We start from the raw sequence: 55688 nt of genomic DNA, 5'->3' as shown, positions 1-55688 counted from the left end.
CGCCGCCGCGTTCCCGAACGATTCGGCGCTGCAGGCGGCCTTGGAGCAGCGCATCATCGATGCGATCGACGAGAGCGAGGACGGCACCACCACGCTGGTCGCCGGCTATTCGGGTCAGAACTCGACCGGCATCGGCTTCAATTTCGGCGGCGCCTTCGAATACCTGATCGCGCCGAACCTCGCCGCCGGCGCCCGCTTCGGGCTCGACAACGCACGCGACTACGAAGAAGCCCAGGCCCTCGGCTACATCCGCTTCTACTTCTCCGGCCAGCGCTCGGCCTCCCGGCCGCCCAATTCGCTGCTGCCTTATTACGATTTCGGAGACCCGACGCTATGACGCGCCTGCTCATCGTCCTCGCCGCGCTCGGCACCGTGGCGGCCTGTGCCACCGACACGCTGAGTCCGCAGCCGACCTCGGCGACGCCGCCGCCGTTCCAGACCGGTCCTGGCGGCGCCTACGCCATCGGCGGCCCGGCCTACGCGCCGGACGGCTTCGACAGCAAGGGCCGCACGAACTTCGCCCAGGGCGACGTCGCCGCCGCCGAGGCGAGCTTCGGCCAGGCCGTAGACGTCAACCCGTTCGATCCGATCGCGCTGAACAACCTCGCGGTCACCAAGACCGAAGCCGGCCAGTTCCACGAGGCCTTGTCGCTGCTGCAACGCGCCGAGCGCCTGTCCCCGCAGAACACCGAGATCGCGGCCAACCTCGCGCGCCTGCGCAGCTGGAACCAGAACTACGCGATGCAGGACGGCAGCGTGCTCGGCCAGGCTGGCATCGACATGGGCACGTTCAAGAACCTGCCGCCCAAGCCGCCGGAACTCTGGGACACGCGCACCACGCGCTGAATAAGCTGCTGCGCTCGGCAGCTCGCACGAGGGCGGTGCTCGAAATCCTCACGTGCTGATGCACGCTCCGGTTTCTGTGCTCCGTCCTCGCACGACCTGCCATCGCTCACAACGCTTATTCGCAGAGCGCCTCTTTTCAGGGGCGTTGATCACGCTTCCAAGGCATCGAACAGCGCGAGATATTCCTTGGTCACGCGATGCGAGCCGTCGAGGAAGACCAGCGGCTTGTGCTTCTCGTGGCTTTCCTTGACCTTCACCGAGCTCGACAGCGTCTGCGCAAGCAGTGGCCGGCCTTCGGCCTTGAGCTCCTCGACGACGCGCGTCGGCAGGCTCGCGCGCGGCTGGAACTGGTTCACCACGATGCCCTCGATCGCCAGATCCTCGTTGTGATCGGCGCGAATCTCGTGGATGTTGTCGATCAGCGTATAGAGCGCCTGGCGCGAGAACTCGTCGCAGTCGAACGGGATCAGCACGCGGTCGGCGGCGATCAGCGCCGAGCGCGAATAGAAGTTCAGCGCGGGCGGGGTGTCGATGAACACCGCGTCGTAGCCCTTGATCTTCCTGAGCGCGTCGCGCAGCTTGTAGATCTTCTGCTTGGCCTCGAGCTTGACGATGAGCTCCTCGAGGCGCGGATCGGCGGCGACGACTTCGAGGTTGTCGAAGTTGGTTGCCGTCGCATAGCTCACGAACGGCGGCGACTGCAGCGAGAACGACAGCGTCGATTCGAAGAAATCGGCCACCGAGCGCTCGGCCTTCACGCCGCGACCGAGCAGGTATTGCGTCGAATTGCCCTGCGTGTCGAGGTCGACCACGAGCGTGCGCAGCCCGCGCGAGGCCGCGATGGCGGCCAGATTGCAAACGATGGTGGTCTTGCCCACACCGCCTTTCTGATTGAACACGACCCGCTTGATCATCGGCTTGTCTCTGAATATCCCTGTCGAACCATGGCGGAGCGCCAGCGGCCATGCCGCGTCACCTTAGTGGATCAGCGCGGCCGCAGGCACTGACTCCGCCGACACCTGCCGCGAAATTCAGAGCAGGGTCGATGCCACAATAGCGCATGCCCATTGCCTGAATGCGATCCACTTTAGATGAATACGCCGCAAGCCTTGCCCTGGGATGTCGCCGCTCCGTTCACGCAGAAAGTCCTCGTGGAGCCGCAGCATCTCGATCATTTCCAGCACACCAACAACGTGGTCTACCTGTCCTGGCTCGAGCAGGTGGCCTGGGGACATTCGCAGCAGCTCGGCCTGGGTTTCGCCGACTACGAGCGACTCGGCACCGGCTGCGTCGCACGCCGCCATGAGCTCGATTACCTGGCTGCGACCTTCGCGGGCGATACGCTGTGGCTCGCGACCTGGATCGCCGAGACCGACGCCAAGTTCACCATGTGGCGCGCCTACCAGGTGATTCGCGAGAGCGACCGCAAGACCGTACTGCGCGGGCGCACGCAATGGGTGTGCGTCGACATGAAGAGCGGCCGGCCCAAGCGCATGCCGCCCGAGTTCGTCAGCGCCTACCAGCCGGTGACCGCCTTGGCCGGCTGATCAGGCCGGCAGCCAGAGCAGGCGAGGGGCCTCGCCGAGCTTCGCGGTGACGATCGCGTTCTGGTAGAAGCGCGTGCCGAGTTCCATGATCCAGACGCGATCGGCGTCGGTGATCAGAAAGCCCGGCTCGTCGGGCCATTCCTGCGAAGGATCGACGTTGAGCGCCTGTATCCACTGGCCCGAGCGCGATTCGAGCTCGTAGCGCAGCTGGTTGAAGTAGAACAGGTTGAGTTCCGAGCGCGCGAGCTCGGAGCGCGGGTTGCACGGGGTGATGATGAACCACTCGTTCCTGAGCCCCGTTTCGGCCTGTATCAAGCGTTCGGCCTCGGCGTCGTATTCGCCGATGCGCAATGAAACGGTCCGCTGTTCCAGCATGACCTTGTATTCGGTCTTGCGGTAAACCGCTTCCCAGCGTTCACGCACCGATGTGTTCACGAATAGTCCGAAGTTTTTGAATCCTGAGTTCGCTACTGTACCGCAGCCTGCTCGAGCATCGCGGCGAACAGGCGACCCAGCTCGGGCAATTTGTCGTTGAGCCCATGATCGGAATCGAGCAGGTGCAGCGCCGCCTTGTTGCGCCGGGCGAAGCGCAGGCCGCGTTCGTACGGAACGATCTCGTCTCCCCAGCCATGCACCACCGTGCAGAGTCGCGGAATACCCGTGGGCTCCCGATCCCAGCCCGGAAAGTACAGCGCCGGGGCCAGCAGCATCAGTGCGGTGGGACGCAGTGTCTCGCAGGCCATCGCCGACACGTAGCCGCCCATGCTAGACCCTACGAGGACGAGACAGCGGGCCTTCGGCTCGAGATCGATCAACTGGGCCACGCGCACGTCGGGATCGGCGGACTGACTATAATCCGGGCTCATCACGTCGAAGCCCTGTTCGCGTGCGATCGCAGCAAGATGCGTGATCTTGATGCCCCACGGGCCGCTTTCCTTGCCGTGTGCGAAACAGACGAGCTTGTCGGGAGTCATCGTGTGACCGAGAACCGCGGAGAAGGAGCCACATGATAGCCAAGGCACGCGATCCCTCAGGTCGCCGCTCCGGACGCCGCTCGCGCGAGCCCGTCGACATCCGGCTGACCGTCGCCTTCCGCTTCGGCGATCAGCCCGGCGAGCGGGTCACGGTGATGGACGATCGCCACATTCCCTTCGTCGGCAGCTTGTTCGAGTCGCGCGACCAGATCCTGCGGGGCTTCACGCGCCTGCTCATCAAGGCCGGAGCGCAGCAGCCCAAGGTCGCGCGCGAGCTCCTGCCCTTGCTCAAGCTGCTGCGGCCGGCCCAGCGCCGCGAACGAAAAAAGAATCCGTCCAAACGATGAAGAAGTTCCTGATGATCTTCGACGCCGCGCTCGGTGCGCTATGCCTGACCCTGGGCATCGTGCAGGGCGTGGTCTGCATCCTGTATTCGTTCGTGCTCGATCTGTCGCCTTCGCTGCGCGGCCAGATGCCGATGCTGCTCGCCAGCACGCTGATCTTCACGATCGTGGGCCTGATGTTCCTGGCCGGCTTCGTGGGTTTCTGGCGCCGCTGGAACTGGGCCTGGGGATTGCAGGCCTGCCTGCTGGTCGCCGCGGTACCGGCCGCGCTGAGCCTGTACCGGATTCTGACCCAGGCCTAGCTTCCGATTTCGTTCTTCGAGGAGATTCACCATGTCCATGCAACTGGCGACACCGAGGCAGTGGGAGTGGTCCGCCATCGTGCCGCTGATCACGGGCCTTTACGCGATCGCGAGCCACGATCACCTGCTCTGGTGGCTGTTCGCCGGCGTGCCCGGCGTGCTCGTACTGGCCTCGGCGGTGGCGATGCTGATGATGCCGGGCGATCCGCGCGTGACCGCGTACATGGGCCTGGGCTCGGCGCTCGGTGCGCTGCTGAGCGTTCCGCTGGTCGTCGCCGAAGGCTTCGCGCCCGCGCTGGTCGCGGCGCTGCTGTTCGCGGGGTCTTTCCTCGTCGCCGGTCGTGTCGGCTTGCGCAACGAGCCGGTCTACGAAGGCGCAGCCGACCTGCACCTGGACTGGAAGATGAGCTTCAAGGCCGGCATGGACGAGGCCGTGCTCGGCTACTTCCTGGCCTCGGCATCGGTGCCGAGCGGCGACGAGGCGGCGCGCATGAGCGACGAGGCCGTCAAGCTCGAGAAGATGCTCGACGACGGCGGCTGGCAGGCACGGCCCGAAACCTTCCACAAGGAGCCGCCGCCGCCCGAGCGCGTGCAAAGCCACAACGCGCGCATCTACGGCTTCGAGTACGAGCGCGTGAGCTTCGACAGCGGCTTTTCGCTGCCGCCCGATCTGCCCGGCGCGCAGACCTGGCTCGGCCACGAGAGCAACAGCCGCTGCGTCGCCAACGTGCTACGCCATCCGGGCGCCCCGCGGCCGTGGATCATGTGCATCCACGGCTACCGCATGGGCGTGCCGATGATGGATTTCTCGCTGTTCTCGCCGGGTTATCTGCATCACCACCTCGGCCTCAACGTGATCATGCCGACGCTGCCGCTGCACGGCACGCGCAAGATCGGCCTGCGCACGGGCGATCACTATCTCGATGGCGACCTGCTCGATCTACTCTACGCCGAGTCGCAGGCGCTGTGGGACCTGCGCCGCTGGCTGGCCTGGCTGCGCAGCATGGAAGAAGGCATCAGCATCGGCGTCTACGGCATCAGCCTCGGCGGCTACAACGCGAGCCTGCTCGCGGGCTATGACGACAAGCTCGATTTCGTCATCGCCGGCGTTCCGCTGGTCGATCTGGCGACCGGCCTGTGGCGCTACGTGCCGCCGATGCACCAGCGCTATCTGTGCTGGCGCGGGCTCGATCAGCAGCGCTACCAGGACATCCTGCACATCGTCTCGCCGCTCGTGCAGAAGCCCAAGCTCGATGCGCGCAACCTGCACATCTTCGCGGCCACTGGTGATCGCATCGTCGCACCGCGCCATCCGGTCATGCTGTCGCGGCACTGGGGCGTTCCGGTCACCTGGTATCAGGGCTCGCACCTGTCGATCCGCCGCGAACAGACGCCGAAACTGGTGATCGAAGAAGCCATGAACCGCGCGGGCTGGCGTGCCGGCGCCTACGCAGCCGTCTGATCCGGACGACATCAATCCTTCACAGGTCTTTCCCATGAAATCCGTCTGCATCAGCGGCACCGGGCTGTTCACGCCGTCCGAATCCATCTCCAACGACGAACTCGTCGCTTCGTACAACGCCTACGTCGAGGCGCACAACACGCGCGAGGCCGAGGCGATCGCGGCTGGAACCATGCAGCCGCTCGCGGCTTCGAGCAGCGAATTCATCGAAAAGGCTTCGGGCATCAAATCGCGCTACGTGCTCAACAAATCGGGCGTGCTCGACATCGAGCGCATGCGTCCGAGCCTGCCGCTGCGCAGCAACGACGAGCCTTCGCTGATGGTCGAGATGGGCCTCGCGGCCGCGCGCCAGGCGCTGGCCGCCGCGGGCCGCAAGCCCGAGGACGTCGACTGCGTGCTGATGGCCTGCTCGAACATGCAGCGCGGCTATCCGGCGATGGCGGTCGAGCTGCAGACCGCGCTCGGTGCGCGCGGCTTCGGCTTCGATATGAACGTGGCCTGCGCCTCGGCCGCGTTCGGCGTGCAGACCGCCGTCGACGCGGTGCGCAACGGCAGCGCCAGGTGCGCGCTCGTGGTCAGCGCGGAAATCTGCTCGGGCCATCTGAACTGGCGCAATCGCGACTGCCATTTCATCTTCGGCGACGCCGCCACCGCGATTGTGATCGAGCCGGTCGAGTCGTCGGTATCGAAACAGCGCTTCGAGATTCTCGGCACGCGCCTGCAGACGCAGTTCTCGAACAACATCCGCAACAACTTCGGTTTCTTGAACTCCGCCGAAGAAACGCAGCGCAGCTGGGACGACGTGCTGTTCCGCCAGGAAGGGCGCAAGGTGTTCAAGGAAGTGGTGCCGATGGTGGCCGAGCTGATCGGCTCGCACCTGGCCGATTTGCAGATCGAGCCCGAAGCGGTCAAGCGCTACTGGCTGCACCAGGCCAACCTGTCGATGAACGAGTTCATCGTGCGCAAGCTGCTCGGCCGCGACGCCGACCGCACCGAGGCGCCGGTAATTCTCGACGAGTACGCGAACACGAGCTCGGCCGGCTCGGTGATCGCCTTCCACAAGTATCAGCAGGATTTCGCGCCGGGCGACATCGGTGTGCTGAGCGCCTTCGGCGCCGGTTATTCGGCCGGGTCGGTGGTCATGCGGCGCATTTGAGCGCGCACCGCGTCGGCGAGTTCGGGCGAGAGCATCACGAGGTTGACGGTCGAGGCGTAGATGCGCTGCCGCTGCCTCAAGGCATCGATGAGCTCGCGGTCGCGCTCGTGATGCAGCACGACGAAATCGCGCGCTTCCCGCCAACGCTCCTCGATGAGGCGAAACGCGCGAAACGCCGAGCCCTTGGGCCGTTGCAGCGACTCGTCGAGTTCACGCAGGGAGCGCCAGCGATCAGCTGAAAGAAGATCGTCCACGAGGAGGTGTTTGTGAGTAGCGGTCTGGATGAAGGCGAAGCCACTATGCCACGCGAGCCGGACGAATCGGATTCGCGCGCGAGCGCCGGGCTCGCCGGCTGGGAGCGCCGGTTGCGCGCCGCGCTGGCTGGAACCAGCGAGCAGGATCGCGCGTTCTCGCACCGGGAGCTGCCGCCGCAGGCCGCAGAGCTGCTGACGCCCGAATGGATCGCCGCGCTGCGCCCGGCCGCCGTGCTCGTGCCGATCATCGCGCACGAGCGCGAACCCAGCGTGCTGCTGACGCGTCGCTCCGAACTCATGCGCAATCACTCGGGGCAGATCGCGTTTCCGGGCGGGCGTCGCGATCCTCCCGATGTTTCCACCGCCGACAACGCGCTGCGCGAAGCCGAAGAGGAAATCGGCCTCGGCCGCGAGCATGTCGAAGTCATCGGCTATCTCGACGACATTCCGACCATCTCGCTGTTCAGGGTCACGCCGGTGGTCGGCATCATCCGCAAGCTGCCCGAGCTGCGTCTCGACGCGATCGAAGTCGCCTCCGTGTTCGAAGTGCCGTTGTCGTGGCTGCTCGATCCGGCGAACTACGTGTCGAAGACGCTCGATCGCGGCGGCGTCGAAGTGCCATTCCTCGAAGTCGCCTACGGCGAGTACGCGATCTGGGGCGCCACGGCCGCGATGCTGCGCAACCTCTGCCGCAAGGTCGTCGGCGCATGAGCGAGCTGCTGACGATCGCGGCGAAGCTGCAGGAAGACGCGGCGCGCGAAGGCTTCGACTGGAACGAGCTCGATCCGCTCTGGGACAAGATCGCGGAAGAGCTCGGCGAGTTGCGCGAAACCGTCGACCAGAGCCTCGAGCGCCGGCAGGACGAACTCGGCGACCTGCTGTTCGTCGTCGTCAATCTCGCGCGTCATCTGGGCGTCGATCCGGCCGCCGCGCTGGCCGGTGCCAATGCGAAATTCAATCGTCGCTACGGGTACGTGATGCAGCACGCGCAGACGCTGCCCGCCCTCGGCGATCCGCGGCGTCTCGATGCGATGGAAGCGCTCTGGCAGCAGGCCAAGAAGCTCGGGCTGTAAACGCCGTCATCGCGGCTGTCACCGGGCCGACACGGCGGGGCGCGAGGCAGTCGCGATAGACTGCGCGCCTCGTCGGAGACGTTCATGACCCAGACTCGCATCGCCATTCTCGGAGCCGCCGGCCGCATGGGCCGGGCGCTGCTCGAAGCTGTTCCGAATCATTCCAGCCTGCGCCTCGGCGCCGCCTTCGACCGGGCCGATGCACCCGGCATCGGCCAGCCGATCGCCGACGGCGTGAAGCTGTCCGCCGATCCGCGCGCAGCCGTCGCCGATTACGACGTGCTGATCGATTTCACGCGCCCCGAAGGCACGCTCGGTGCGCTCGAGACCTGCCTCGCGAGCGGCAAGGGCATGGTGATCGGCACCACCGGTTTTTCGGCCGATCAGCGCGCGCTGATCGAAGCCGCGTCCAAGCGCATTCCGATCTGCCTGTCGGGCAATTTCAGCATCGGCGTGAATCTGTGTCTGGCGCTCGTCGAACATGCGGCGCGCGTGCTCGGCGAGACGGTGGATATCGAGATCGTCGAGGCGCATCACCGGCACAAGGTCGATGCGCCGAGCGGCACCGCGCTGATGCTCGGCGAGGCGGCGGCGCGCGGCGTCGGCCGTTCGCTGCGCGAGCACGCGGTGTATGCGCGCGAAGGCCACACCGGCGCGCGCACGCGCACCGACATCGGCTTCGCGACGATCCGCGGCGGCGACGTCGTCGGTGATCACACGGTGATGTTCCTCGGCGACGGCGAACGCGTGGAGATCGCGCACAAGGCCAGCAACCGCGCCAATTTCTCGAATGGTGCGCTGCGCGCGGCGCACTGGCTGCAGGGCAAGGCGCCCGGGCTGTATTCGATGAAGGATGTCCTGGCGTAAAACCTGCGGAGCCGACGGCATGAACCTTCGAATCACCATTTTCTCCGCCGTCCTGCTCCTGCCTGGCTTTTCCGCGCAGGCCGCCGACGATCTGCGCGCCGAAGTCGATCGGCTCACGACTCAGCTGCAACCGACGCTGGTCGAGAACCGCCGCTGGTTCCACGAGCATCCGGAGCTGTCGAACCGCGAGACCAACACCGCGGCCTACGTCGCCAAGAAACTGCGCAAGCTCGGCCTCTCGGTGCAGACGGGCGTCGCCAACACCGGCGTCGTCGCCGTGCTGCAGGGCGGCAAGCCCGGCCCGGTGATCGCGCTGCGCGCCGACATGGACGGCCTGCCGGTGGTCGAGGACGTCGATCTGCCGTTCAAATCCAAGGTAAAGGGCAGCTTCGACGGCAAGGACGTCGGCGTCATGCACGCCTGCGGGCACGACAGCCACATGGCGGTGCTGCTCGGCGTCGCCGAGGTCGCGACCAAGCTCAAGGCCGACTGGCCCGGTACGCTCAAGCTGATCTTCCAGCCCGCCGAGGAAGGCGCGCCCGAGGGCGAGCATGGCGGTGCCGAGCTCATGGTCAAGCAGGGCGTGCTCAGCCAGGCGCCGAAGCCCGAAGTGATCTTCGGCCTGCACGTGTTCTCGCAGTGGGATGCCGACCAGCTCGCGATCCGATCGGGCGGGGCGATGGCGAGTTCGGACGACCTGACCATCACCGTGCGCGGCAAGCAGACCCACGGCGCGCGGCCCTGGGCCGGCATCGATCCGATCGCGGTCAGCGCGCAGATCATCGACGGCCTGCAGACGATCGCGAGCCGGCAGATGGACATCAGCCAGGCGCCCGTCATCGTGACGATCGGCAAGATCGAGGGCGGGGTGCGCGGCAACATCATCCCGGATCAGGTGGTCATGAAGGGCACGCTGCGCGCGCTCGACACCGGCATGCAGCAGGAGCTGCACGAGCGCGTAAAGCGCACGGCCGGCAAGATCGCCGAAAGCGCCGGTGCGAGCGCGACGGTCGAGATCGGGGCGGGCCATGCGTATCCGGTCACCTTCAACGACCCCAAGCTGACCGCGCGCATGCTGCCGACGCTGAGCCGCGTGGCTGGCGAAGGCAAGGTGCTCGACGTGCCGCCGATGCTCGGGGCCGAGGATTTCTCGTTCTTCCAGCAGCAGATTCCGGGCCTGTTCGTGTTCATCGGCGGGCGCACGCCCGGAACGCCCGCCGAGGACTGGCCGGCGAACCATTCGCCGCGCTTCCATCTCGACGAGGCCATGCTGCCGCTCGGCGTGCGCACGCTCGCCAACCTCGCGCTCGACTACGCCGCCGGGCCGGGCGGCTAGGGCGCGAGCGATGACTCCGGCTGAGCCCCGCAAAGGTCGCGGCGCCGGCTCGAACCCGGAAGGACGCTTCGAGTCGTTGCGCCGCGAGGTCTTCGACGATGGCTGGGATCTGCCCGTCGAGCCGCTGCCCGCGTTCAGGACCGAGGTGCGCGAGGAGCGCGCCAGGTCGATCATCAGCCGCAACGATTCGCCCGACATCGGTTTCGAGCAGTCGATCAACCCGTATCGCGGTTGCGAGCACGGCTGCATCTACTGCTTCGCCCGGCCCACGCATTCCTACCTGAACCTGTCTCCGGGCCTCGATTTCGAGACCAAGCTGTTCTACAAAGGCAATGCGCCGGAGCTGCTCGACGCCGAGCTGCGCCGGCCGCGCTACGAGCCCAAGATCATCGTGCTCGGGGTCAATACCGACTGCTACCAGCCGATCGAGCGCGAGCACCGCATCACCCGGCGGCTGCTCGAAACGCTGCTCGAGTTCCGGCACCCGGTCGGCATCATCACCAAGGGCGCGACGATCGAGCGCGATCTCGATCTGCTCGCCGAAATGGCGAAACTGCGGCTCGTCCACGTCGGCATCACGCTCGTGAGCCTGCGCGACGAGCTCAAGCGCGACCTCGAGCCGCGCGCGAGCTCGGCCGCCGCGAGGCTGCGCATCATGCGCAAGCTGGCCGGGATCGGCGTTCCGGTTCGGGTGATGTTCTCACCGGTGATTCCGTTCGTGAACGATCACGAGATGGACCGCGTGCTCGAGCTGTCGGCCGAAGCCGGCGCCCGCCACGCGAGCTACACCATGCTGCGCCTGCCCTGGGAGGTGAAGGACCTGTTCCGCGAGTGGCTGGCCCAGCGCTATCCGCTCAAGGCCGAGCACGTCATGAGCCTGGTTCGGCAGATGCGAGGTGGCAAGGATTACGTGGCCGAATTCGGGACGCGCATGCGCGGGCAGGGGCAGTACGCCGAACTGACCGCCCAGCGCTTCCGGCTGGCCTGCAAGCGCTACGGGCTCAACGCCGGTCGGGACGCGACGGTCGAGCTCGACTTCAGCCAGTTCCGTGTTCCCGGAGCGGGCGGTCAGATGTCGCTGCTCTGAATCCGGCTGTCGTTCGCGCTGCTGAAAGTTTTTTGCCGACAAGGGCTTGGCTGTCGCCCTGGACACTTTGGCCGGCGTTCGATCGCGTATTCGTCGTTTACGCAGTCGGGCTTGTCGCGTAAACTGCCGGCCTAATCGCGAGGGGGCTCCCGAGGCTCCCGCAGAAGTGCCGAGCACTTCAGCGGGTTCATCGCCGCCCCCTTTTCCATGTCCGCAATTCGATTAGCGCCCCTAGTCCCTAGAGCCCCCAAGAGCCGATGATGAATCGCAAGCCGGCCCTGCTCGCCCTCGCCGATGGCAGCGTTTTCAAAGGTGTTTCGATTGGCGTCGACGGTCAGACGGTCGGAGAAGTCGTTTTCAACACGGCGATGACCGGTTACCAGGAGATCATGACCGATCCCTCGTACCGCCGGCAGATCGTCACCCTGACTTATCCGCACATCGGCAACGTCGGCAGCAACGACGAAGACGCCGAATCGTCCGAAGTCCACATTTCCGGCCTGGTGCTGCGCGAAGTGCCGCGCCCGCATTCCAACTGGCGCTCGACGCTCGATTTCTCGGGCTACCTGCAGCAGCACAAGGTCGTGGCGATCGCCGAGATCGATACGCGTCGGCTGACGCGCCTGCTGCGCGAAAAAGGTGCGCAGAACGGCTGCATCGTCGCCGGTGATTCGGTCGACGAAGCCGCCGCGCTGGCCGCGGCCCGCGAGTTCCCCGGCCTCAAGGGCATGGACCTCGCCAAGGTGGTGTCGGTGCGCGAGCCCTACAGCTACACCACGGGTTCGTGGGAGCTGGAATCCAACCGCGAAACGCAGTTGAAGGACGAGCGCTTCCACGTCGTCGCCTACGATTTCGGCGTCAAGCGCAACATCCTGCGCATGCTCGTCGATCGCGGCTGCCGCATCACCGTGGTGCCGGCGCAGACGCCGGCCGCGGAAGTGCTCAAGCTCAAGCCCGACGGCGTGTTCCTGGCCAACGGCCCAGGGGATCCGGAGCCCTGCACCTACGCGATCGAGGCCGCGCGCGAGTTCCTCGCCCGCAAGCTGCCGCTGTTCGGCATCTGCCTCGGCCACCAGATTCTCGGTCTCGCCGCGGGCGCCAAAACGCTCAAGATGAGCACCGGCCACCACGGCGCGAATCACCCGGTGCAGGACATGGAGTCCGGCCGCGTGCTGATCACGAGCCAGAACCACGGCTTCGCGGTCGACGAGGCGACGCTGCCGGCCAATGTGGTCGCCACGCATCGCTCGCTGTTCGACGGCTCGAACCAGGGCATCCGGCTCACCGACGCGCCGGCCTTCAGCTTCCAGGGCCACCCGGAAGCCAGCCCCGGCCCTCACGACGTCGATTACCTGTTCGATCGCTTCGTGCAGTCGATGACGGCCACCGTCTAAGGGTCGCGATGGAAGGGTTTGGAATCATCGACCTGCCGACTTACCTGCTCGGCACGTTGGTCGTCGTGCTGCTGCCCGGCCCGAACTCGCTGTTCGTGCTGAGCACCGCGGCCGGTCACGGCGTGGGCGCGGGATATCGCGCCGCCTGCGGCGTGTTTCTCGGCGATGCGGTGCTCATGCTGCTCGCGGCCGGCGGCGTGGCCTCGCTGCTCAAGGCCTACCCGGCGGCGTTCACGGTTTTCAAGTACGCCGGCGCGGCCTATTTGGCCTGGATCGGCGTGTCGATGCTGCGCAGCGTGTTCAGGGGTGCCACCGCTTCGCCCGAAGATCCGGAGCGAACGGTGCCGGTGGTCGCGACCACTGCCGATCTGTTCCGCCGCGCGCTCGTGATCAGCCTGCTGAATCCGAAGGCGATCCTGTTCTTCATGGCCTTCTTCATCCAGTTCGTCGATCCGGCCTACGCCCATTCGGTGCTGGCCTTCTCGATCCTGGGCCTCATCGCCCAGGCCATGAGTTTTGTTTACCTGAGCGCGCTGATTTTCGGCGGCGCTCGACTTGCCGGCGCGTTTCGCCGCCGCCAGCGCCTGTCCGCCGCACTCACCGGCGGCGCCGGGGCTTTATTCCTCGGATTCGGCGCGAAGCTCGCGACCGCGAGCCTGAACTGACGACGATAAGACGCCATGCCAAAACGCACAGACCTCAAAAGTATCCTCATCATCGGCGCCGGTCCCATCGTGATCGGCCAGGCCTGCGAGTTCGACTACTCCGGCGCCCAGGCCTGCAAGGCGCTGCGCGCCGAAGGCTATCGCGTGATCCTGGTCAACTCGAATCCGGCCACGATCATGACCGACCCGGACACGGCCGATGCGACCTACATCGAGCCGATCCGCTGGCAGACGGTCGCCAAGATCATCGAGGCCGAGCGGCCCGACGCGGTGCTGCCGACCATGGGCGGGCAGACCGCGCTGAACTGCGCGCTCGACCTCGCGCGCAACGGCGTGCTGAAGAAATTCAACGTCGAGATGATCGGTGCGAACGAGCATGCGATCGATCTCGCCGAAGACCGCCAGAAGTTCCGCGATGCGATGACCGAAATCGGTCTCGGCAGCGCGCGCTCGGGTGTCGCGCATTCGATGGACGAGGCGCGCTACATCCAGGAGCAGATCGGCTATCCGGTCATCATCCGCCCGAGCTTCACGCTCGGCGGCTCGGGCGGCGGCGTGGCCTACAACGTCGAAGAGTTCGAGGAGATCGTCATGCGCGGTCTCGACCTGTCGCCGACCACCGAAGTGCTCATCGAGGAATCCTTGCTCGGTTGGAAGGAATTCGAGATGGAGGTGGTGCGTGACCGCAAGGACAACTGCATCATCGTCTGCTCGATCGAGAACTTCGATCCGATGGGCGTGCACACGGGCGATTCGATCACCGTCGCGCCGGCGCAGACGCTGACCGACAAGGAATACCAACTGCTGCGCGACGCCAGCATCAAGGTGCTGCGCAAGATCGGCGTCGACACCGGCGGCTCGAACGTGCAGTTCGCGATCAGCCCGGACGACGGCCGCATCATCGTCATCGAAATGAATCCGCGCGTCTCGCGTTCGTCGGCGCTCGCCTCGAAGGCGACGGGTTTCCCGATCGCCAAGGTCGCGGCCAAGCTCGCGGTGGGCTACACGCTCGACGAACTGCGCAACGAAATCACCGGCGGCGTCACGCCGGCGAGCTTCGAGCCGAGCATCGACTACGTCGTCACCAAGATTCCGCGCTTCACGTTCGAGAAGTTCCCGCAGGCCGATTCGCGCCTGACCACGCAGATGAAGTCGGTCGGCGAAGTCATGGCCATGGGCCGCAACTTCCAGGAATCGTTGCTCAAGGCCATGCGCGGCCTCGAAACCGGTTCGGACGGCTTCGATCCGCAGGTGCCGGATTTCCGCGAAACCAACCTCGACAAGATTCGCGAAGAACTGATCACCGCGCGCAGCAAGCGCCTGTGGTTCGTTGGTGATGCCTTCCGCTCGGGCATGTCGGTCGACGAAGTGCATCGCCTGTCGAAGATCGATCCGTGGTTCCTCGAGCAGATCCACGAAATCATCGCGACCGAGGCCGAGATCGCCAAGCTCGATCGCAGCAAGATCAGCGCCGATCAGCTGCGCCGCTACAAGCGGATGGGGCTTTCGGATCGCCGCCTCGCCAAGTTGCTCGGCTACGACGAACTCGACGTGCGCAAGCTGCGTCATGCGCTCGGCGTGCGTCCGGTCTACAAGCGCGTCGATTCCTGCGCGGCCGAATTCGCCTCGACCACGGCCTACATGTATTCGTCCTACGACGAGGAATGCGAAGCCAAGCCCACCGATCGCAAGAAGATCGTCGTGCTCGGCGGCGGCCCGAACCGCATCGGCCAGGGCATCGAGTTCGATTACTGCTGCGTGCACGCGAGCCTCGCGCTGCGCGAAGACGGCTATGAAACCATCATGGTCAACTGCAATCCGGAGACCGTGTCGACCGACTACGACACCTCGGATCGCCTGTACTTCGAGCCGCTGACCTTCGAAGACGTGATGGAAATCATCGACCTCGAAAAGCCGGCCGGCGTGATCGTGCAGTTCGGCGGCCAGACGCCGCTCAAGCTCGCGCGCCAGCTCGAAGCCGCCGGCGCGCCGATCATCGGCACCACGCCCGATGCGATCGACCTCGCCGAAGATCGCGAGCGCTTCCAGAAGCTCGTCGACGAACTCAAGCTGCGCCAGCCGCCGAACGGCGTCGCCACTTCGAACGAGCAGGCGCTCGCGGTGGCCGCAAGGGTCGGCTATCCGCTCGTCGTGCGGCCGAGCTACGTGCTCGGCGGCCGCGCGATGGAAATCGTCCACGACGACGAAGACCTCAACCGCTACATGACCGAAGCGGTGAAAGTCAGCAACGACTCGCCGGTGCTGCTCGACCGCTTCCTCAACAACGCCATCGAAGTCGACGTCGATGCGCTCGCCGACGGTGAGCGCGTGGTGATCGGCGGCGTCATGGAGCACATCGAGGAAGCCGGCGTGCACTCGGGCGATTCGGCCTGCTCGCTGCCGCCGTACTCGCTGCCCAAGCACGTCGTCGACGACATCCGCGGCCAGATGGAAAAGCTCGCGCGCGCGCTCAACGTCGTCGGCCTCATGAACGCGCAGTTCGCGGTGCAGGGCGAGACGGTCTACCTGCTCGAAGTCAATCCGCGCGCCTCGCGGACCTCGCCGTTCGTGTCCAAGGCCACCGGCCGCCCGCTCGCGAAGATCGCGGCGCGCTGCATGGCCGGCCAGAGCCTGGCCAGCCAGGGCGTCGACAAGGAAATCATTCCGGCCTATTACTCGGTCAAGGAATCGGTGTTCCCGTTCGGCAAGTTCCCGGGCGTCGATCCGCTGCTCGGGCCGGAAATGCGCTCGACCGGCGAAGTCATGGGCGTGGGCGTGCACTTCGGCGAAGCCTTCAACAAGTCGCTGCTCGCGGCCGGCATGACGGTTCCGCGCCAGGGCACGGCGTTCATCTCGGTGCGCGACAGCGACAAGGCCAAGGCCGTCGATCTGGCCCGCCTGCTCGCCGCGAAGAACTTCCGCGTCGTCGCCACCCACGGCACCGCCGAGCTGATCCGCAAGGCCGGCATCGCCTGCGAGGGCGTCAACAAGGTCAAGGAAGGCCGGCCGCACTGCGTCGACATGATCAAGAACGGCGAGATCCAGTTCATCGCCAACACCACGGAAGGCAAGCGGTCGATCGAGGAATCGCGCTCGATCCGCGCCGCCGCCATCCAACACAAGCTCTGCTACTTCACGACCATCTCGGGCGCCTATGCGGCGGCCATCGCGATGGACCACCTCGACGCGCTCGACGTCAACCGCCTGCAGTCCCTGCATAGCAGCCTGACGACGGTTTAAGGTACGGTAGGGCCAGGCCGGCGCATCGTCGGCCTGGCCGTTTTTTTCTTCATCGATCAATCAACATGACCAAAACGCCTCTCACCGTCCGTGGCGCCGAAAAGCTGCGCGAAGAACTGCGACACCTCAAGTCCGAAGTGCGCCCGCGCGTCATCGCGGCGATCGCCGAGGCCCGTGCGCACGGCGATCTCAAGGAGAACGCCGAATACGCCGCGGCCCGCGAACAGCAGAGCTTCACCGAAGGCCGCATCGGCGAAATCGAAGGCAAGCTCGGCAATTCGCAAGTGATCGACGTGACGACGATGGAGAACACCGGCAAGGTGATTTTCGGCGCCACGGTGACGGTGGCCGACACGAGCAGCGAAGAAGAATTGCGTTACCAGCTCGTCGGAGAAGATGAAGCCGATTCCAAGGCTGGCCTGATCTCGTACAACTCGCCGATCGCACGCGCCCTGATCGGCAAGGAAGAGGGCGACGTGGTGGAAGTCCGCGCCCCGGGTGGATCGCGTGAGCTCGAGATCGTGAAGGTGGAGTACATCTGATGACGGGAGATGGGGAACGAGAGACGGGAGACGTAACCTCACGTCGGTTCGTCTCCCGTTCCCCGTCTCTCGTTCCCCGGCTGTTCGCATGACCCAGAAACGCAGCGACAGCAGTGCCCGCTGGCTCGCCGAGCACGAGGCCGACCTGTATGTCCAGAAGGCCAGAAAGCTCGGTTACCGCTCGCGCGCGGTGTTCAAGCTCCAGGAGATCCTCGAGAAGGACAGGCTCGTCCGTCCGGGCATGATCGTCGTCGATCTCGGGGCCGCGCCGGGCGGCTGGAGCCAGATCACGCGGCCGCTGCTCGGCAGCAAGGGCCGGCTCGTCGCGCTCGACATCCTGCCGATCGAGCCGCTCAAGGACGTCGAGATCATCCTCGGCGACTTTCGCGAAGAGTCGGTCCTGCGCGAGCTCGAATCCCGCGTCGGCGTCGCCAGCGGGATTCCGGCCGTCGACCTTGTATTGTCGGACATGGCCCCCAACATGAGCGGTGTGGACGCCGCCGATCAGGCTTCCTCTCTTTATCTATGTGAGCTGGCGCTGGAGTTCTGCGCCGGTCACTTGAAGAAGGGCGGGGCCTATGTGGTCAAGGTGTTCCAGGGTGAAGGTTTCGACGCGTATTTGAAGACGGTGCGGAGTCAGTTCGGCTCCGTCAGTATCCGGAAACCCAAGGCTTCCAGGCCTCGCAGCCGCGAGGTTTACTTGGTAGCGCGAAACTATTTGCGGGTGTAAGGTTCAAAACGAGCGGTCTGCCGCTCTGAATGGATGGGAAGGAACGCGCTTGAACGATCTGGCCAAAAATCTCCTGCTTTGGGTCGTCATCCTCATCGTATTGATGACGGTATTCCAGAGCTTCGCCGGCCGCAGCCGAGCACAACCCGAAATCGATTATTCGGCCTTCCTCGATCAGGTCAAGCAGGGCAATGTCTCCGAAGTCCTGATCTCCGGTGATCAGCTGCATGGCGAGCTGAAAGGCGGTTCGCGCTTTGTGACGATCAGCCCCGAGACCAACAACTCCGGCCTCATCAAGGATTTGATCGAAAACCGCGTCAAGTTCACGGGCGAAAAGCCGCGCGAAACGCCGCTGCTGACGCAGCTGCTGTTCAGCTTCGGGCCGATCCTGCTGCTGATCGCGGTCTGGGTCTACTTCATGCGCCAGATGCAGGGCGGGGCGGGCGGGCGCGGGGCGATGAGCTTCGGCAAATCGCGTGCCCGCATGCTCAACGCCGATCAGGTCAAGATCACGTTCAACGACGTCGCCGGCGTCGAAGAGGCCAAGCAGGAAGTGGCCGAACTCGTCGACTTCCTGAAGGATCCGGGCAAGTTCCAGAAGCTCGGCGGCAAGATTCCGCGTGGCGTGCTGATGGTCGGCTCTCCGGGCACCGGCAAGACCCTGCTCGCCAAGGCCATCGCCGGTGAAGCCGGCGTGCCGTTCTTCGCGATCTCGGGTTCGGACTTCGTGGAGATGTTCGTCGGCGTCGGCGCGAGCCGCGTGCGCGACATGTTCGAGCAGGCCAAGAAGCATGCTCCGTGCATCATCTTCATCGACGAGATCGACGCCGTCGGCCGCCATCGTGGCGCCGGCCTGGGCGGTGGTCACGACGAACGCGAGCAGACGCTCAACCAGCTGCTCGTCGAGATGGATGGTTTCGAAGGCAGCGAAGGCGTGATCGTCATCGCCGCGACCAACCGCCCCGACGTGCTCGATCCGGCGCTGCTGCGTCCGGGCCGCTTCGATCGCCAGGTCGTGGTGCCGCTGCCCGACGTGCGTGGCCGCGAGCAGATCGTCAAGGTTCACATGCGCGCCGTGCCGCTGGCGGACAACGTCAAGCCCGAGATCATCGCGCGGGCGACGCCGGGCTTCTCGGGCGCCGATCTGGCCAACCTCGTCAATGAGGCGGCGCTGTTCGCCGCCCGTGCCAACAAGCGCCTGGTCGATCACGACGACTTCGAGAAGGCCAAGGACAAGATCATGATGGGCGCCGAGCGCCGCTCGATGGTCATGTCCGAGAGCGAGAAGAAGCTCACCGCTTATCACGAGGCCGGTCACGCGATCGTCGGCCTGTCGGTGCCGGATCACGATCCGGTCTACAAGGTCACGATCATTCCGCGTGGTCGCGCGCTCGGCGTGACGATGTTCCTGCCCGAGGAGGACCGCTACAGCTACACGCTGGAGCGCCTCAACAGCCAGATCTGCTCGCTGTTCGGCGGCCGCCTCGCCGAGGAACTGATCTTCGGCTTCGACAAGGTGACGACGGGCGCGTCGAACGACATCGAGCGCGCCACCGACATCGCCCGCAACATGGTCACCAAGTGGGGCATGTCGAACAAGCTCGGGCCGCTTTCGTACTCCGAGGACAATGGCGAAGTCTTTCTGGGCAAGAGCGTGACGCAGACCAAGAGCGTCTCGGACGACACCGCCCACGCGATCGACCTCGAAGTGCGCGGCGTCATCGAGAGCAACTATGCCCGCGCCAAGCAGATCCTCGTCGACAACATGGAGAAGCTCCATGTGATGGCCGAGGCCCTGCTCAAGTACGAGACGATCGACAGCGACCAGATCCGCGACATCATGGAAGGCCGTCAACCCGGCCCGCCGGAATCCTGGAACAACGACAACAACCGCCCGAATCCGCCGCCGCGCAGCAGTGGCAGCGGGACCGGTGCCGGTGCGATGCCGCCGGTCAACCCGCGGCCGGCCGGTTCGCCCCCGTAAGGCGCGTCGCTCACACTCATCGGTAACCGAGGCCGGCCCAGCGCCGGCCTCTTTCTTTGCAAGGTTTCAATGGCCCGGCTGCAGCTTCCCGATCGAATCCTCGACCTGACCGAGCCGGCGGTCATGGGCATCTTGAACGTCACGCCGGATTCGTTCTCCGATGGCGGACGATTCACGCGGCTCGATGCGGCAGTGCTGCGCGCCGAACAGATGCTCGCCGAAGGCGCGCGCATCATCGATGTCGGCGGTGAATCGACGCGCCCTGGCGCTCCGCCGGTGCCCTTGCAGGAGGAGCTCGACCGCGTCGTTCCGGTGATCGACGCCCTGCGTCGCCGCCTCGATGTCGTGATCTCGGTCGATACGTTCAAGCCGGCGGTGATGGAGGCCGCCTGTTCCGCGGGCGCGCATCTGGTCAACGACATCCGGGCGCTCGAAGAAGGCGGCGCGCTGGCGGTCGTGCTGCGGCATCGTGCGGCGGTGTGCCTCATGCACATGCAGGGGCAGCCGCAAAGCATGCAGGCCGCGCCGCACTATGAGGACGTGGTGTCCGAAGTCACGGCTTACCTGCGTGAGCGGGCAGAGGCCTGCCTCGCAGCCGGCGTCGCGAAAGACGCCATCGTGCTCGATCCGGGCATCGGCTTCGGCAAGAACCTCGAGCACAACCTCCAGCTGCTCGCGCACACGCGGACGCTCGGGCAGCTCGGGTTCCCGCTGCTGATCGGTGTTTCGCGCAAATCGATGTTCCAGCACCTGCTCGGCCTGCCGGTCGATCAGCGGCTTCATGCGAGCCTGGCCGCGGCCTGCCTGTCGGTCTGGCAAGGTGCCGCTATCATTCGGGCCCACGATGTGCGGCCCACCGTCGAGGCGGTGAAGGTCGCCGCCGCCATCCGCCAGGCCAGCAGCACCGACACGGAGGCTCCGCCCCTTCAATGAGCAGGCAGTTTTTTGGAACCGACGGCATTCGCGGCCTGGTCGGCAAGCCGCCCATGACCCCGGAATTCGCGCTCAAGCTCGGCTGGGCGGCGGGCCGGGTGCTCGCGCGCGAACCCGGGGCGCACGTGCTGATCGGCAAGGACACGCGGCGCTCGGGCTATCTGTTCGAATCGGCGCTCGAAGCGGGTCTGTCGTCGGCGGGCGTTCGCGTGAGCCTGCTCGGTCCCTTGCCGACACCCGCCGTGGCCTTTTTGACCCGCGACGTCGGGGCGCAGGCCGGCATCGTCATCAGCGCTTCGCACAACCCGCATCACGACAACGGCGTGAAGTTCTTCTCGGCCGAGGGCGACAAGCTCAGCGATGCGGTCGAGGAGGAAATCGAGAGCTGGCTGGCCAAGGATCTGGCCTGTGTCGAGCCCGAGCAACTCGGCCTCGTCCGTCGCTTCGACGATGGTCGCCGGCGTTACGTGCAGTTCTGCTGCGACAGCTATCACGGCCCTTCGCTGCAGGGGCTGCGCATCGTGCTCGATTGCGCAAACGGCGCGGCCTATCAGGTCGGCCCGGAAGTGCTGCGCAAGCTCGGGGCCGAAGTCGTCTCGATCGCCGACCAGCCCGACGGCTTCAACATCAATCGCGACTGCGGCTCCACGCACATGGAGCACCTGCGGCAGGCGGTGCTGCAGCAGCAGGCCGATCTCGGCATCGCCTTCGACGGCGACGCCGATCGCTGCCTACTCGTCGATGCGCGGGGCAACACGGTCGACGGCGACCAGATTCTCTACATCATCGCGCGCAGCCGCCTCGAGGCCGGGCAGTTGCAGGGGCCGGTCGTCGGCACGCTGATGAGCAATCTCGGCGTCGAACAGGCGATCAGGGCGCTCGGTGTCGGCTTCGAGCGCGCCAAGGTCGGCGATCGCTACGTGCTCGAACTCATGCGTGCGCAGGGCTCCAACCTCGGCGGAGAAGGCTCCGGACACACCATCTGCCTCGATCGGGCGCGAACCGGCGACGGCATCGTCTCTGCGTTGCAGGTGCTTGCCGCGATGAGGTCTTCGGGAGCCACGCTCGCCGAGCTCGTCGCCGGCGTCAGCCTGTTCCCGCAGGTGCTCATCAACGTCAAAGTCACGGGCTCGGCCGCGCAAATCCTCCAGCAGCCGCCGGTGGCCGAGTCCGTGCAGATCTCGGAAGGCCGGCTCGGCGGGCGAGGGCGCGTGCTCCTGCGTGCTTCCGGAACCGAGCCGCTGATTCGCGTGATGGTCGAAGCCGACCAGCAATCCGCGGCACAATCCGAGGCCGAATTCATCGCATCCCGCGTGCAGGCTGCCGCGGCGCCATCCCCTCACTGACAACGACTGAAACGGAACATGACGCGCAAATATCTGGTTGCCGGCAATTGGAAAATGAACGGCTCGCTGAAGGCGAACGCCGAGCTGCTCTCGGGCATCGCGGCCAAGGCCGGCGAAGTGCCCGGTGTCGAACTGCTGGTGTGCCCGACGGCCGTGCATCTCGACTCGGTCGGCAAGTCGCTGCCGGCCGGTGTCGCACTCGGCGCGCAGAATCTGAGCGAGCAGACCAAGGCCGGCGCCTTCACGGGCGAGATCCTCGGCTCGATGCTGACCGAGCTGGGCGTTCGCTATGTGCTCGTCGGCCATTCCGAGCGCCGCTCGCTGTACGGCGAGAGCGACGTGCGCGTCGCCGAGAAGTTCAAGGCCGCCCAGGCGCAGAACCTGATTCCGGTGCTTTGCATCGGCGAGACGCTCGAAGAGCGCGAATCCAAGCAGACCGAAAGCGTGCTCACGCGCCAGCTCAACGCGGTGATCGAGCTCAACGGTATCGACTCGTTCGCCAATGCCGTCATCGCCTATGAGCCGGTCTGGGCGATCGGCACCGGCAAGACCGCCTCGCCCGAGCAGGCCCAGCAGGCGCATGCCTTCATCCGTGGCTTGTTGTCGAAGCAGAATGCTACGATAGCGGGCTCCATTCGCTTGCTGTACGGCGGCAGCGTGAAGCCGGACAACGCCAACGAGCTGTTCGCCTGTGCGGACATCGACGGCGGGCTGATCGGCGGCGCGTCTCTCAAGGCGGCTGATTTCCTCGGTATCGCGCTCGCGGCGCAATCCCTTTCGAAGTAATCCGAGTAAGTCAGCGCGACCGGCAGGCGAAGGTTTCGGGAGAAAACGCTCCCGGGATATTCCGAAGAATTCTGGAAGATTGTCTCAATGCATACGTTTCTCGTGGTTCTGCAGGTTCTGGTTGCCATCGGCGTGATCGGCCTGGTGCTGATTCAGCACGGCAAGGGCGCTGACGCCGGCGCGGCCTTCGGCAGCGGCGCTTCGGGCACCGTGTTCGGCGCGCGGGGCGCGGCCAATTTCCTGTCGCGGCTGACGGCCGGCCTGGCTTTCGTGTTCTTCCTGAGCAGCCTGGCGTTGGCCTACTGGGTTGGCGGCCGCAGTTCGGCTCCGACGAGCGTCGTCGACTCGGTTCAGCAGGCCCCGCTCAACGGCGAGCCTGCGCCGGCTGCTGCTCCTGCAGAACAGCCCGCAGCCGATCCTTCGCAGCCGGCCCCGGCCGAACAGCCGAAGGTTCCAGAGTAAAGGCGCAGCCTGATTCGCTGTTTTCGAGCCGTTGCAAACAAGTTGAAAAAATACGAAGACAAACGCGAAATCAGGTTGTAAGATGCGCGCCCTTGCCGATGTGGCGGAATTGGTAGACGCACTACCTTGAGGTGGTAGCGGGGAAACCTGTCCGAGTTCGAGTCTCGGCATCGGCACCATAATCAAGCAGTTATGAACGGCCCTTACAGGGCCGTTTTCGTTTCCTGCGGCCTCATCGCCTCTCTGCGCCGGGCGGGTGCTTTTTCATCTTTGGCGCGTCCGCTGCGGGACAATCAGGCGATGCGCAATACGGCGAGTTCGCTTTCGCGTGCCGGAGTCGCGCCTTGGAAAACAGCGCGCGGCCTGCTGGGCGCTGATGAGGTTACTTCCATCCGCTGAAGCTGTACCGCTCGAATACCTCGTCGATGTCCTTGTCGAAAATGTCGGCGATCCGACGGGCCATCGTCATGCCCGGATCGATGCAGGCGCTTTCCACGCTTCTGAATGTTCTCGGTGTAACCCCTAGCTTGCCTGCCAGGAGTGTTTGAGACCATCGGCGCTGCCGGCGAAGCTCTCGAACCTTGTTTCGCCAACCCTGCAGTGGCGCTGTCGTGGAGCCGCGAGGATGTTCGCCGGCATTTGCCGTCTTGCCCTGAGGCGAATTCACGCTTTGCTTGCTCCGTCGGCCTGATTCCCTAGCTTTTGAAGTGTTCATAAAGAGCAGAATTGCAATTCCTCGGATGGGTCATGGTCATGCCATGAGAGGCGTTGGGAATGGTGATGTCGTGGTGTTGGGGCAACCACATCCGCAGATTCGAGCTGTTCTGCTTGTACAGTTCCGGGCTGTTCTGCCCTTGCATGAGCAGCACGGCAACGCGCACCGCTGAAGCGTCGTGCGGATCGTAGGCGGGGAGCGGATCGCGAAGCTGTAATGGAAGCGTGTCGGCGTTGTCGCGCGCCATTTGCTTGAAGCGGCGATCGGCGCGGTCCCAGTATCCCGGCTTGCTGACCGATTCGACGAAGAGTCGAAGGCCCTGTTCGCGATCACCCTGCTGGATCAGCTTTGCCGCCATCTCGCGCTGCGATCTGAGGCCCGCGGCCGCGATATCGAGATTGCCTTGATGCCCCGCGGGATCGATCAAGGCGATGCTCGACACCAGGCTCGGATGGCGGATCAGCAGCTGCCACGCAATCGAGGCGCCTCTCGAGTGCCCTACGAGCTTTACGGGGCCTTCGGCCTGCTTGTGAATGAACTGCGCGAGCTGTTCGACATGGGCCTGCCAGCAGAAGGGCCTGCGATCGGCGGAAGGCAGGCGAGGGAAGTAGTGGCCCAGGCTCGGGGCCACGATTTTGAAGTGATCGCAGAGTCCGCTGATCTGCGGAATCCAGTATCGGTAGTCGCACAGCGATCCGTGGATGAACAGCAGTGTCGGGCCCCGGCCCACGCAGGCGTAGGCCATTCCATGGTGCTCGTCGAGCAGCCGCAGCTTCGGCTTTTCGAGTGAATCCATTCCCGGAACGTCAGGCCTTGCCATCATCGTCCACCGCCTCGCGAGAAGCTCATGCCGAGCCTAGAACGCGATCTGTGCGCGACCCACGATCGTGCGGCCGTCATCGGCGATGCGGTTGCCGGCCGAGCCCGGGTTGTCGATCGTCCAGTCGATGAAGTTGAGCTGGAAGCGCGTGAAATCGTTCGGATACCAGTTGAGTCCCAGCGTGAGCGCGTCACCTTTGCCCGCGGTCGGGTTGTCGGAGTAGTCCAGCGATTCGAATCTCACCGCGAGCTCGAATGCGCCGATGCCGCCTGCAGTGATGGGATGGCGCACACGCGGACGGCTCCAGATGCCGCCGCGCTCGAGATACGGTGGGGTGTCGCCGGTCAGGAACCAGCCGGCGGCGACGGCCCATCCGTTCTGTTCCGTGCTCGCCCCCGTCTCGGATTCGAGGCTGCGCGTTCCGTATTCGCCATAGGCCCAAGCGGAGGAATAGAAGTAGCCGAGTTCCGCGCCATAGCCATTGCCGGACTTCGGATCGGGCAGCGTACCGGCCGCGATGCGAAGCTGATCGTTGTAGAAGCCGCCGATCGCGATGGAGCGAGTCGGGCGAGTGACGTTCTCACTGAGCACTTCGTGGAAGCCCCAGGCGCCTATGTGAGCGACGCCGCGTTCCGTCCGGAACGGATTCCAATGCGTGCGCGCGCCGATGGTGAAGTTGTCGCTCTCGGTTCCGGGATTGTTGATGTCGTCGCCCGACACTTGCAGGCCTAGGTGCCAGCTTTTGCCGTAGATGCGCGCGGCCGCGCCGAGGCCGAAGAAGCCTCGCACCGGGATGATCGCTTGCGCGACGACGTTACGCTCGATGAATGGAGCCGAGATGGTGCCGCTCGACCCATCGAGTCCTCGATCGTTCAAGCGATTTCCAAGCGCAAACTCCGCTTGCTGGCCGAAGAAGCCGGTGGTCCAGGCCAGATAGGCCGACTTGATCAGCACATCGTTGTCGGCGAAATCGCCTTCCAGCACGTAGGACTGGCGACGTCCCAACGAACCTTCGATGCCCAGGCGCAACGATCGCGCCTGCGTCGTGATCATGTTGCGTGCGTCGATTGCGGCGCCATCGGTGCTGCCGACATCGATCAGCACTCTTCCGCGAGGGCGGAACGTCACGTTGCCATCCGGGCTCGAGAACTCCGGCGTGCCGCGGCTCCAGTCGACGAAGACCGATCGACGCTGGGCCGATTCGATCTGGGCGAGACGAGCGTCCAGCGAAAGCGGTCGTGTGTCCGACGGTTGCGCGCGGCCGATGCCACGAGCCGCGCTTGGAACGGCGCCGCCCGGTGCGGGCGCTGCCGCCGTTGCGTTAGGGCTCGTTTCGTTTGCAGGGGCGCTTCCGATTTCGCCCTGCTGCTTGGCGAGTTCGTCTTCCATCGCACCCAGCCGAGCTTTCAGCAGCTCGATTTCCTTTGCCTGGGCTTCCAAGAGTTGGGTCAGTCGGTTGAAGTCGGTCTGGTCCTGGGCTGCCGCGGGCGCAGCGATCCCCAGGCCGGCGCACAGGGCGCCAGCAAGCAATCGATTCACGGGTTCTCCTCCGTGCGTCAGCTCGTTGCGGCACTGGCCGCATCGGCGACACCGCACCGGTCATCCTCGACGAAGGGTTCGTCGGTGTCCGGCCTTGTTGTTGATCTTGTCTGTTTCGGGAACCCGTCGAGACGTCGGAGTCTTTTAGGTTCCGACGTCTCGACAGGCGGTCATCACGCGGTCTTGCGACGACGCATCTGGTTGCCGATCACCAGGGCCAGCAAGGAGATCAGAGCGGCCGCAGCGCACCAGGCGCCTGGGATCGCCTTGTTTCCGGTGGCGCCGATCAAGGCCGTGCTGATCGCCGGTGTGAATCCGCCGAAGATCGCGGTGGCGAGGCTGTAGGCCAGCGAGAAGCCGACCGTCCGCACGTGGGCCGGAATGATCTCCGTCAGATAGACGATGAAGGCGCCGTTGTAGGTTGCGTAGATCGTCGCCAGCAGGAGTTCGGTCGCCATCAATTTGCCAAAGCTGGGATCGGCGACGAGCCAGGAGGTCAGCGGATAACCCAGCGTGAGACCCAGGACCGATGCGGTGACCAGCAGCGGCTTGCGGCCTACGCGATCCGACAGCGCACCCATGATCGGCAGCAGCGTGAAGTTGGTCAGGCCGACGCACACCGTGACGAACAGGGCCTCACCGGGAGTCAGCGACAGGATCTTGCTGCCGAAGGTCGGCGTATACGCCGTGATCATGTAGAAGAACACGGTCGTCATGACCGCCATGAGCATGCCCTGCAGCACGATGCCCGAGTTGCTGCTGATGGTCCGGATCATGTCGCCCACGCGCGGATGATTCTTGCGCGCGAGGAATTCCTGCGTTTCTTCCATCTGGCGGCGAATGATGAAGAGGAACGGAATCATCACGCAGCCGATCAGGAACGGAACGCGCCAGCCCCAGTCCTGCATCGTTTCGGGCGAGAGGTTGGTGCTGACAATGAGCCCGATCAGGGCCGCGAACACCACGGCGAGCTGCTGGCTTGCGGACTGCCACGAACAGAAGAATCCGCGACGGTGGGGCGGTGCGATCTCGTTGAGATAAACCGAGACCCCGCCGACTTCCACGCCGGCGGAAAGGCCCTGGATCAAGCGGCCGATCAGCACGATCACCGGTGCGATGACGCCGATCTGCTCATACGTCGGCGTGATGGCGATCGCCAGCGTACCGACTGCCATCAGGCCCAGCGTCAGCAGCAGACCCTTGCGGCGGCCGTGCTGGTCGATGTACGCGCCGAGCACCACGGCGCCCACCGGCCGCATCAGGAAGCCCGCGCCGAAGGTCATCAACGTGAGCATCAGCGAGGCGAATTCGTTTCCGGTGGGGAAGAAGGCCTTGGCGATGTAGGTGGCGTAGTAGCCGAACACCATGAAGTCGAACATCTCCAGGAAGTTGCCGCTGGCAACGATGAAGATCGACTTGAACGAGGAGCTCTTGGGCTTCGTCGCCTGGGACGCTGCGGTCGCGGTTGGACGCGGGGTCTGCGCTACGGATGCACTGGTGCTCATGGGTTGGCCTCCTGGGCGGCCGGCTGCAGGCCGGACAAGGTGATGGTGGGATAGGCTTTTTTCGACGACAGGTAGGCGATCAGGGCGCGGGCATCGTCCTGATGGGCGGAGTAGGAGACGACGCCGGCCGAGAAGGCGGTGACCTTCTGCAACGACTCGGGCAGCAGCCCGACGATGTGAATGCCCTTGACCGGCTTGAGCTCGCTCAATTGCTGGAAACCGATCTCGGCTTCGCCACGGGCCACGATCTCGCCGACCGGGGTCGCGGGAATCATCCGGCCCTTGCGCTTGACCTCTTCGGCGACGCCGAGGCGATCGAGCAGCACGGTCTGCACGTAGACGCCGCTGGCGCTGTCGGACCAGGCCACCGAGCGCGCGCCGAGCAAGGCTTTGGCGATGGCTTCGGGCGTGGAGATGTCCGGAACCGGAGCGCCTTCACGCACGGCGATCGCGATGCGCGACAGGCCGAGGTCGATTTGCGAGCCGGGCAGGACCAGCCCCTGTTCGGCGAGCTTGTCGAGCGCGCCGCGCGCCAGGATCACGACGTCCGCGGGTTCCCGGCGATTCAGTCGTGCAGGTATCGCGTTGGCCGTTTCGCCCATCGACGGTCCGTAGGCGGTCATGATCTCGGCCTTGCTCTGGGCCTCGTACTCTTCCGACAGCGCATTGAAGGCCGCCGTGAATCCGCCCGAGGTCAAGACGTGCAGCTCGACCGCGGAGCCCGCGGCGCTCCCCGAAACGGGACCGGAATTCCCGGTCTTGCAGGCGGTCAGCGCGAGAACCAGGCCGAGTACGATGGGCAGCTTGCTACCGGCGTTTCTGAGCGACTGGCCAAGGGCCCCAACGAACGGCATCAAACCCGTCGGGCGCGCGGAATAAGCTAAGGGGGAAACGGTCATGCGGCTCAAAGCTCTCTCTCCGATATGTGCAGGCGTCGCGCCTTGCAATTTCTTTGGTGCTCGGGCGCCATCGCAGGCGGGCACCGCTTGGAGCTAAGAAAAACACAGCCGATTGCATTGATCCAATGCAATGATCGGGGCAATCTATGCGTTTGGCGCAATAATTAAACGAGTGCTGGGGGAGCAGGTGAATCGATTGATCCGGCAGCTTTGGGTCCAGATGATCGCGGGAATCGCGATCGGCACCGTCATCGGCTACTTCTGGCCCGATGTCGGAATCGCCTTGGCACCCCTGGGCGTGGGCTTCGTCAAAGCCATGCGGATGATGGTGCCGCCGATTCTGCTGTGCACGATCGTCGAGGGGATCGTGGGACATGGCGGCGCCCGCCGCACCGGCTCGACATTCGTCTACAGCGTGCTGGTGTTCTTCTTGATCACCTGTGCCGCACTGGCGATCGGCCTCGTTGCGACGCTCTTGCTGCGGCCGGGCGAAGACATGGTTTTCACCGTCGCGGCGACGGAATCGGATCTCACTCGCCATCTCGCGACCAAGCCCATTCACGGGCCCGGCGATTTCTTCTTGCGGCTCATTCCCGATACTTTTTTTTCGGCCTTTACCGCTGGCGATGTCCTTCCCGTTCTTTTCGTTGCGGCCCTGGTCGGATTCGGCTTGTTGAAGATAGGCGCGGCCGGCGAGCCCATCGTCATCGGCATCCGGGCTTTGACCAAGCTGCAGTTCGCGATCTTTGGTTACTTGATACGCGCGGCGCCGATCGGTGCCTGCGGTGCACTTGCTTACACCGTCGGTACCTATGGCCTCTCGTTCATCGGATCGCTGGGCATGATGGTCGTCACGCTGGCCGCCGCATGCGGCACGCTGATCCTGGGTTTGCTGGCGATCGTTCGCAGCGTTGCGGGCTTCTCACCGGTGAGGTTGTTCCGGCACTTCCGCGAAGAGTTGCTGGTGATCGTCGGCACTTCGTCGACCGAGGTCGTTCTGCCGCGGCTGATTTCTCGTCTCGAACAACTCGGTTGTCCTCCGAGCGTGGTCGGCCTGACGGTTCCGCTCGGCTACACGCTCAATCTCGCAGGCACCGCGGTCTATCTCATCACGGCGACCCTGTTCCTGTCCGAGGTGCTGGACATCGATCTGAGCGTCGAACGGATCGCGGTTTATCTGCTTTTGATGCTGGCAACCTCGAAAACGGCCGCTGGCGTGACGGGCAGCGGTTTCTCGGCTCTGCTACTGACCTTGTCCATTCTTCCGGACATCCCTGCCAGTGCTGCCGCGATGCTGATCGCGATCGATCGGGTGCTGTCCGTCATCCGTGCGCTGACGAGCGCGCTCGCGAACGTGTGCGCCTCGATCGTGATTTCGCGTTTTCTCGGAATGCCGCGTGCGCCTAGAACTCCGCTGCCCATGCCGCGGTAAGCAGAGCGAGCATCCGTGCCGCCGCCGGTGACAGCATCACGGCCGGGCGGCGCAGCAGGCCGATCGATCTGGAGATCGTGGGCTCGCTCAAGGGGCGCCAGACCAGATCGCGTCCATCGTGCCCGCCGCAAGCCATGCGTGGCATCACGGACGGCCCCAATCCGGCATGCACCAGCGCGAGCGCTGACGACAGGCGGGTCACTTCGTAGAACCATTTCAGGTTGATGCCGGCTTCGGCCAGTCCGGCTTCGAGCGTCGTGCGGTTGCCGCTTGCGCGATGCACCGTTATCAGGCGCTGATCGAGTAAATCGTTCCAGCCGACCTCGGCCTGCTCCGCGAGGGGATCATCTTTTCGACAGACCAGACCGTAAGGGTCATCGTGCAGGGGTTCGAATTCGAGATCGCCGCCCGGTGGAGGCGGCAGCGAAAGTCCGATCTCCGCTTCACCGCTGCGAACCGCCTGTGCGCATTCGGTGGCCGAGAGATCGAGAATGCGAACGCGGACGTTCCGATATTCCCTTGAAAACTGCTGCACGACTTCGGGCAGAAAACGCACGGTTGCGCTCGGTACGCTGGCGATCGTCAGCTTGCCCGACCGCCGCTCTCCCAAGGCCATCATGCCGAAAAGGGAGTTGTCCATTTCATCGAGCATTCGACGCAGCAGCGGCAGCACCTCCTGCCCGGCAGGGCTCAGGCGGACGTGCCGGGTGCTGCGCTCGAGCAGCGGGGTGCCGATGGCCGTCTCGAGCTTCTGAATCCGGCGACTCAGCGCAGGCTGTGAGAGGTTCAGTTGCGTGGCGGCGCCCTGAAAGCTCTTGCCATCGGCGACCGCCACGAGGGCGCGCAAGTCGAGAAGTTCGCAGTTCAATACCGTCAAGACAGCTCTCCATGATCTCGGAACGGCCCCTTTTCGGGGCGCGACAGGCGGCCTTGAATGCCGCCCGGGATCGAATAGTAGGCTGAGGCGGGGGCTGGCAGCTTCGGCGAAGCGCTCATGAGCCGAACTCGTAGTTGGCGCCCATTGGCCCGAAATGGTGTGAATCGACCTGAGTCAGCGTTCTAGAGGGCAGAAAATTCGAACGCGCTGGTTTCATCCAGCGCGTTCTTCTGTCCTGCCCGGATTCAGCGATAGCGAACCCGGCTACCTTCTCGGCTCAGCAGAAGCGGGTAATTGAAAGCTTCGTCGGACGGCCGCTCACTCTTCTCCGATCCAGATGCCAAGACCTCTGGCTGTAGCAATGAACGAGCAATGCTTCTCGATCGTGCGCGGACCTTTGATCACGTCCTGGAGGGGAACGTCGTGCACGGCTCCTTTCGTCCAGCACACCATCCTGTCCGCGCTTCCACCAGCCAGTAATTCGACGGCCCGCAACCCGAAGATCGCGGCGAGTCGGCGATCTTCTGCACACGGAGATCCACCGCGTTGCAGATGTCCGAGCGTGGTGCAGCGAGCCTCTATTCCAGAGCGCTTTTCCAGTTCCATGGCGAGCCAGGTTCCAATGCTTTCGAACGCCTTGAGGGTTGATACCTGGGCGCGAACGCCCTCGGCAACGACGATCAATGCGTGGCGCCGCCCGGATGAAAAAACCCGGCGGATATGCGTAACGACGCTTTCGATTTCCAGATGCCGTTCCGGAATCAGGATGGCATCCGCGCCTCCGCAAATACCGCCGTGCAATGCGATATGGCCCGCGCTTCTTCCCATCGTTTCCACAACAATCACACGATGATGGCTTGCGGCCGTCGGCTGCAAGCGATCGAGTGCGTCGCTGACGACCTGCACGGCGCTTGCGAATCCGATCGCGCGCTCCGTCTCCCGTACATCGTTGTCGATCGTTTTGGGAATGCCGATCATGGGCAGGCGCGCATAGCTGCACAGCTCGTGCAAGATCCTCATCGAGCCATCGCCGCCCACAGCGATCAGGGCATCGAGACCTAACTTCTCCGCACCATCGGCGAATGCCTGCTTGCGATCAACGAGTCGCTGTTCGCTGTCGGGTTCGCCATGGCTGATCGATCCGAGGAAGCTGCCGCCACTATGGAGCAGCGGAGCGCTAAGGCGTTCCGGGCGCAACTCGCAGTATCGGCGTGGTGTGTCGGTCAGGCCCAGCGTGCCGTCGGTAATTCCGAGGACTCGCCAGCCATACGAGTCAACCGCGTGGCGCGCTATCGCGCCGATGACGGCATTGAGGCCCGCGCAATCTCCACCGCTCGTGAGCACACCAATGGTTTTCGCTTGAGTGGTCATGCGCAATCTCCATCGGCAGTCAGTCGCCGGCTCCGGGCGCCTGTGGGCCTTGCAGGACGCCGGAACGGCCTATCAGCACTCCGATCGCCCGCCGATAACGCGCTGCTTTTACGGTCCATTTCGCTCAGGTGGGCTTTGGTTTGGTGACCAGTACGTCGCAAGGTACGGCGTCGATGATGGATTCGGCCACGCTGCCCATCAGGGCTCGATTGAAGCCGAGGCGGGAATGTGTCCCGACGACGATCACGTCGGCACTGATCGACTGGACAAAATCGGCGAGCGCGTGAGGCGTCCAGCCTGAAAGCACGCGCACGCGATTCTCTGGAATCTGATGGGCTTGCGCATATGTCCGTAGCGCAGCGTCATGATCCTGACGGAGATTTTCGTACAGATCCGGAGCCCAGCTATCCATCATCCCCAGCGCATCGCCGCGCATGAACTGATAGTCCACGGAAGAAACGAGATACAAGTCCGCCTTGCACTGGATCGAAAAAGCCAGTGCCTGCTGGACGATCTGATCGTTGAAGCCTTCATCATCTCCGGAAACAGGGCTGGCATCGATTGCGACGACAACTCGCTTGGGGAGTACATGTGTCGGCTTTCCGACCAAGAGGATAGGAGTTTCGACGTTTGCCAGCAGGTGCCAGTCCAATGGTGTCAGCCAGGGCCTTTTGATCAGCGCTTCATGGCGGACGTCCTTGATGATCAGATCCGGCTTCAATTCGTTCGCATAGTGGACCATTTCGTCGCGCGGGCTCGTTGCCCAGACCGCGTTGACGGCTACGCTGATCCCTCTTTCCCTGAGTGCCTCGAGTTTCGAGGTCAGCCACCGATGCTGGATTTGCAGCCAGCCTTCTTTCGCCTTTGTCGAATCGTGAAGACTCAGCCTCGATGCCTGCTCCAGCAGGTGATTGAAGCCGATGACCACGATGTGCAGCTTGCTTTCCGTCGCTTGCGCCAGAGCGACCGCACGATCATATGCGGGTGTTTGCACCATGGAAGAATCGGCGAACAGCAAGATATTCCGATAGGGGTTCACGGCGAGTTCCTTGTGTGACGCCGATGAAGAATCCCGGGTTGCCCGTGGAGCTTCATTGACCTGCGTCAACGATCGCGAACCGGAGCAGGCAGCGATCCCATGTCCAGCGTATTGATTCACATCAATACCGAACGGACCACATCGGTAGACCATGCCGAGGTTCGCTGGAGATCACGATGAAGCAGTCGCATTTACTCTCATTGCGAGATTTCAACTCACTGGCTCGGGTGCCGGGCGAGCTCTTTCTGGAGACGTTTCTGTTCAAGGCGGAAGCCAGGGACGGACGACAGCCGGCAGGGCAGAGCTGGGAAACCCTGCGTGATGAGCTCCGTGTAACACGAGAGTCGATTGATCGATCCAGTCTCGAGGTGGCCTGTGCAACGCAATGGCTCTACTGGAACTTGCGCGACAGTTACGCCAGTTTGCGGAACGCGCTGAAGCGGATTTGATGCGATAGAGACAGCCACCGCATGAGACTGCGGGCCATGTGTCTGGCACGGTCTTTGGCCTTGTTCGCATGCATCGCGATGGCGACGCCACGCGTAGGGGCGGGCGACGAAGATCGGGTCACTCTCAGGGGCGGAGTGTCGAACTCTTCGATCTCATCGGACCCGATCATGGAATGTGTCCTCAGCAGCACGCTGACTTCTACAAATGAACGCATCGATGTGGAGCTCTGTACCTTCGGCTCGCCACCGCGCGATCGCTACGTCCTGAGCATCACGCATGGAGTGGGCGCGCCGCAGCGCTTTTATCTGGAGGGACAGAGTGCGTACGGTCGGCTCCGATTGTCGACCCTGCTTCCGGCGCTCGAGCTCCTCGATCGAGATCGACTGCGATGCCTCATGCCGCTGACGCAATTGGAACTCAGGCTGGAAGCGGCGGCGGCCAATGGATACACGCTTGTGCAGATTTGCGAATGGCAGCCCTAGAGGGCGTGACATGACGACCGAGCCCATTGCTCCGGCCCCCGCGGCGCCGGACTCCCTGGATCCGAACTGGCGAGCATTGGAGCAACTGCTGCCCCTGCGCCTGCGCAGCCTGGCGGCGCTGGCGCTCGATCTGCGCTGGACATGGAGTCACGCGGGCGACGCGCTATGGAAAGCCCTCGACGAGGACGGCTGGAACCGCACGCAGAATCCCTACGCGATCCTGAAGTCGCAGACCCGGAGTAAGTGGGAGGCGATGGCAGCCGATTCGTCATTTGTTCAAAGGCTCGACGCACTCAGCTCGGCACGTGAAGTCTACCGGCAGCGCCCTGCCTGGTGGCAAGGGACTGCGTTCGCAGCGCAGGTCAAGGGCATCGCGTACTTCAGCATGGAGTTCGGCATCGGGGAGGCGCTTCCCTTGTATGCCGGGGGCTTGGGCGTACTGGCGGGAGATCTGCTGAAAACCGCCAGTGACCTCGGTGTTCCGGTCATCGGCATCGGCTTGCTTTATCGCCAGGGATATTTTCGTCAGCGCCTCGATGTGGAAGGCAATCAGCAGGCTCTCTACGTCTATACGGATTCCGCCGATCTGCCCATCAGTCCCTTGCTCGCCGACGACGGCGGGCCTCTCGCCGTGATGGTCGAGTTGCCAGGGAGAAAGCTGCGTTTGCGCGTCTGGCGGGCCCAGATCGGCCGATCGAATCTCTACCTGCTCGATAGCAACGACCCATGGAATTACGCACCTGACCGCGGAATCACCGGGCGTCTGTATCCCACCGAGACGGAAGAGCGCCTGCAGCAGGAGATCGTGCTCGGAGTCGGAGGATGGAGATTGGTCGAGGCGCTGGGACTTTCCGAAGGCATCTGCCATCTCAACGAAGGTCATGCGGCGTTTGCGGCGCTCGAAAGGGCGCGCTGTCTGTCGATGCGGGCCAATCTCGATTTCCAAAGCGCGTTCTGGGCGACGCGCGCGGGCAACGTCTTCACGACCCATACCGCCGTCTCTGCTGCGTTCGACGTCATCCCGGCCGCCGCGGTCGAGCGATACTCGCGTGCGTTGGGTTTCGGAGCAGAGTTCGATGCCATTGCTGCGATGGGGCGCGCCCCATCGGACAACGGCAGCGATTTCAACATGGCCTACCTTGCGACACGTTGTTGCGGAAGCGTCAGCGCTGTAAGCAGACGTCATCGGCAGGTCAGCCAGACCATTTTTGCGCCGCTGTATCCGCGCTGGCCCTTGGTACAGGTTCCGATTGCTTCGGTGACCAATGGCGTCCATATGCCATCGTGGGATTCGATCGAGGCCGATGCCTTGTGGACGCAGACTTGCGGCGTCGATCGGTGGCTCGGGACGACCGAATCTCACGAAATCGCCTTATCCGCTCTGGACGATGCGCAGATCTGGCGCATGCGTGGCGCCGCTCGTGAAAGACTCGTCGACAGCGCGCGGCAGCGCGTCAGGCGGCAGCAGGAAGAGCGGGGGGAACCTGGCGGGCATTGGGTGCTGGATGCCAATGCACTGACGATTGGTTTCGCGCGTCGATTCGCGGAATACAAACGCAATGACCTGCTTCTGCGCGAGGCCGATCGCCTTGCGCGCTTGCTGACTCACCCGCAAAGGCCGATTCAACTCGTGATCGCGGGCAAGGCGCATCCCGATGACGAGAAGGCACAGGCCGAGCTGCGCAGATGGGCGGATTTCGCGCGGCGGCCGGAACTACGCGGACGCGTGGTGATTCTTGAAGATTACGACCTTGCCCTCGCCGAGCCATTGGTCCAGGGGATGGACGTTTGGATGAATACCCCTCGCCCCCCATGGGAAGCGTGCGGTACCAGCGGAATGAAAGTGCTCGTGAACGGCGGCCTCAATCTATCCTCCATGGACGGCTGGTGGCTGGAGGCTTACTCGCCGGCTGTCGGATGGACTTTCGGCGGCACCCCGATGGCCACTACTGACCCGGATGCCAGGGATGCTTCGGATGCCAGAGAGATTCTCGACTTGATCGAGCATCAGATCGTGCCGCTGTTTTACGAGCGCGACGCAAGCGGATTGCCACGGCGATGGATCGAGCGAATTCGATCGAGCATGGCGCGACTGGCCCCCCGTTACAACGCCAATCGCATGCTCAGGGAGTACGTGGATCAACTCTATGCGCCTGCCGCCGCAGCCCTTTCCGGCCGCAATGCCGATGGCAATGCGCAAGCGCTGCAATTGAAGGAATGGGCGCAGTCGATCGAACGCAGCTGGGATCATGTGCACGTCAATGAGCCGCATTTTGAATCGTCGACTGCAGGCTGTCAGGTCAGAGTCAGTGTGTACCTGGGCGAAGTGCCGCTCGAAGCCGTGGCCATTCATCTCTACGCTGACGGTCCTGGAATGGAATGCAGCGTGATTTCGATGGAGCATCAGGAGTCCGTCGAGGGCAGCCGCGGCGGACATATTTTCAGGGCTTGCGTGAAGACCGAGGAGCTTGCCCGTCGTTATACGCCGCGGGTCGTCGCATACCATCGCGGCGCATTGTTGCCGCAGGAGCTGCCATTGATTCGGTGGCCGCGCTGACGCTCCGGTGCGCGCTGTTGACCAGCGTCAATGAAATCGGCGACGGACCTCGCGATTCTAATGTTCGACTTCCCCCGGAGAGGATCATGCTCAACGAGACCCAGAACATCATCACCCGCATGTCCCAATCCGGAATGCATTCCTTGATCCGCTGTTGCCACAGCCCGGAACAGCGACGAGAGCTGATTGCGAGAAAAGCGTATTCGCTTGCGGAGAACCGCGGATTCGCCGCTGGAAAGGAGTTGGACGACTGGCTCGCCGCCGAACGCGAAGTCGACCTATTCCTGGAGGGCGAGCATTACTGCGGCGATTGAACGCGACTCGAATGCTCTGCTGATTGCCGGCGTTCCCCTTGCTTTGGAGCGCAGTGTTCTTGCGCCGCCCTCTGGTTGACGGCCTGTGGAGATGCCATGGAATCCATTCAGAACATTCTCGTCATCGCCGACAGTCACATGCTGCCGAGCGCGGCGCTGGGGCGCGCCGCCAGCGTCGCGCACTTGACCGGCGCGAGGCTGTGGCTGTGTCTGATCGCCTACGAGCCTGTCATCGCAACGGGAGATCGTAGCGCTCACCCTGACATTTATCGTCTGGCCCAGAACGAGTATGTCGGCGAAAGAGAACGATGGCTAGGTCAGAGAGCCGTTTCACTGCGAGATCAGGGATTGAAGGTTCATCATGAGGTGGTCTGGTCGGCCTCCATGTATGAAGCGATCGTCGCGAAGGCGATCGAGCATCGCGTCGATCTGGTCATCAAGGAAATATCGCGCGAGCATTCGCGCTGGCGCCATACATCGGCGGATTGGAAACTCATTCGCTATTGCCCGAGCCCATTGATGCTGGTTCGTCCCGATGCGCACAGTCATCCAGGGCGGATCGCAGCGGCTGTCGATGCATTTCAGGACAGTGGAGATGGTGCGGCGTTCAACGAATTGATCGTACGAACGGCGCAATGGCTGGGCAAGACCTGCTCGTCGGAGTCTTATGTCGTTTCTGCGTTTCCGTGGCGCCATGTGCCTTCAGCGAACGAAGCGAAACTCGCTGTTCTGCTGGAGCAGGCTTCACGCGACCATCGACTGGCTTTTACGCAGCTGTGTGATCGTTTGCAGGTCGATGCGACGGCTCGCTATCACCTGATGGGGAATGCGGGTTCGGTTCTCAAGAAGTTCGTGGAGGAGCGCCGTATTGATCTCGTGGTGCTCGGCTCTCACTACCACAGCTTGTTCAGTCGTCTGGTCATCGGCAGCACGGCTGAGGAATTGCTCGCTGAGCTGCCCAGTGACCTGCTTCTCGTCAAACCAGCCGGCTTCATGGCGGAGCTGGCTCAGCACCTGGACTTGCCTGCGCTGGCTCGACGTTATTGCCCAACGGCGCTGACGGCCTGAAGGCGATGGTGAGCCTGCTTGATGCAGGTCATGGCACGGGGGCGAGCGAAGCAGGAGGCTTATTCCACCTTCCTACTAGGTGGTTTCCATGGCTTTCACCAAGATGCTGTTCCGCAGCGAGGCGCGGGAAAAGGTTTTGCGCGGGGCGACACAACTCGCCGAGGCGGTGCGTGTCACGCTGGGCCCGAAATCCAAGTCTGTTCTGATCCAAAGGCAGTGGGGCAGCCCACTGGTCTGCAATGATGGGGTCACCATCGCCAAGCAGGTGAACCTCCAGGAGCCTGAGGAAAATCTCGGCGCGCAGATGCTGCGGCAAGCGGCCGAAAGAACCGGGGAGGCGGTTGGTGACGGCACCAGCACGTCCACCGTGTTGGCGCATGCGATCTATGCCGACGGCGTTCGTAACGTCGTCGCGGGCGCGAGTGCCATCGACATCAAGCGAGGGCTCGATCTGGGCCTGCAGCTGGCGATCAAGTCCTTGCAGGCCCAGTCGAGACCCGTGCAATCGCGAAAGGAGCGCGCCCAGGTCGCCACCATTTCCGCACACAACGAATCGCAGATCGGCGAACTCGTCGCTGATGCGATGGAGAAAGTCGGAGGCGAGGGCGTGATCACGGTCGAGGAGTCCAAGACCACTGAGACTGTTCTCGAAGTCGTGGAAGGAATGCAGTTCGACCGCGGCTACGTCTCCCCTTACTTCGCCTCGGACGCCGACAAGATGCAAGCAGTGCTGGAAGATGCTCACGTGCTGCTCACGGATCGGAAGATCAGTGCAATCAAGGACCTCATTCCGCTGCTGGAACAGATAGCCAAGACGGGCAGGCCCGTGGCCATCATCGCCGAAGACATCGAAGGCGAGGCGCTTGCAACGTTGGTGGTGAACCAATTGCGGGGCGTGCTCAAGAGCGTGGCGGTCAAGGCTCCCGGCTTTGGCGATCGTCGCAAGGAAATGCTCGAAGACATTGCCGTACTCACCGGCGGGCAGGTGCTTTCGACGGAAGTCGGACTGACGCTGGAACATGTCGAGCTTGACCGCCTCGGGCGTGCTCATCGCATCGTGGTCGACCGGGAGAAATGCACCTTGGTAGGAGGATCGGGGGAGCGGAGAGCCATAGAGGCACGCATGCAGCAGATTCGCCAGCAAATCGAGAAGGCGACCAGCGATTACGACAAGGAAAAGCTTCGAGAGCGCTTGGCCAAGCTATCTGGTGGCGTTGCAGTGATCAGGGCGGGTGCTCCGACCGAAGCGGAAATGAAGGCCAAGAAGGATGCGCTCGACGATGCCATTGCCGCGACCAAGGCGGCGATTGCTGAAGGCATCGTGCCGGGCGGCGGACTGGCCTTGCTCAAGGCGGTCCCTGCTCTGCAAAAGCAGGAAGAGACCGTCGTCGGTGACGAGCGCACGGGCCTGCAGATTTTGCGGCGAGCCCTGGAAGCACCGGTTCGCACGATCGCTGACAACTCGGCGGTCGATGATGGCGTGGTCGTGGCGCGCTTGCTCAATGAAGCGGGTTGCATCGGCTTCGATGCCAGCCGCAACTGCTATGTAGACCTCTATGAGGCCGGCATCGTCGATCCGACCAAGGTTGTGCGCATCGCGTTGGAGAACGCCGTTTCGGTGGCCAGTGTGCTGCTGCTGACCGAGGCCACCCTGACCGATATCCCCGAGCCTCGGAAGGATGCGGCGCCTGCGGAAGCTTGAGAGTCGGAAGGTCATGAGCCATGAAGCCGGGCACGCCCACCGAGGCCTTCATCGTTGATCGCGGTCAACGACGGAACCGGGTCCAGATCCGATCATGCAGGCTGATATCCAGCGCGAGCCTTGCGATGCGAATTCTCGAATACAGCACACGCCATGTTGCGGTCGTCCGTCCCTATGTCGGCGTTGCCGACGTAGCCCGGCTGATGCGCCAGTCCCATGTCGGCTGCCTGGTCGTCGTCGATGGAGATGACGGACATCCGGTGGGCTTGATCACAGATCGTGATCTGGTTCTCGAGGTTTTGGCCAAGGACGTCGCTCCGCAATCGGTCACGGCCGCCGATGTCATGTGCCCCGAGTTGGAAACGGCCGACGAGGAGGACGATGTCCTGCAGACGCTGGCTCGCATGCGCTCTTTGGGTATGCGTCGGATGCCGGTGCTGGGGCCGGATGGAAGACTGCGCGGAATCCTGACGGTCGATGATCTGTTGGATGTTCTGACCGACTGCATGCGCCAGCTGCAGCAGCTGATCTCGACCGAAACCGCTCGCGAGGTGCAGCTGCGAGCTTGAAGCCTGGCCTGATCCGGCGATGGCTTCCCCATCATCCGATCAACCATTCCCCCTTCGTTTGGCGACGGATTTCCGTCGCCTGGCAACGAGCAGGCAATGACGAGTAAGAAACGAATCGCTCAAGGCAGAAAGCGCGCATCGGCTTCTCGCGGTGAAAGCCAGCCGACACGATATCTCGTCGTTTTCTACTCGCGTACCGGATTCACGCGACGCGTAGCCCATCGGCTCGCGCAGCGCCTGGGCGCTAGTAGCGATATCGAAGAGATACAGGATCATCGCAAGCGCGCGGGCGTACTTGGCTTCCTGCGCACGGCCTTCGAGGCGGTTATGAAGCGCGCCCCTGACATCGCACCGAGCCAGTTCGATCCCGCAAACTACGACGTCGTCGTCGTCGGATCTCCAGTATGGGCTGCACATGTCGCCACACCGGTTCGCAGCTATCTGAAGCGTCATGCCCCGTCGCTGGTCCATGTCGGCATGTTTTGCACGATGGGGTCCTCGGGCGGGGACGAGACCCTGGCCGAGATGACGGGCATGCTGCATCCAGACGATGAAACCATCGAGACCGGGCGTTATCCGACGCTGGCACTACGGGATGCCGACATCAAGGCAAGACGCTTCCATCGAATGGAGACATTCATCGATGCCTTGCAAAGTCTCACCCATCAGCCTCATCGGGAGATTGAGCCTGGTAGGCATCACACAGACGCTACGCACACGATTTGAGGATGGCCCGACGCGTACGCCCAGGCGTATTCGAGTTCGCCTGAAGACTGTGAGTGGATGGTGAATAGTGGCTGCCCGCTCTCCACCTTCTGTCCAAGCCGTGTCTCCAGTACGAGGCCGGCAGCGGGAGACAGTGGCGCGCCCGCCAGCTTGGCGATGCGTCCGAGCCGACGATTGTCGATGCCACTGATCGTGCCGGCTACCGAAGCGGGGAATTCGCGCCGGTGCAAAGCTTGGCGCGGCTCGCGCAAGCCGCCCTGGATTTCGCAGATCGCCTGAAATTTTCGCCATGCCTTTCCGGATTCCAATGTTGCCGCCGCCATTTCGAGTCCCTTGCCTGCGTCGGCGCGGCCGGTCATTTCCAGCAGCGCCCCGGCGAGCTGGATCGCGCGCGCGCGCAGCTCCGGCGGGGCGCTCGTCTGTCGCTGTAGCACGGCGACCACATCCAATGCTTCCAGCACGGGTCCGATCCCACGTCCTATCGGCTGGCTTCCGTCGGTCTGGACCGAGCGCACGGTCAGGCCCAGGGCGTGACCGACTGCGCTGAGTCTGTCGGCCAGTGCCTGCGCCGAGGCGGCGCTGCGCAATTTGGCGGTGGGTCCAACCGGAATATCGATGAGCAGATGGGTAGAGCCTGCCGCGAGCTTCTTGGACAGAATGGATGCCGCAAGCTGCGCATCACTGTCGAAGTCCAGGTGACGTTCCACCTGGATGAGAATGTCATCGGCCGGACTCAGGGCGATCGCACCGCCCCAGACGATGCAGCCGCCTTCGCTGTCGACCACTCGTCTCATGTGTTCCAGCGTGAGCTCGACCGGAGCGAGAACCTCCATGGTGTCGGCGGTACCGGCGGGTGAAGTGATAGCTCTCGATGAAGTCTTGGGGATCGTCAGGCCGCAGGCCGCGGCGATGGCGACGACGATGGGCGTGGTGCGGTTCCCCGGCAGACCGCCGACACTGTGCTTGTCGGCCACCGGATGCTGGTTCCACCGCAACCGGGTTCCGGCGTCGACCATGGAGCGCGTCAGCGCCAATGTTTCTTCCATGTCCATGCGATTGCCGGCGCAGATGGTCAGGAAGGCGGCGAGTTCGACGGAAGAATATCGGCCCGTGCTGATGTCGCGGATGCAGCGATGCATCGCGTCTTCATCGAAGCGCGATCCGTAGATCTTGCTGCGGACCGCGGAGAACGATTCGAGCGCCGGTGGGTGGGACAGCATGCCAACGTCTCCTTCGTGTGCGCCCAGCGCGCTCCAAGCCGATTCGGACAGACCTGCCTCATCGCAAGCGAGCAAATCTCCATAAACGACATTGAGCGTGGCGATGAGGTCCCGTGATCCGCAGCGCAGTTGAACGCGCGACAGTGCGCGAAAACCCTCCGCGCGGCAGACGCTGCCGTCGGCGTGCAGAAAGACGATGGGCTCCCGGTACGTGTCGATGCCGAGCCGACGAAGCTTCAGTGATGCACTCGCAGCCAGTGTGCTCATGCCGGAAGCTGTTGCAGATCCACACGCTCCCGGTAATCCGGCACTGTGCAGGGCCAGCCAAAGCGCTCTTCGATCCGCCGCCGTAAGGCATCCGCGGCGTCGGGTTCACCATGCGTAACGAAAACACGCTTCGGTGCGGTCTTGAGCGCGGATAACCAATCAAGCATTTCCGCGTAGTCGGCATGCGCGGACAGATTGCCGATCGAAAGCACCTCGGCGCGAACAGGCACCTGCTCGCCATGAATCTTGATCGTCTTGGCACCATTGATCAGCGAGGCGCCTCGCGTGCCGCCCGCGCAAAATCCGGTGAAGACGATCGCGTTGGATGCGTTGGATGCGAAGGCCCGAAGATGATGGACGACACGTCCACCGATCGCCATGCCACTGCCGGCGATGATCAGCATTGGACCCTTGCGGTCGTTGAGGGATCGAGACTCCTCGACCGTGTTGACCATCTGCGCAGTGTGGGACATGGACTCACACTCTTCCGCCGACAGTCGGTGCTCCCCCAGATGGCGCCGGTACAATCGCGTTGCATCGATGGCCATCGGGCTGTTGAGGAAGATCGGCAATGTCGCCGGAATTCGATGAGACAGCTTGAGTTGATGCAGGCACCAAAGCAATGCCTGCGCGCGGCCGACGCAAAACGATGGCACGACGATCACGCCCCGGCGATGGCTCACGCGACGCACCAAGGCGCCGAGCTGTTCGATCGGATCGACTGCCTCGTGTTGGCGATTGCCGTAAGTTGATTCCACCACCAGCACGTCGGCGGCCACAGGCGGGTGCGGCGGTAGCATCAGCAGATCGTTCGGGCGGCCCACATCACCGCTGAAGAGCACGCTACGGTTTTCGCATTGCAGTCGGAGCATGGCGCTGCCCAGAAGATGCCCGACGGGTATGAGCTGAGCCTTGAAGCCTATTGCGGGTTCGAAGGTGTCCAGCGTGGCTCGTGTTTCCATCTGCTCCAGCGCACGCAGGGCATCAGCTTCAGTGTAGAGCGGCAGTGCTGGGCGGTGCTTGGAGAAGCCATGGCGATTGGCGAACTCGGCGTCCTCTTCCTGCAATCGACCGCTATCGGGAAGCAGGATCCTGCACAGGTCGCGGGTAGCCGCCGTGCAATAGATCGGACCCGCATAGCCACGGCGGACCAGAAGGGGAAGATAGCCCGAGTGGTCCAGGTGGGCGTGAGTCAGCACGATGGCTTCCAATGCCTTGGGGTCGAATGGAGGCGGCTCCCAGTTCCGCAACCGCAATTGTTTGTAGCCCTGGAACAAGCCACAGTCGACGAGGACCTGGCGCCCCCGGTGCGTCACCAAGTACTTGGACCCGGTGACCGTTCCGGTTGCGCCGAGAAATTGCAGCTCCATGGCTCTCCCCAAAAAGAAGCCCTCGCGAGAGCGAGGGCAAATGCGCACTGCCTCTCAAGGCTTAGCCGGCTTTGACGGCAATCTTCTTCTCCGTTGCTTCGGCCTCCCTTTTCTTGGGCAGACTCACGGTGAGAACTCCCTTTTCGAACGAGGCTTCGATTTTGTCGGTATCGACGTTGGTCGGAATACGGAATGTCCGTTCGAACAGTCCGTAGTGCCTTTCAGAGAGATAGCTGTCGTTGCTCTTGTCCTCCTTGGCCTCGCTCTTCTCGCCCTTGATCGTGAGCAGACCATCCGCGAGCTTGACGTCGACATCCTTGCCGTCCACGCCTGGCAACTCGGCGGTGATCTCGAACGCTTTGTCTTTCTCGATCACATCGACGGCCAACAAGTTGCCGGCACCGAATCCACGGTGCCAGAAGGGTTCGACGTCGAAGATCGAGCGGCCGAGATGTCGCGGTGCGATATCGAAATCGTCGAACAATCGGTCGATCTGGCGCCGAAGATTCTCCATCGGGCGCCACGATTCGACGGTCTTGTGCGATTTGTCATCGGCCTTCACGGGTTGCCTGTGTGCGATGTTCATGCTGTTCCCTCGTAGATCGTCGGTCCGGCTGGACCTGGGGCATTGTCAAGTGATTTTTTGCAGCGCTGCCATGACCGGGATCAACAGTTTCTGGATTGAACTGTAGGAACATCGAACGGCGGGGAAGAGGATTCGGAATGAAACCGGAACGATCCCAGTAAGCGACCGGCACCGATGCCTAAGTAACGTTAGGCATCGCACTGTGAGGTTATGCACAAAGCGGAAAATGCGCACAGGGATCTTAAACAGCGCCGGAGTTCGCCATGTCCATGTCTTTCGCCGCGAGCGATTCGCTCATCGCAAAATCGCCCTGCTCGGAGTGCTCGCGGGCCAAGCGCTGCTTCGCGGGAATGCTGGTCGAAGGGATGACGGAGAGTCAGATGCAGTCCGTCGGTGTGAGTCGAACCGCGGTGAATAAAGGCGACCATCTGTTTCATGCGGGTGATCCGGCCGAGCATATCTACGTGGTGCGCGGCGGAGCGCTCAAGACGTATGTCGTGTCACCGGGAGGCAACGAGGAGGTTCGTGGCTTTCAATTGGCCGACGATGTGGCGGGCCTGGACGCGGTCTGCCATGCGCGGTTTTGCACCAGTGCAAGAGCGATATCGAGGGCCTGGGTTTGCCGTCTGCCCATCGCTGCGGTACGCAGTCGCATGCTGGAGTCAGCGAGCTTCCGTGACCGCGTGCTGACGGCACTGGGGCGAGAGTTCGATCGCTTGCACAGCATGCTGCATAGGGAGCGCTGTACCGCCGACCAGCGTGTCGCCTCGTTCCTGCTTTCTCAGTTGAACTCCGATTCTCCGAACAGCAACGCCATCGAGCTGTCGATGTCGCGAGCGGACTTGGCGCGGCATCTCGATCTGGCCACCGAAACCGTTTCTCGCGTCTTCGCGCGGCTGCAATCGCGCCAGATCGTACTCAGCGAGGGCGCGCGTTGCGAAGTGATCGATCGCTCGGCCCTCAACGCACTGATTTGAACGAAGACTTGGAAAAATCGCTGCATCCAGACTCCACACAGATCAGTACCGGACTGAGTGACGGAGAAGCCCGGCGACGCTTGGCGAGCGATGGCCCCAACGAACTACCTCGTCGTGGGCGGCGCGGGCTCGGTCGCATCCTGCTCGATGTGCTGCGTGAGCCGATGTTTCTGCTGCTTCTGAGTGGCGGCGGCTTGTATCTGATCATCGGGGACATTGGCGAAGCGCTGCTGCTACTCGCATTCGCTTCGGTATCGGTGTGGATATCGGTATTCCAGGAATACCGCACCGAACGCAGTTTGGAGGCGCTGCGCGATCTTGCCAGTCCGCGTGCCTTGGTGATCCGGGATGGCGAGCGTCGGCGCATCGCCGGACGCGAGGTCGTGCGTGGCGACCTCGTCGTGCTGGCGGAAGGAGATCGGTTGCCTGCGGACGTGTGGTTGCGTGAGGCCAGCGAAATGCAGATCGACGAGTCGACCCTGACCGGAGAGTCGGTTCCCGTCGCCAAGCTATCTTCGATTGCGCGGCCTTCGATCACGAACGCATCAGGCGGAGAAGGAAGCGCCGTCGCATTCTCTGGAACGCTGGTCGTGCATGGACAGGGCTTGGGCGAGGTGCTGAAAACCGGCGCCGGCAGCGCGCTCGGACGTATCGGCGCCATGCTCGACGACATCGATCCACAGCCCACGCGATTGCATGGCGAAGTGCGCCGGCTGGTACGCTGGGCAGGCAGTGTGGCGGCTGTCGTCAGCCTTGCACTGCTGATGGTCTATGGACTCGCGCGGGAAGCATGGCTGGACGGTTTGCTCGCGGGCATCACGATGGCGATGTCGATGATGCCCGAGGAGTTTCCGTTGGTGCTGACGGTCTTTCTCGCGCTGGGAGCACGCCGGATCGCGCGCCAGCATGTTCTGGCAAGGCGAGCCGCAGCCATCGAAGCCCTCGGGGCCACCACGGTGCTGTGCACCGATAAGACCGGTACGCTGACGCAAAATCGAATGCGTGTCGCGCAGCTGCGCGCGGCCGCGGACGTGTGGCGTGCAGACGGTGGTACTCCCATGCCGGAAAGCCTGCGTCACGCCCTGATGATCGCGGTGCTGGCCAGCGAGGAGCACCCCGCCGATCCGATGGAGATCGCCTTGCACGATCTCGCCACCATGCAAGGCGCACGTTCTACCGAGCCGCTCAGTTGTCTACATCGCTATGGTATTAGTTCCGCGCTGCTCGCGATGGGGAATGTCTGGGAGGGACGGCAACACTCACGCTTGCTCGCGGTGAAAGGTGCGCCGGAAGCCGTCGCGCAGCTTTGCTGTCTTGCGTCGGCTGAACGCGCAAAGCTCGATGCCGATCTGTCCGAGATGGCGCGCTCCGGGCTGAGAGTGCTGGCTATCGCCGAAGCGCCCGGCTGCGCGGACATCGCCGCCACCACGCTGAACGAGGTGGGGGGCTTGAGATTCATCGGACTCGTCGGCCTGGCCGATCCCCTCAAGCCGTCGGTCCCCGATGCGATCGCGCAATGCCGGGACGCGGGTATTCGGGTGGTCATGATTACCGGCGACTATCCGACGACCGCAATCGCCATTGCTCAGCAGGCTGGCATAGATGCAAGCATGGGTTTCATCATCGGGGCGGAAGTTGACGCGCTCGGCGATACGGAGCTCGAGGGAAGATTGCGGCAGACCTGTGTCTGCGCACGCGTGATGCCACAGCACAAGCTGCGCATCGTCGAGGCTTTGCGGCGCTCGGGAGAGATCGTCGCGATGACGGGGGACGGTGTCAATGACGCGCCGTCACTGAAGGCCGCGCATATCGGAGTTGCCATGGGAGGGCGGGGCACCGACGTGGCACGGGAAGCGGCCGGACTGGTATTGCTCAACGATGAGTTCGGCTCCCTTGTCGAGGCGATTCGCTTGGGGCGACGCATCTTCGACAATCTGCGCAAGGCAATGGGTTTCATCGTCGCCGTCCACGTTCCGATCGCGGGATTGTCCTTGCTGCCCGTGCTGATCGGATGGCCGCCACTCTTCTTCCCGGCCCACATCGTTTTCCTTGAACTCATCATCGATCCTGTTTGCTCGATCGTGTTCGAAGCGGAGCCGGAAGAGGCCGATGTCATGAGACGGCCGCCACGCAATCCACAGGACTCGTTGCTGACGCGCAGACTGTTCCTGCGCAGCCTGCTTCAGGGAGGCGCCTTGCTGGTTTCGGTCATGGTGGTCTACGAGAGCTTGCTGTCCATGGGGACGGCGACGGATATCGCACGCGCGACGAGCTATGCGCTGCTCATCATCGGCAATCTTGCCTTGGTGCTGACCAACGAGAGCTTTTCGGGTATTGCACTGCGTGGTAGCAGCGCGTCGGCGACGTACGCCAGCCTGGCGACGTTGTCGGTGCTGGCGCTGATATTGATGGTTCCGGAGCTTCGCGGGCTGTTTTCGTTCGGTTTGCCCGGACTGCAGGAGCTGGGTATCGGTACTTGCGCCCTGGCGGTCTTTCTCGCGGCCCTTTATGCGATCAAGCGCCCGCGCCGCCCCAATTGATCATGCAGTTCCGGTGGGCGTTCTTGGCAGGCGCAAAGCGCCTCGCCTGGCTCAGGCATCGATCACGATCTCGGGGCATCAGCGCGTGGCTTCATAGAGTCCTGATACTGCTCGTAGGCGGTCAACGCATCCGCGGCATACATCAACGATGGTCCGCCTCCCATATAAACGGCCATTCCGAGCGCCTCCTCCAATTCGATTCGCGTCGTTCCCAGGCGAACCAGCGTCTGAACATGGAATCCGATGCAAGCGTCGCAACGAGCGGCTACCGCCAGTGAAACCGCAATGAGTTCCTTCGCCTTGGTATCCAGTGCGCCGGCACGGGTCGCGGCCTGTGCCAGAGATCCGAAGCTTCGCATCACGTCGGGGATGTCCGCACGCAGCTTTTCAAGTGACTTGGAAACAGAGCGCGTGATATCCGGGTAGTTCTTGCTCATCGGTGGCTCCTTGGAGAGTCGGCCTGAACATTCAATCGCGCTGCTTGACGACCAGCACATCGCAGGGACCAGCGTCGATGACGGCCTCTGCGACACTGCCCATCAGCATCCGATCGAAACCATGCCGGGCATGAGTTCCGACGACGATGACATCGGCACCTATCCCTTCGGCGAAAGTCGACAATGCCAGCGGGGTCCAGCCTGCGAGCGAATGAATCCGATCGCGGGGAATCTTGTGTGCATCGGCGTATGCTTTCAGCGCTTCGGCATGATTGCGATGCAAGTCGTTATAGAGTTCCGGTGCCCAGCCGCCGACCAGGGCCAGACCATCGCCCTGGATCATCGGAAAATCCACCGAAGAGGCGAGGTGCAGCTCCGCATTGCACTGAATCGCCAGGTCCAGCGCTTCCTTGATGATTTGCTGGTTGAACCGATCGTCGTCGCTTCCATCGATGCTATAGACGTTGATCGCCACGACGATCCGCCGCGGTAGCGTGTGCTTCGGCATGCCAACCAGCATGACAGGAGCCTTGCATTCACGCACCAGATGCCAGTCCAGCGGCGTCAACCAGACCCGCTTGGCCAAGGGTTCGTGTCGCACTTCCTTGACGATGAGGTCGGCCCCAAACTCGTTGGCGTAGGTCACCATTTCGGCGCGCGGCGAATGCGACCAGACGGCGTTGGCGGTCACGTCCAGGCCTTTGCCTCTCAGAATTTCGGCCTCCGTTTCCACCCAGTGGCGCCGCTGTTGTATCCATGCCTCGCGAGCCTGCGAGGCCTCGTGCCGCCCCAGGCGACTGGCCACTTCGATCAGCCGGCTGTGGTCGATGAGCACGATGTGCAGCTTGCTGCCCGCCGATTGTGCGAGCGCGACGCTCCGCTCGAACGCGGGACCTCGCGTCATGGCAGGATCGGCGAACAGCAGAATCTTCTGATAGCGGGCCATGAGTGTTCCTTGGTGTCGGATTTTCCCAAGCATCCCGCTGGTGGCGCCATTCGGCATTGACTTGCATCAAGCGATCTTTCTCATTCGGCGGCGATGCTGACGGTGGTCATGGCCATCTCGCAGGCTGCTCCCCATCATGATGAGAACCTCCTGCATGAGTTCGACTGCGCGCTCCTGAGCGTCGGAGTCCGGTGGTTTCGCCTGGTGGCGACGATCCGCCTCCACTCGGGACAAGCGGTCCTGTACTTCTTCCTGCATGGCGATCAGTCGCGCCAATCGTTGCGGCGGGGTGATTGGCGGTTTCTTCAATCTCTTCTCGATGGCCAAGATGCGGACGTCCTTAGGTGCAACGGTGGCGACAATCGGCAGAGGGGTGGCACTCCTCTTGGAAATGGTTCATGCGACGAGCACGCTCCGGTACGCAGCGACTTTCGGTCTGGTCACGATCCTTCCAGTTGAACGTGAGTGTCACGGGCTTTTGGGCTCGGATCCTGAAATTCCTCGATTGCTCGACACCCTGGTATCGCGCGCTCACCCGGTAGTGTCCGTCGGGCAGATCGGCGCTCAGGAAAGGGCCACCGCGCGTCATGAGCAGGGTCAAACCATTTTCGTTCTCGATGAGCACCTCTACGTCCGCTGCGTACGCATCGCGTTCACCGATACGGCTGGTGAAGAGCAGGTTCAGCGGATGATGCTGCGCATCCGCCTTCATCGCTTCTGCTTCTTGCTTGCCGATGCCGCCGGTTCGATACGTGAACAAGCCCGTGTCCTGTTGAGGAGGCAGATCGGACTGCTCCTGCGCACGCGCGATACCCGCGTGCAGGCTCGCAAACAGAACAGCGGTCGCCAGTAGAGTGGTGGAACTTTCAATTCGCTTCATCGCGGTCTCCAGCCTTGGGGCAACGCATCGTATAAGCGCAAGCCGTCCCAGGCGTTGACGATCGTCAACCCTGCACGGAAGAGGCGCGTTGCGAAGTGAGAATGACGCCGATCAATGACGGACGATTGTTCGAAGCGCCTGATGTGGATCAGCGCCCTGAATTGATCGGCGTATACCGATTCGAAACTGTCCCAGGAGGTTCACGTGACGATTGAAAAGCATTGCCTGAGCGAGGATTTTCCGGAGTATCGCAGCACCATTCACGAACTCAGGTCGAGGGACGCGCACTTTGCCCGATTGCTCGACGAGTATCACGAGACCGATCAGGCGATTCGTCGGATCGAGCAGCAGATCGAAACTCCTGGAGATCAATACGTGGAACAGCGAAAGCTCAGGCGTGTTCGTCTCAAGGACGAGCTGTACACCCGCCTGTGCGCAGAGGATGTGGCGGCGACTCGTCCGGCATCATCCACGGCTTCGACGTGAAAGACACTTCCATGGGAAAGCGCGTCGCCATCATTCAAGGGCATCCCGATCTGGAGCAGGATCACCTCGGCCATTCGCTCGCGGAAGCCTACGCTCAGGCGGCGGAGTCGGCGGGACACGAGGTCCGCTATCTCAACGTGGCCGAGCTCGATGTGCCGCCGCTGCGATCCAAAAGGGAGTGGGAGCAGACTCCGGTGCCCGATGCCGTCAGGGCCGCGCAGGAGGTCATCGAGTGGTCGGAGCATCTGCTGATCGTCCATCCGTTGTGGCTCGGCTCGATGCCCGCGGCTCTCAAAGGCTTTCTCGAGCAGGTCTTTCGTCCTGGCTTTGCAATTGATGCAGCTGGGCATGGATGGCGCAAGAAACTCACTGGCCGCTCCGCGCGCGTCGTCGTCACCATGGGCATGCCCGCAGCGTTGTATCGCTTCTGGTTTTTCTCTCACGGTCTGCGATCGATGGTGCGCAACGTTCTGAACTTCTCCGGCATCTCTCCGGTCAGGACCACGTTGATTGGCATGGTGGACGGATCACGTGAAAGGATCAGCGAACATTGGCTGCCGCTCATGCGCCGCTATGGCGCAGCAGCAAGCTGAGAATGTCCGGAGGCTGAAATGAATCTGGAGTCGAACCCTGATTATGCGCCGTTGCGCACGCATGCTCGCCATGAACGAGATCGATGGGATGACCGCTGATGCTGTCCGTCGAAGGACGTGCGATGGTTCTGGAGTGCCCCGTAGCGGCATTGCGATTGCTGCCCCGAAGCTTTCGGGAGCCCGATAAAGACCAGGTACTGATCGAGATCAGCGCTTGCGCAGTCTGCCGTACGGATTTGCATTTGATGGACGGCGAGTTGAATGGGGCTCGTTATCCGATTGTTCCGGGGCATCAGATCGTGGGGCGTGTGCTCGCCCGCGGTTCCGAGGCCGTGGGTCTTGAAGTTGGTCAGCGCGTTGGCGTCCCGTGGCTTGGACACGTTTGCGGAACCTGCGCCGATTGCCGCTGCGGTCGTGAGAATCTTTGCCATCAGGCCCGATTCACGGGCTGCCAGATCGATGGTGGGTTCGCTACCCATTGCCTGGCGGAGGCGGCGTTCGCATTTCCGCTGGTTCAGGATGCCGACGATCTCGCGGTGGCGCCGCTGCTATGCGCGGGGCTGATCGGCTATCGCAGTCTGCAAGCGTGCGGTGATGCGGAGCACATCGGCTTTTATGGCTTCGGCGCCGCCGCACATGTGATCGTCCAGTTGGCCAGGTGGCAGGGGCACAAGGTCTATGGATTCACGCGTCCAGGTGATCTTGAATCGCAGCGGATGGCCATCGATCTAGGCGCCGTCTGGTCCGGAGGATCGGATCAGATGCCGCCGCATCAGCTGGACGCCGCCATCATTTTCGCGCCTGCTGGCGAGCTGGTTCCCGTCGCGCTGGCTGCGGTTCGCAGGGGAGGTAGAGTGGTTTGTGGCGGCATCCATATGAGCGACATTCCTGCGTTTCCGTATTCGCTGCTCTGGGGTGAGCGTCAATTGCGTAGCGTCGCCAATCTCACACGGCGTGACGCGCGTGAGTTTCTGTCGCTCGCACCCAAAGTGCCCATCCGCACGCGGGTCCAGGCCTACCCGCTCGATCAGGCCAATCAAGCGCTTGATGATCTCCGTCACGGCCGCTTGCTGGGCGCCGCGGTGCTTCGGATTAAAAGCCAGGAGCGTACTGCCGTTGCCGCCTCTCAGCCGTGACGGGTGTGCTGTCCCATCCATTGCAAGAGAGCCGTAGCGGGCAGCGCCCCGCTATGGCGGGCGATCTCGTGGCCATCCCGGAAGGCAATCAGCGTGGGAATGCTGCGAATCCCGTAGCGCGCCGCCAGAGAGGGATGGGCCTGAGTGTCGACCTTTGCCAGCCGCAGCTGCGGTTCCAGCTTGGCGGCGGCTCGCTCATAGTCGGGCGCCATCGATCGGCATGGCGCACACCAGGGTGCCCAGAAGTCGACGATCACGGGAATGTCGCTGCGCTCGACGTGGGCGTTGAAGCGCCTCTCGTCAAGTGCGAGGGGATGCCCCGTGAATAGCCCATGATGGCAGCGACCGCAGTTCGGCGTTTCCGCGAGCCGCTCTTGAGGGACGCGATTGACGGTGTCGCAATGCGGGCAGACCACATGAAGCAGATGCGTTCTCATCGTTCTTCTCAGCAAGGGCCATAGTGGCGCACGCAAGCTGTGCGTTGGCGCCATCAATCGCTTTGAATGTGGACGAGGCGACGTCCTTCAAGGCTTTATCCGGCCGATGGGAGCGATGACCGGTTTGATCGGCGTCAAGGCGATCGAGGCGCCAGCCAGCGATCGTGCCTTCGCATATTGCTGAAGGACTGGAGGACCGGTGCTGCTTTCGATCGTCACCGCGGCCCACTCTTGCTCAAGGCAAGAGCGCATGAAACGTGGATCAAACTGGATGTGGTGTCTCATGGTGGTGGTGTACGCGCTGTCGGCTATCGCGCGTGCGGAGTCTCCACAGTCGGGTGACGACGTGATCGGTGCGCCTGAACACTTGTTGGCGCGTGAGTCGGACACGCTGCTCGATCTCGCCCTGCATCGAGGTCTGGGTTACGTTGCCATGCGCATCGCCAATCCTGGAGTCGACCCCTGGCTTCCGGGCGCCGGCCGGCCGATCAGCCTGCCATTGCAGCACGTACTGCCGAATGTCCGGCGCGAAGGGATCGTCATCAATCTGCCCGAACTGCGGCTATACCGTTTCGTTGCGGGACGTGCACCCGTGAGCTACGCGATCAGTATCGGTGACGAAGGGCGTGAGACCCCGCAGGGTTTGACGAAAGTGACTCGAAAGACGGTGATGCCCACATGGTTTCCAACGCCTTCCGAACGGATGGAGAACCCCGAACTGCCCAAGCGCATCGGTCCGGGGCCTGACAATCCGATGGGGAGTCGCGCCTTGTATGTCGGTTGGCCCGGGATTGCGATGCACGGCACCAACCGGCCCTACAGCATCGGTCGTCGCGGAAGCCACGGTTGCATCCGGTTGTATCCGCAAGACATTGAGGCCTTGTATGCCTCCACGCCCGTTGGTACTCCGGTGAAGGTGATAGATCAACGCGCAAAAGTGGGCTGGCTGCGTGGGCAGCTCTATCTGGAAGTTCACCCTGCAACCGGTGAAGCCAACGCCATCGAGGCACGTGGCGAGCGTATCGACAAAGGTGCCTACGATGCGCGCGCGCTGGTCGTTCGAGCCGCGGGCTCTGAAGTGTCCCGCGTGGATTGGGATGCGGTGTTCCTGGCGGGCCTGGAACAGACCGGCATGCCGTTGCCGGTGATGAAGCCGCTTCGCTGAAGTGCCTGAACGTTGATGCACGTCAATGATCCATCGACTGCGCGTCTTGATACTGCTGGGGCGGCGTTCAGGGCTGAGTCTGATATGACGGTCGCGAAGTGTCCGCTCTTCTTCCCTCTATTCTGGAGCGCTCCATGAATCAACAGATATTGCTTGCTTCCTTGATGTCCGCCGCATTATTGGGACTGGTTGGCTGCACGACCCTCAACGACAAGGACAGGGCCCTGCTACAGACCGCGTCCCAGGAAGCGGCGGCCGCCAAGACTCAGGCTGCGCAGGCCGATGCCAAGGCTGCTCAGGCCTTGCAGGTCGCCAACGCTGCGCAGGCAGCAGCACAGGCCGCGCAGGCCAGCACCGAGCGCTCCGCCAAGGCCGCAGCGCAGGCGGCTGCCGACGCTGCTGCCGCCAAGGAAAAGGCCGATCGGATGTTCCAGCGTTCCACGCGAAAGTAAGTCGAGGATGACGGTACGGAGGACTGTGGTTGTCCCAGCCGTACCGTCAGTCGTGGCTCCGAACGACGCGATCGTGGGTGCATCGAGGATGCGGTTCCAGCCATGAACTCAAGGGCCGTTGCGATAGCAAATGCTGGCGCCGTATCCGGCGGCTCCGCCCCGACGGGAGCAGTGCTCGGTGCGCAGCACGACCGCGACCTGCCACTCGTCGTGGATCTCGATGGCAGCCTGCTGCGCACCGACCTGCTGATCGAATGCATGCTGGAGCTGGTTCGCCGTCGTCCCTGGACATTGCCGCTGCTGTTGTTGTGGCTGCTGCGCGGCCGCGCCTATCTCAAGCATCGGCTCGCGTTGAAGGCAATGCCGGATTTCGCCGTGCTGCCCCGGAACCAGGCCGTGATCGACTATCTTTCGGCTCAGCGAGCCGGTGGCAGGCGGCTGGTGCTCGCCACCGGTGCGGACCGCATTCTCGCAGGACAGATTGCGCGCGATCCTGCGCTGTTTGAAGAGGTGATCGCCAGTGATGAAGGTCGCAACCTCGATTCGCGTGCCAAGCGGGACTTGCTGGTGCAACGCTTCGGCCGAGGCGGCTTCGATTATCTCGGCAACAGCTGGCGCGATTATCGAATCTGGCGTTCGGCTAGAAAGATGCTGATCGTCGACAATGGCGGCTTTCCCGCACGTTTTCTGCAGGATCCGAAAGTCGTACGAGTTTTCGAGCGCGATCGGGCCGGGATTGGGCCGTTGATGCATGCGCTGCGACCTCATCATTGGCTCAAGAACCTTTTGGTTTTCTTGCCA

59 protein-coding genes and 1 tRNA gene (2 of these 60 only partly in view) are annotated in these 55688 nt (G+C 63.3%); 40 read left to right on the top strand and 20 right to left on the bottom strand.

Annotated elements, in window-relative coordinates:
- Both AC3WUM_RS17235 and AC3WUM_RS17230 read left to right on the top strand, forming a co-directional pair.
- Window positions 1-337: the final stretch of a cellulose synthase subunit BcsC-related outer membrane protein gene (locus AC3WUM_RS17235; protein WP_492411675.1), read on the top strand. It extends 4706 nt beyond the left edge of the window; only the last 337 of its 5043 coding nucleotides appear in the window; its start codon lies off the left edge, out of view; it ends in the stop codon at window positions 335-337.
- Window positions 334-846: a tetratricopeptide repeat protein gene (locus AC3WUM_RS17230; RefSeq protein ID WP_492411674.1), complete on the top strand. Its 513-nt coding sequence runs from the start codon at window positions 334-336 to the stop codon at window positions 844-846. Before AC3WUM_RS17235 ends, AC3WUM_RS17230 begins: the two co-directional genes overlap by 4 nt.
- Before the next feature lie 149 nt (window positions 847-995).
- On the opposite strand, the gene AC3WUM_RS17225 is transcribed toward AC3WUM_RS17230, so the two are convergent.
- Window positions 996-1757: a ParA family protein gene (locus AC3WUM_RS17225; RefSeq protein WP_492411723.1), complete on the bottom strand. Its 762-nt coding sequence runs from the start codon at window positions 1755-1757 to the stop codon at window positions 996-998.
- Window positions 1758-1937: 180 nt separating this feature from the next.
- Between AC3WUM_RS17225 and AC3WUM_RS17220 the strand changes: the two genes are divergently transcribed.
- Entirely contained in the window at window positions 1938-2393 is a 456-nt protein-coding gene (locus tag AC3WUM_RS17220; RefSeq protein ID WP_492411672.1) for an acyl-CoA thioesterase, read from the top strand.
- Here AC3WUM_RS17220 and AC3WUM_RS17215 read toward each other — a convergent pair whose 3' ends face one another.
- Both AC3WUM_RS17215 and AC3WUM_RS17210 read right to left on the bottom strand, forming a co-directional pair.
- On the bottom strand, window positions 2394-2828 hold the full coding sequence (locus AC3WUM_RS17215; protein WP_492411671.1) for a DUF3293 domain-containing protein: 435 nt from the start codon (window positions 2826-2828) through the stop codon (window positions 2394-2396).
- 32 nt (window positions 2829-2860) lie between these two features.
- Window positions 2861-3367, bottom strand: coding sequence for a YqiA/YcfP family alpha/beta fold hydrolase (locus AC3WUM_RS17210; RefSeq protein ID WP_492411669.1), 507 nt, complete (start codon window positions 3365-3367; stop codon window positions 2861-2863).
- Between the two features lie 32 nt (window positions 3368-3399).
- On the opposite strand from AC3WUM_RS17210, the gene AC3WUM_RS17205 reads away from it, so the two are divergent.
- From AC3WUM_RS17205 to AC3WUM_RS17190, 4 genes are read left to right on the top strand one after another with little or no spacing between them, the layout of a single operon-like run.
- Window positions 3400-3714, top strand: coding sequence for a hypothetical protein (locus AC3WUM_RS17205; RefSeq protein ID WP_492411668.1), 315 nt, complete (start codon window positions 3400-3402; stop codon window positions 3712-3714).
- On the top strand, window positions 3711-4013 hold the full coding sequence (locus tag AC3WUM_RS17200) for a hypothetical protein (protein WP_492411667.1): 303 nt from the start codon (window positions 3711-3713) through the stop codon (window positions 4011-4013). The genes AC3WUM_RS17205 and AC3WUM_RS17200 overlap by 4 nt, the downstream gene beginning before the upstream one ends.
- A 31-nt stretch (window positions 4014-4044) precedes the next feature.
- Complete coding sequence (locus AC3WUM_RS17195) at window positions 4045-5475, top strand: alpha/beta hydrolase family protein (protein ID WP_492411665.1); 1431 nt, start codon at window positions 4045-4047, stop codon at window positions 5473-5475.
- Between the two features lie 34 nt (window positions 5476-5509).
- Entirely contained in the window at window positions 5510-6631 is a 1122-nt protein-coding gene (locus AC3WUM_RS17190) for a beta-ketoacyl-ACP synthase III (RefSeq protein WP_492411663.1), read from the top strand.
- Here AC3WUM_RS17190 and AC3WUM_RS17185 read toward each other — a convergent pair.
- Entirely contained in the window at window positions 6595-6885 is a 291-nt protein-coding gene (locus AC3WUM_RS17185) for a hypothetical protein (RefSeq protein WP_492411662.1), read from the bottom strand. The two genes, AC3WUM_RS17190 and AC3WUM_RS17185, sit on opposite strands and share 37 nt — an antisense overlap.
- Window positions 6886-6897: 12 nt before the next feature.
- On the opposite strand from AC3WUM_RS17185, the gene AC3WUM_RS17180 reads away from it, so the two are divergent.
- From AC3WUM_RS17180 to AC3WUM_RS17105, 16 genes are all read left to right on the top strand, one after another.
- Window positions 6898-7596: a CoA pyrophosphatase gene (locus tag AC3WUM_RS17180; RefSeq protein ID WP_492411660.1), complete on the top strand. Its 699-nt coding sequence runs from the start codon at window positions 6898-6900 to the stop codon at window positions 7594-7596.
- Window positions 7593-7958, top strand: coding sequence for a MazG nucleotide pyrophosphohydrolase domain-containing protein (locus AC3WUM_RS17175; protein WP_492411659.1), 366 nt, complete (start codon window positions 7593-7595; stop codon window positions 7956-7958). The genes AC3WUM_RS17180 and AC3WUM_RS17175 overlap by 4 nt, the downstream gene beginning before the upstream one ends.
- Window positions 7959-8042: 84 nt before the next feature.
- Window positions 8043-8825 carry a 4-hydroxy-tetrahydrodipicolinate reductase gene (dapB, locus tag AC3WUM_RS17170; RefSeq protein ID WP_492411657.1) on the top strand — a complete coding sequence of 261 codons (783 nt, stop codon included), beginning with the start codon at window positions 8043-8045 and terminating at the stop codon, window positions 8823-8825.
- Between the two features lie 19 nt (window positions 8826-8844).
- Window positions 8845-10161 (top strand): amidohydrolase, encoded by a 1317-nt coding sequence (locus AC3WUM_RS17165; protein WP_492411655.1) that lies wholly within the window; start codon window positions 8845-8847, stop codon window positions 10159-10161.
- A 10-nt stretch (window positions 10162-10171) separates the two neighbouring features.
- Window positions 10172-11248, top strand: coding sequence for a PA0069 family radical SAM protein (locus AC3WUM_RS17160; RefSeq protein ID WP_492411653.1), 1077 nt, complete (start codon window positions 10172-10174; stop codon window positions 11246-11248).
- A gap of 260 nt (window positions 11249-11508) precedes the next feature.
- Complete coding sequence (carA, locus tag AC3WUM_RS17155) at window positions 11509-12642, top strand: glutamine-hydrolyzing carbamoyl-phosphate synthase small subunit (protein WP_492411652.1); 1134 nt, start codon at window positions 11509-11511, stop codon at window positions 12640-12642.
- A gap of 8 nt (window positions 12643-12650) precedes the next feature.
- On the top strand, window positions 12651-13307 hold the full coding sequence (gene leuE, locus AC3WUM_RS17150; protein WP_492411650.1) for a leucine efflux protein LeuE: 657 nt from the start codon (window positions 12651-12653) through the stop codon (window positions 13305-13307).
- Window positions 13308-13322: 15 nt separating this feature from the next.
- Complete coding sequence (carB, locus tag AC3WUM_RS17145) at window positions 13323-16547, top strand: carbamoyl-phosphate synthase large subunit (RefSeq protein ID WP_492411648.1); 3225 nt, start codon at window positions 13323-13325, stop codon at window positions 16545-16547.
- Window positions 16548-16612: 65 nt separating this feature from the next.
- A complete protein-coding gene (greA, locus tag AC3WUM_RS17140) occupies window positions 16613-17089 on the top strand; it encodes a transcription elongation factor GreA (protein ID WP_374679585.1) in 477 nt (158 codons plus the stop codon).
- Window positions 17090-17177: 88 nt separating this feature from the next.
- Window positions 17178-17819 carry a 23S rRNA (uridine(2552)-2'-O)-methyltransferase RlmE gene (gene rlmE, locus AC3WUM_RS17135; protein WP_492411646.1) on the top strand — a complete coding sequence of 214 codons (642 nt, stop codon included), beginning with the start codon at window positions 17178-17180 and terminating at the stop codon, window positions 17817-17819.
- Window positions 17820-17868: 49 nt separating this feature from the next.
- Window positions 17869-19803, top strand: a complete 1935-nt coding sequence (gene ftsH / locus AC3WUM_RS17130) for an ATP-dependent zinc metalloprotease FtsH (protein ID WP_492411644.1) — start codon at window positions 17869-17871, stop codon at window positions 19801-19803.
- 69 nt (window positions 19804-19872) lie between these two features.
- Complete coding sequence (gene folP / locus AC3WUM_RS17125) at window positions 19873-20736, top strand: dihydropteroate synthase (protein WP_492411643.1); 864 nt, start codon at window positions 19873-19875, stop codon at window positions 20734-20736.
- The gene (gene glmM / locus AC3WUM_RS17120; protein WP_492411641.1) at window positions 20733-22082 is read left to right on the top strand and encodes a phosphoglucosamine mutase; all 1350 of its coding nucleotides are present in this window, start codon (window positions 20733-20735) and stop codon (window positions 22080-22082) included. Before folP ends, glmM begins: the two co-directional genes overlap by 4 nt.
- An 18-nt stretch (window positions 22083-22100) precedes the next feature.
- Entirely contained in the window at window positions 22101-22868 is a 768-nt protein-coding gene (gene tpiA, locus AC3WUM_RS17115; protein WP_492411640.1) for a triose-phosphate isomerase, read from the top strand.
- 87 nt (window positions 22869-22955) lie between these two features.
- The gene (gene secG, locus AC3WUM_RS17110; RefSeq protein ID WP_492411638.1) at window positions 22956-23330 is read left to right on the top strand and encodes a preprotein translocase subunit SecG; all 375 of its coding nucleotides are present in this window, start codon (window positions 22956-22958) and stop codon (window positions 23328-23330) included.
- A 94-nt stretch (window positions 23331-23424) separates the two neighbouring features.
- Window positions 23425-23509, top strand: a tRNA-Leu gene (locus AC3WUM_RS17105).
- 203 nt (window positions 23510-23712) lie between these two features.
- Here the strand turns inward: AC3WUM_RS17105 and AC3WUM_RS17100 are convergent.
- The 5 genes from AC3WUM_RS17100 to AC3WUM_RS17080 all read right to left on the bottom strand — a co-directional run bounded on the left by AC3WUM_RS17100 (window position 23713) and on the right by AC3WUM_RS17080 (window position 28763).
- Window positions 23713-23997, bottom strand: a complete 285-nt coding sequence (locus tag AC3WUM_RS17100; RefSeq protein ID WP_492411636.1) for a helix-turn-helix transcriptional regulator — start codon at window positions 23995-23997, stop codon at window positions 23713-23715.
- Between the two features lie 28 nt (window positions 23998-24025).
- The gene (locus AC3WUM_RS17095) at window positions 24026-24841 is read right to left on the bottom strand and encodes an alpha/beta fold hydrolase (protein WP_492411634.1); all 816 of its coding nucleotides are present in this window, start codon (window positions 24839-24841) and stop codon (window positions 24026-24028) included.
- 60 nt (window positions 24842-24901) lie between these two features.
- A complete protein-coding gene (locus AC3WUM_RS17090; protein ID WP_492411632.1) occupies window positions 24902-26404 on the bottom strand; it encodes an OprO/OprP family phosphate-selective porin in 1503 nt (500 codons plus the stop codon).
- A 173-nt stretch (window positions 26405-26577) separates the two neighbouring features.
- Window positions 26578-27909, bottom strand: coding sequence for an MFS transporter (locus tag AC3WUM_RS17085; RefSeq protein WP_492411630.1), 1332 nt, complete (start codon window positions 27907-27909; stop codon window positions 26578-26580).
- A complete protein-coding gene (locus AC3WUM_RS17080) occupies window positions 27906-28763 on the bottom strand; it encodes a molybdate ABC transporter substrate-binding protein (protein WP_492411629.1) in 858 nt (285 codons plus the stop codon). Before AC3WUM_RS17080 ends, AC3WUM_RS17085 begins: the two co-directional genes overlap by 4 nt.
- A 175-nt stretch (window positions 28764-28938) precedes the next feature.
- Between AC3WUM_RS17080 and AC3WUM_RS17075 the strand changes: the two genes are divergently transcribed.
- The gene (locus tag AC3WUM_RS17075; RefSeq protein WP_492411628.1) at window positions 28939-30240 is read left to right on the top strand and encodes a cation:dicarboxylate symporter family transporter; all 1302 of its coding nucleotides are present in this window, start codon (window positions 28939-28941) and stop codon (window positions 30238-30240) included.
- Here AC3WUM_RS17075 and AC3WUM_RS17070 read toward each other — a convergent pair.
- From AC3WUM_RS17070 to AC3WUM_RS17060, 3 genes are all read right to left on the bottom strand, one after another.
- Window positions 30212-31117, bottom strand: coding sequence for a LysR family transcriptional regulator (locus tag AC3WUM_RS17070; protein ID WP_492411627.1), 906 nt, complete (start codon window positions 31115-31117; stop codon window positions 30212-30214). The genes AC3WUM_RS17075 and AC3WUM_RS17070 overlap by 29 nt on opposite strands.
- A 318-nt stretch (window positions 31118-31435) precedes the next feature.
- Window positions 31436-32488, bottom strand: a complete 1053-nt coding sequence (locus AC3WUM_RS17065; RefSeq protein ID WP_492411625.1) for an ATP-dependent 6-phosphofructokinase — start codon at window positions 32486-32488, stop codon at window positions 31436-31438.
- A gap of 124 nt (window positions 32489-32612) precedes the next feature.
- Window positions 32613-33527: a universal stress protein gene (locus AC3WUM_RS17060; RefSeq protein WP_492411623.1), complete on the bottom strand. Its 915-nt coding sequence runs from the start codon at window positions 33525-33527 to the stop codon at window positions 32613-32615.
- A gap of 176 nt (window positions 33528-33703) precedes the next feature.
- Between AC3WUM_RS17060 and AC3WUM_RS17055 the strand changes: the two genes are divergently transcribed.
- The 8 genes from AC3WUM_RS17055 to AC3WUM_RS17020 all read left to right on the top strand — a co-directional run bounded on the left by AC3WUM_RS17055 (window position 33704) and on the right by AC3WUM_RS17020 (window position 41395).
- Entirely contained in the window at window positions 33704-33976 is a 273-nt protein-coding gene (locus AC3WUM_RS17055) for a hypothetical protein (RefSeq protein WP_492411622.1), read from the top strand.
- A 168-nt stretch (window positions 33977-34144) separates the two neighbouring features.
- Window positions 34145-34459, top strand: a complete 315-nt coding sequence (locus AC3WUM_RS17050; RefSeq protein ID WP_492411620.1) for a hypothetical protein — start codon at window positions 34145-34147, stop codon at window positions 34457-34459.
- 10 nt (window positions 34460-34469) lie between these two features.
- Window positions 34470-37016: an alpha-glucan family phosphorylase gene (glgP, locus tag AC3WUM_RS17045; RefSeq protein WP_492411618.1), complete on the top strand. Its 2547-nt coding sequence runs from the start codon at window positions 34470-34472 to the stop codon at window positions 37014-37016.
- An 86-nt stretch (window positions 37017-37102) separates the two neighbouring features.
- Window positions 37103-37330 (top strand): DUF2934 domain-containing protein, encoded by a 228-nt coding sequence (locus AC3WUM_RS17040; protein WP_492411617.1) that lies wholly within the window; start codon window positions 37103-37105, stop codon window positions 37328-37330.
- Window positions 37331-37426: 96 nt separating this feature from the next.
- Window positions 37427-38398, top strand: a complete 972-nt coding sequence (locus AC3WUM_RS17035) for a universal stress protein (RefSeq protein ID WP_492411615.1) — start codon at window positions 37427-37429, stop codon at window positions 38396-38398.
- Between the two features lie 88 nt (window positions 38399-38486).
- Window positions 38487-40100: a chaperonin GroEL gene (gene groL, locus AC3WUM_RS17030; RefSeq protein ID WP_492411613.1), complete on the top strand. Its 1614-nt coding sequence runs from the start codon at window positions 38487-38489 to the stop codon at window positions 40098-40100.
- Between the two features lie 20 nt (window positions 40101-40120).
- A complete protein-coding gene (locus AC3WUM_RS17025; RefSeq protein WP_492411611.1) occupies window positions 40121-40669 on the top strand; it encodes a CBS domain-containing protein in 549 nt (182 codons plus the stop codon).
- 96 nt (window positions 40670-40765) lie between these two features.
- Window positions 40766-41395, top strand: a complete 630-nt coding sequence (locus AC3WUM_RS17020) for a flavodoxin family protein (protein ID WP_492411609.1) — start codon at window positions 40766-40768, stop codon at window positions 41393-41395.
- Here AC3WUM_RS17020 and AC3WUM_RS17015 read toward each other — a convergent pair.
- From AC3WUM_RS17015 to AC3WUM_RS17005, 3 genes are all read right to left on the bottom strand, one after another.
- The gene (locus AC3WUM_RS17015; protein ID WP_492411608.1) at window positions 41368-42882 is read right to left on the bottom strand and encodes a thymidine phosphorylase family protein; all 1515 of its coding nucleotides are present in this window, start codon (window positions 42880-42882) and stop codon (window positions 41368-41370) included. The two genes, AC3WUM_RS17020 and AC3WUM_RS17015, sit on opposite strands and share 28 nt — an antisense overlap.
- Window positions 42879-44252 carry an MBL fold metallo-hydrolase RNA specificity domain-containing protein gene (locus tag AC3WUM_RS17010; protein ID WP_492411607.1) on the bottom strand — a complete coding sequence of 458 codons (1374 nt, stop codon included), beginning with the start codon at window positions 44250-44252 and terminating at the stop codon, window positions 42879-42881. Before AC3WUM_RS17010 ends, AC3WUM_RS17015 begins: the two co-directional genes overlap by 4 nt.
- Before the next feature lie 61 nt (window positions 44253-44313).
- The gene (locus AC3WUM_RS17005; protein ID WP_492411606.1) at window positions 44314-44838 is read right to left on the bottom strand and encodes an Hsp20/alpha crystallin family protein; all 525 of its coding nucleotides are present in this window, start codon (window positions 44836-44838) and stop codon (window positions 44314-44316) included.
- 263 nt (window positions 44839-45101) lie between these two features.
- Here AC3WUM_RS17005 and AC3WUM_RS17000 point away from each other — a divergent pair, with 263 nt between their 5' ends.
- Entirely contained in the window at window positions 45102-45815 is a 714-nt protein-coding gene (locus tag AC3WUM_RS17000; protein WP_492411605.1) for a Crp/Fnr family transcriptional regulator, read from the top strand.
- Window positions 45816-45823: 8 nt separating this feature from the next.
- Entirely contained in the window at window positions 45824-48355 is a 2532-nt protein-coding gene (locus AC3WUM_RS16995; protein ID WP_492411603.1) for a cation-translocating P-type ATPase, read from the top strand.
- 62 nt (window positions 48356-48417) lie between these two features.
- Here the strand turns inward: AC3WUM_RS16995 and AC3WUM_RS16990 are convergent, their stop codons facing one another.
- The 4 genes from AC3WUM_RS16990 to AC3WUM_RS16975 form a co-directional block, all read right to left on the bottom strand.
- Complete coding sequence (locus tag AC3WUM_RS16990) at window positions 48418-48792, bottom strand: carboxymuconolactone decarboxylase family protein (RefSeq protein WP_492411601.1); 375 nt, start codon at window positions 48790-48792, stop codon at window positions 48418-48420.
- 31 nt (window positions 48793-48823) lie between these two features.
- Window positions 48824-49738 carry a universal stress protein gene (locus tag AC3WUM_RS16985; RefSeq protein ID WP_492411599.1) on the bottom strand — a complete coding sequence of 305 codons (915 nt, stop codon included), beginning with the start codon at window positions 49736-49738 and terminating at the stop codon, window positions 48824-48826.
- A gap of 66 nt (window positions 49739-49804) precedes the next feature.
- Complete coding sequence (locus tag AC3WUM_RS16980) at window positions 49805-50065, bottom strand: hypothetical protein (protein WP_492411598.1); 261 nt, start codon at window positions 50063-50065, stop codon at window positions 49805-49807.
- Between the two features lie 13 nt (window positions 50066-50078).
- Window positions 50079-50618 (bottom strand): carboxypeptidase regulatory-like domain-containing protein, encoded by a 540-nt coding sequence (locus AC3WUM_RS16975; RefSeq protein WP_492411597.1) that lies wholly within the window; start codon window positions 50616-50618, stop codon window positions 50079-50081.
- Window positions 50619-50822: 204 nt separating this feature from the next.
- Between AC3WUM_RS16975 and AC3WUM_RS16970 the strand changes: the two genes are divergently transcribed.
- The 3 genes from AC3WUM_RS16970 to AC3WUM_RS16960 all read left to right on the top strand — a co-directional run bounded on the left by AC3WUM_RS16970 (window position 50823) and on the right by AC3WUM_RS16960 (window position 52833).
- A complete protein-coding gene (locus AC3WUM_RS16970) occupies window positions 50823-51104 on the top strand; it encodes an HP1242/YdcH family protein (RefSeq protein ID WP_492411596.1) in 282 nt (93 codons plus the stop codon).
- An 11-nt stretch (window positions 51105-51115) separates the two neighbouring features.
- Complete coding sequence (locus tag AC3WUM_RS16965) at window positions 51116-51697, top strand: NAD(P)H-dependent oxidoreductase (protein WP_492411595.1); 582 nt, start codon at window positions 51116-51118, stop codon at window positions 51695-51697.
- A gap of 98 nt (window positions 51698-51795) precedes the next feature.
- A complete protein-coding gene (locus AC3WUM_RS16960) occupies window positions 51796-52833 on the top strand; it encodes a zinc-dependent alcohol dehydrogenase family protein (protein ID WP_492411593.1) in 1038 nt (345 codons plus the stop codon).
- Here the strand turns inward: AC3WUM_RS16960 and trxC are convergent.
- Window positions 52824-53270 (bottom strand): thioredoxin TrxC, encoded by a 447-nt coding sequence (gene trxC, locus AC3WUM_RS16955; RefSeq protein ID WP_492411591.1) that lies wholly within the window; start codon window positions 53268-53270, stop codon window positions 52824-52826. The genes AC3WUM_RS16960 and trxC overlap by 10 nt on opposite strands.
- A 199-nt stretch (window positions 53271-53469) precedes the next feature.
- On the opposite strand from trxC, the gene AC3WUM_RS16950 reads away from it, so the two are divergent.
- The 3 genes from AC3WUM_RS16950 to AC3WUM_RS16940 all read left to right on the top strand — a co-directional run.
- The gene (locus AC3WUM_RS16950) at window positions 53470-54435 is read left to right on the top strand and encodes a L,D-transpeptidase family protein (RefSeq protein ID WP_492411590.1); all 966 of its coding nucleotides are present in this window, start codon (window positions 53470-53472) and stop codon (window positions 54433-54435) included.
- Window positions 54436-54569: 134 nt separating this feature from the next.
- Window positions 54570-54887: a hypothetical protein gene (locus AC3WUM_RS16945; RefSeq protein ID WP_492411589.1), complete on the top strand. Its 318-nt coding sequence runs from the start codon at window positions 54570-54572 to the stop codon at window positions 54885-54887.
- A 102-nt stretch (window positions 54888-54989) separates the two neighbouring features.
- Window positions 54990-55688, top strand: the 5' portion of a protein-coding gene (locus AC3WUM_RS16940; protein ID WP_492411587.1) for a UbiA family prenyltransferase. The gene runs 798 nt beyond the window's last position; the window shows 699 of its 1497 coding nt (coding positions 1-699); it begins with the start codon at window positions 54990-54992; the stop codon falls past the right edge of the window.

The sequence above is a fragment of the Hydrocarboniphaga sp. FW305-C-57 genome, from assembly GCF_058783045.1.
This window is presented reverse-complemented; position numbering and strand designations above follow the sequence as displayed.

Bases quoted from the DNA above. Each gene is read 5' to 3' on its own strand.
- tpiA (WP_492411640.1), top strand. From the start codon at position 22,101: ATGACGCGCAAATATCTGGTTGCCGGCAATTGGAAAATGAACGGCTCG.
- AC3WUM_RS17200 (WP_492411667.1), top strand. From the start codon at position 3,711: ATGAAGAAGTTCCTGATGATCTTCGACGCCGCGCTCGGTGCGCTATGC.
- AC3WUM_RS17220 (WP_492411672.1), top strand. From the start codon at position 1,938: ATGAATACGCCGCAAGCCTTGCCCTGGGATGTCGCCGCTCCGTTCACG.
- greA (WP_374679585.1), top strand. From the start codon at position 16,613: ATGACCAAAACGCCTCTCACCGTCCGTGGCGCCGAAAAGCTGCGCGAA.
- AC3WUM_RS17000 (WP_492411605.1), top strand. From the start codon at position 45,102: ATGTCCATGTCTTTCGCCGCGAGCGATTCGCTCATCGCAAAATCGCCC.
- leuE (WP_492411650.1), top strand. From the start codon at position 12,651: ATGGAAGGGTTTGGAATCATCGACCTGCCGACTTACCTGCTCGGCACG.
- AC3WUM_RS17190 (WP_492411663.1), top strand. From the start codon at position 5,510: ATGAAATCCGTCTGCATCAGCGGCACCGGGCTGTTCACGCCGTCCGAA.
- AC3WUM_RS17040 (WP_492411617.1), top strand. From the start codon at position 37,103: ATGCTCAACGAGACCCAGAACATCATCACCCGCATGTCCCAATCCGGA.
- AC3WUM_RS16985 (WP_492411599.1), bottom strand. From the start codon at position 49,738: ATGGCCCGCTATCAGAAGATTCTGCTGTTCGCCGATCCTGCCATGACG.
- folP (WP_492411643.1), top strand. From the start codon at position 19,873: ATGGCCCGGCTGCAGCTTCCCGATCGAATCCTCGACCTGACCGAGCCG.
- glmM (WP_492411641.1), top strand. From the start codon at position 20,733: ATGAGCAGGCAGTTTTTTGGAACCGACGGCATTCGCGGCCTGGTCGGC.
- AC3WUM_RS17005 (WP_492411606.1), bottom strand. From the start codon at position 44,838: ATGAACATCGCACACAGGCAACCCGTGAAGGCCGATGACAAATCGCAC.
- trxC (WP_492411591.1), bottom strand. From the start codon at position 53,270: ATGAGAACGCATCTGCTTCATGTGGTCTGCCCGCATTGCGACACCGTC.
- AC3WUM_RS16990 (WP_492411601.1), bottom strand. From the start codon at position 48,792: ATGAGCAAGAACTACCCGGATATCACGCGCTCTGTTTCCAAGTCACTT.
- AC3WUM_RS17160 (WP_492411653.1), top strand. From the start codon at position 10,172: ATGACTCCGGCTGAGCCCCGCAAAGGTCGCGGCGCCGGCTCGAACCCG.
- AC3WUM_RS17210 (WP_492411669.1), bottom strand. From the start codon at position 3,367: ATGACTCCCGACAAGCTCGTCTGTTTCGCACACGGCAAGGAAAGCGGC.
- AC3WUM_RS16945 (WP_492411589.1), top strand. From the start codon at position 54,570: ATGAATCAACAGATATTGCTTGCTTCCTTGATGTCCGCCGCATTATTG.
- AC3WUM_RS17010 (WP_492411607.1), bottom strand. From the start codon at position 44,252: ATGGAGCTGCAATTTCTCGGCGCAACCGGAACGGTCACCGGGTCCAAG.
- AC3WUM_RS17085 (WP_492411630.1), bottom strand. From the start codon at position 27,909: ATGAGCACCAGTGCATCCGTAGCGCAGACCCCGCGTCCAACCGCGACC.
- AC3WUM_RS16965 (WP_492411595.1), top strand. From the start codon at position 51,116: ATGGGAAAGCGCGTCGCCATCATTCAAGGGCATCCCGATCTGGAGCAG.
- glgP (WP_492411618.1), top strand. From the start codon at position 34,470: ATGACGACCGAGCCCATTGCTCCGGCCCCCGCGGCGCCGGACTCCCTG.
- rlmE (WP_492411646.1), top strand. From the start codon at position 17,178: ATGACCCAGAAACGCAGCGACAGCAGTGCCCGCTGGCTCGCCGAGCAC.
- AC3WUM_RS17080 (WP_492411629.1), bottom strand. From the start codon at position 28,763: ATGCCGTTCGTTGGGGCCCTTGGCCAGTCGCTCAGAAACGCCGGTAGC.
- AC3WUM_RS16975 (WP_492411597.1), bottom strand. From the start codon at position 50,618: ATGAAGCGAATTGAAAGTTCCACCACTCTACTGGCGACCGCTGTTCTG.
- AC3WUM_RS16960 (WP_492411593.1), top strand. From the start codon at position 51,796: ATGCTGTCCGTCGAAGGACGTGCGATGGTTCTGGAGTGCCCCGTAGCG.
- AC3WUM_RS17075 (WP_492411628.1), top strand. From the start codon at position 28,939: ATGATCGGGGCAATCTATGCGTTTGGCGCAATAATTAAACGAGTGCTG.
- AC3WUM_RS17230 (WP_492411674.1), top strand. From the start codon at position 334: ATGACGCGCCTGCTCATCGTCCTCGCCGCGCTCGGCACCGTGGCGGCC.
- AC3WUM_RS17165 (WP_492411655.1), top strand. From the start codon at position 8,845: ATGAACCTTCGAATCACCATTTTCTCCGCCGTCCTGCTCCTGCCTGGC.
- AC3WUM_RS17050 (WP_492411620.1), top strand. From the start codon at position 34,145: ATGGAATGTGTCCTCAGCAGCACGCTGACTTCTACAAATGAACGCATC.
- groL (WP_492411613.1), top strand. From the start codon at position 38,487: ATGGCTTTCACCAAGATGCTGTTCCGCAGCGAGGCGCGGGAAAAGGTT.
- AC3WUM_RS17175 (WP_492411659.1), top strand. From the start codon at position 7,593: ATGAGCGAGCTGCTGACGATCGCGGCGAAGCTGCAGGAAGACGCGGCG.
- AC3WUM_RS17195 (WP_492411665.1), top strand. From the start codon at position 4,045: ATGTCCATGCAACTGGCGACACCGAGGCAGTGGGAGTGGTCCGCCATC.
- AC3WUM_RS17035 (WP_492411615.1), top strand. From the start codon at position 37,427: ATGGAATCCATTCAGAACATTCTCGTCATCGCCGACAGTCACATGCTG.
- AC3WUM_RS17065 (WP_492411625.1), bottom strand. From the start codon at position 32,488: ATGACCACTCAAGCGAAAACCATTGGTGTGCTCACGAGCGGTGGAGAT.
- AC3WUM_RS17205 (WP_492411668.1), top strand. From the start codon at position 3,400: ATGATAGCCAAGGCACGCGATCCCTCAGGTCGCCGCTCCGGACGCCGC.
- carB (WP_492411648.1), top strand. From the start codon at position 13,323: ATGCCAAAACGCACAGACCTCAAAAGTATCCTCATCATCGGCGCCGGT.
- AC3WUM_RS17025 (WP_492411611.1), top strand. From the start codon at position 40,121: ATGAAGCCGGGCACGCCCACCGAGGCCTTCATCGTTGATCGCGGTCAA.
- AC3WUM_RS17020 (WP_492411609.1), top strand. From the start codon at position 40,766: ATGACGAGTAAGAAACGAATCGCTCAAGGCAGAAAGCGCGCATCGGCT.
- AC3WUM_RS17015 (WP_492411608.1), bottom strand. From the start codon at position 42,882: ATGAGCACACTGGCTGCGAGTGCATCACTGAAGCTTCGTCGGCTCGGC.
- AC3WUM_RS17095 (WP_492411634.1), bottom strand. From the start codon at position 24,841: ATGGATTCACTCGAAAAGCCGAAGCTGCGGCTGCTCGACGAGCACCAT.
- dapB (WP_492411657.1), top strand. From the start codon at position 8,043: ATGACCCAGACTCGCATCGCCATTCTCGGAGCCGCCGGCCGCATGGGC.
- AC3WUM_RS17055 (WP_492411622.1), top strand. From the start codon at position 33,704: ATGAAGCAGTCGCATTTACTCTCATTGCGAGATTTCAACTCACTGGCT.
- carA (WP_492411652.1), top strand. From the start codon at position 11,509: ATGAATCGCAAGCCGGCCCTGCTCGCCCTCGCCGATGGCAGCGTTTTC.
- secG (WP_492411638.1), top strand. From the start codon at position 22,956: ATGCATACGTTTCTCGTGGTTCTGCAGGTTCTGGTTGCCATCGGCGTG.